The organism is Streptomyces diastatochromogenes, assembly GCF_002242805.1.
Classification (GTDB): Bacteria; Actinomycetota; Actinomycetes; order Streptomycetales; family Streptomycetaceae; genus Streptomyces; species Streptomyces diastatochromogenes.
Genome location: NZ_MCGQ01000020.1, coordinates 227 through 55,858, shown reverse-complemented (window position 1 = coordinate 55,858; position 55,632 = coordinate 227). Strand labels below are relative to the sequence as shown.

Genomic DNA, 55,632 nt, shown 5'->3' with positions numbered 1-55,632 from the left:
GGGCGTTTCTACGCTGAGTGATCCGCTGCTCGTTGCAGGGGCCGTTGCCCTTGAGGACCTCCCAGAACTCCGTCCAGTCGATCGTGCCGAAGTCGTGCTGCTGCCGCTCCTCGTTCCACCGCAGGTCCGGGTCGGGGAGGGTCAGGCCCAGGGATTCGGCCTGGGGGACGCAGATGTCGACGAAGCGCTGGCGCAGCTCGTCGTTCGAGTGGCGCTTGATCTTCCACTCCATGGACTGGGCGGAGTGCTGCGACTCGTCGTCGGGCGGGCCGAACATCATCAGCGAGGGCCACCACCAGCGGTTCACCGCGTCCTGCGCCATCGCGTGCTGCTCCTCGGTGCCCTTGCTGAGGGCCAGCAGCAGCTCGTAGCCCTGGCGCTGGTGGAAGGACTCCTCCTTGCAGATCCGGACCATGGCGCGCGCGTACGGGCCGTACGAGCAGCGGCACAGGGGCACCTGGTTGGTGATCGCGGCGCCGTCCACCAGCCAGCCGATCGCGCCGACGTCGGCCCAGGTCAGGGTGGGGTAGTTGAAGATCGAGGAGTACTTCTGGCGGCCGCTGTGCAGCTTGTCGAGCAGCTCGTCACGGCCGGTGCCGAGGGTTTCGGCCGCGCTGTACAGGTACAGGCCGTGGCCGGCCTCGTCCTGGACCTTGGCCATCAGGATCGCCTTGCGGCGCAGGCTGGGCGCGCGGGTGATCCAGTTGGCCTCCGGCTGCATGCCGATGATCTCGGAGTGCGCGTGCTGGGCGATCTGCCGGACCAGGGTCGCGCGGTAGGCGTCGGGCATCCAGTCGCGTGGCTCGATGCGTTCGTCGGCGGCCACGGCCGCGTCGAAGGCGCGCTCGTACTCCGCCGTGTCGCCGACGGCGGTCCGTGCGCCGTCCGCGTCCGTGCGGGCCGTGCGGTGCGCGGCTGCTGTGGCCATGCGGTCCCCCTGACCTCGGGCTCTCCTTGAACACGGCACCGACCGATCGTTCGGTCCGTGCGCAATCAATGGTGTGCCGGGCCGCTGCGGGTGTCAACCGCTGTGGAAAACCTTGCGCGCCGCCTGTGGATAACCGTGGGTGGGCGGCACGGCGTGGCGAGGGCCACTGACCCGGCCCGTACCCGGGGCTGCGCCGGACGGCCGGTGCTGAGTACCGTTCCGTGCGAGTGTCGAGGAGTGGCGCTCGGGAAGAGCGCGGCGCCTGTGACGGTGCCGGGGCGGCCGATCGAAAGCGGGGGACGGGGCGGAATGGACGTGTACGACGAGGACTCGCAGGCCCGGCGGGGGCCCGACGGGTCGACCGGGGCGCGTCGCCCGCCGGACCCCGAGCACCACGAGGGGCCGGTCCGGGAGGCCCCGGGCGACCCCGACGGCTCCCCGCCTGCCGAGTCCCCGCCCCCCGCCCCCCGCACCGGCGTCGCCGCCCTCTCCCCCCGCTACCAGGTCGGCGCCGCGGTCGCGCTCGCGGTGGTGGCTGTCGCCGCCTGTGTGCATCTGGGAATGGTGTTCCTGAGCCTCGCGCCGGCGAACACCCTGACCAAGCAGCACGGCAAGGCGATAGAGGAGTGGGTGTACCCGGAGTTCGAGCAGAACTGGAAGCTGTTCGCCCCGAACCCGCTGCAGCAGAACATCGCCGTCCAGGTCCGCGCCGAGGTGCGGATGAAGGACGGCAGCCTGCGCACCACCGGCTGGAACGACCTCTCCGCCCAGGACGGCGCCGCCATCGACGGCAGCCTGGTGCCCAGCCACACCGAACAGAACGAACTGCGCCGCGCCTGGGACTTCTTCGTCGCCACGCACGGCACCGACAACCGGCCCGTGGGCATGCGCGGCGCGCTCTCCGAGCAGTACGTGCGCCGGATAGTCGTGATGCGCCTGTACCGGGGGGACGCGATCAGCCGGGAGGGCGTCATCCAGCGCGTGCAGGTCCGCTCCAGCACCACCAATGTGCAGCCGCCGAAGTGGAGCCGCGAGAAGCTCTCCGACAAGCCCGTCTACCGGCTGCTGCCCTGGTGGACGGTGGCCGCCGACGAGGCCGCCGGAGGTGTCCGGTGAACCGTCTCTCCCTGACGCTCTCGCGCGGCATCGCCCGCGTCACCGAGTCGGCGCTCGGCCCGTACCAGAGCGCCGTGATCCGCATCGGCTTCGCCACGACCTGGCTGCTGTTCCTGCTGCGGGAGTTCCCCCACCGCCAGGAGCTGTACGGTCCCGACGGCCCCTGGGGCTGGGACCTCGCCCAGCAGCTGACCTCCGACAACCACGCCTTCACGGCCCTGATGTGGTCCGACGGACAGGCCTGGTTCGAGATCTTCTACCTGCTGGCGATCCTCGCCAGCGCGGCGCTGCTGCTGGGCTGGCGCACCCGGACCGCTTCCGTGCTGTTCATGGTCGGTGTGCTGTCGCTGCAGAACCGCAGCGTCTTCGTCGGTGACGGCGGCGACAACGTCCTGCACCTGATGTCCCTCTACCTGGTGTTCACGCGCTGCGGCCAGGTGTGGTCGCTGGACGCGCGACGGGCGGCCCGCGGCGAGGCGGCACGCGCGCGCGGGGAGCGGGTTCGCCCCGACCGGGTGGGACCGGTGCTGTGGCTGGTGCTCGGGCTCGTGCTCGTCGGTGCGACGCTGGCCGGCCGGTTCGACAACGGCCGGCTCGTGCCGGCGCTGCTGTGGACGGTATGGGTGGGGCTCGGCCTGTGGTGGGCCGTGCAGCGCCGGGCGAGGTCGCAGGAGCCGCGGATCCTGCTGGACGTGATCGCCAACGTCCTGCACAACGGCGCCCTGTTCGTGATCATGGCGGAGGCCTGCCTGATCTACTCCACCGCCGGCTGGTACAAGATCCAGGGCTCGCGCTGGCAGGACGGCACCGCCGTCTACTACCCGCTCCACCTGGACTACTTCTCGCCGTGGCCCGCCCTGGCCGACCTGATGTCCTCCAGCGGCACGATCATGATGCTCGTGACCTACGGGACGGTCATGGTGCAGGTCGCCTTCCCGTTCACGCTGTTCAACCGGCGGGTCAAGAACGTCCTGCTGGTGCTGATGATGACCGAGCACGCCGTGATCGCGGTCGTCCTCGGCCTGCCCTTCTTCTCGCTGGCGATGATCACCGCGGACGCGGTCTTCCTGCCGACGTCCTTCCTGCTGCTGCTCGGCGGCTGGGCGGCACGCGCGTGGGGACGGCTGGTACGGCGCGGCGACGGTGACCTCACGCTGCCGCCGCAGCGCGCCCCGGAGGAGAGCACTCCGGGACGCGTAGGGTTCACCGCATGACCGACCCTGTGATCCGCTGGCGCGAGAGCGCCGGCGGAGCCGTGCTGCTCGACGGCTTCCACGCCCTCAAGCACGCGCTGCGCTTCGGCGCTCAGGTGCCGGTGGCGGTCACCACCGACCGGCGGGCGGCGCTCGCCCTCGCCGACGAGCTGGCCGGGGACGTCAGGGACACCCTGGACGCCCTCCTGACGGAGGTGCCGCAGGAGACGTACGCCTCGCTCGTCCCGCGCCCCCATCCGACGGGCGTGGCCGCCCTGGCCGTACGGCCGTCCCGCGAGGCCAGTCTGCGGGCGCTCGCCCACACACCCCGGACCGCGCCGATCGTGGTCCTCGACAACCCGCGCAACCTCGGCAACGCCGGGGCCGTGATCCGGCTGGCCGCCGGTTTCGGGGCGACCGGAGTGGTCACCACGGGCACCCTCGACCCCTGGCACCCCACCGTGGTGCGCGGCGGAGCGGGGCTGCACTTCGCGACCGCCGTGGAGCGGCTCGAGGTCGAGGAACTGCCCGCCGGGCCGCTGTTCGCCCTCGACCCGGAGGGCGACGACATCCGGGGCACCAAGCTGCCGGACGACGCCGTGCTGGCCTTCGGGTCGGAGCGCAGCGGCCTGTCGGCCGAGCTGCGCGCGCGTGCCGACCATCTGCTGGCACTGCCGATGCGCCCCCAGGTCTCCAGCTACAACCTGGCCACCAGCGTGGCCATGACGCTGTACCACTGGAGTGCGACCGGGGGCGCACCCACGGCTTCCCGGCCTTCCTAGGCCTCTCGGCGGACCTCCACCACCCGGAAGCGGTTGGCCACGAACGCGCCGTCGGTGAGGGCCGCGTTCGCCGCCGGGTTGCCGCCCGAGCCGTGGAAGTCGGAGAAGGCGGCCGTCTGGTTCACGTACACCCCGCCGATCAGGTTGAGGGACAGCTGGGCGGCCTCCTCCAGGCAGACCTCCTCGATGGCCCGCGTGACGTCCTGGTCGGTGGTGTAGGCGCCGACCGTCATGGCGCCCTTGTCGCGGACCGTGCGGCGCAGCAGCTCCACCGCGTCGGTCGCCGAGTCGACCGCGACGGCGAAGGAGACCGGGCCGAAGCACTCGTTCATGTAGGCGGCCTCGTCGTCCGGCTTGGCGCCGTCCAGCTTGACGATCACCGGGGTGCGGACGACCGCGCCCGGGAACTCCGGGTTGCTGATCTCGCGGGAGGCCAGGGCGACCTCACCGAGGCCGGCCGCCGCCTCCAGGCGGGCCTTGACGTCCGGGTTGACGATCGCGCCCAGCAGGGCGTTCGCGCGGGCGTCGTCGCCGAGCAGGCCGTCGACCGCGCGGGCGAGGTCGGCGGTCACCTCGTCGAAGGTCTTGGGGCCCTCGTCGGTGCGGATGCCGTCGCGCGGGACGAGCAGGTTCTGCGGGGTGGTGCACATCTGGCCGCTGTACAGGGACAGCGAGAAGGCCAGGTTGGACAGCATGCCCTTGTAGTTGCCGGTCGACTCCACGACGACCGTGTTGACGCCGGCCTTCTCCGTGTAGACCTGCGCCTGGCGGGCGTTGGCCTCCAGCCAGTCGCCGAAGGAGGTCGAACCGGTGTAGTCGATGATCCGGATCTCGGGGCGGGGGGCGAGCGTCTTGGCGATGCCCTCGCCGGGGCGCTCGGCGGCCAGCGCCACCAGGTTCGGGTCGAAGCCCGCCTCGGCGAGGACCTGCCGGGCGACCTGCACGGTCAGCGCGAGCGGCAGCACCGCGCGCGGGTGGGGCTTGACCAGGACCGCGTTGCCGGTGGCCAGGGAGGCGAACAGGCCCGGGTAGCCGTTCCAGGTCGGGAAGGTGTTGCAGCCGATGACCAGACCGATGCCGCGCGGGACCGGCGTGAACCGCTTGGTCAGCGCCAGCGGGTCCCGCTTGCCCTGCGGCTTGGTCCACTCCGCCGTCTCGGGCGTGCGGACCTGCTCCGCGTACGCGTACGCCACCGCCTCCAGGCCGCGGTCCTGGGCGTGCGGGCCGCCGGCCTGGAAGGCCATCATGAAGGCCTGTCCGCTGGTGTGCATGACCGCGTGCGCGAACTCGTGCGTCCGGTCGCTGATCCGCTTCAGGATCTCCAGGCAGACCACCGCACGGGTCTCCGCGCCCGCGTCCCGCCAGGCGCGCTGTCCGGCCTTCATCGCGGGCAGCAGCACGTCGACGTCCGCGTGCGGGTAGGTCACGCCCAGCTCGATCCCGTACGGCGAGACCTCGCCGCCCACCCAGTCGTCGGTGCCGGGCTGGCCCAGGTCGAGGCGGGTGCCGAGGAGGGCGTCGAAGGCGGCCTTGCCCGCCGCCGCGTCCAGGCTGCCGTGCTCGCCGTAAGCCTTGGGATGCTCGGGATGCGGGGACCAGTACGCGCGCGTGCGGATCGCTTCCAGGGCCTGGTCGAGAGTGGGCCGGTGCTTCGCGATCAGCTCGTGCGCGGTCAGTTCGGCGGCCATGCGGGACCAACTCCTCGTCTGGAGAACTCTTCGTCGAGTTCATGACCTGGGCGGAAACAGAGGCGGGAAAAGGCGGTCAGAGCTAGAGTAACCGAACGATCGGTCGGGACAAGGGGGCCTGCCGCATCTGTGGACAACGTCGTGCGGGAGGATCGCGCACATGACAGCACTCGACCTCAGCAGCCCCGTGGCCGTCGTCGGCACCGGCACCATGGGCCAGGGCATCGCCCAGGTCGCGTTGGTCGCCGGCCACCCCGTGCGGCTCTACGACACCGTGCCCGGGCGCGCCCGGGAGGCGGCCGAAGCGATCGGCGCGCGGCTCGACCGGCTCGTGGCGAAGGACCGGCTCGCCGCCGCCGACCGGGACGCGGCCCGCGCCCGGCTCACGCCCGCGGACAGCCTCGCCGAGCTGGCCGACTGCGCCCTGGTCGTCGAGGCGGTCCTGGAGCGGCTGGACGTCAAGCAGCAGCTCTTCCGCGACCTGGAGGAGATCGTCACCGACGACTGTCTGCTCGCCACCAACACCTCGTCCCTGTCGGTGACGGCCATCGGCGGTGCCCTCGCCAACCCCGGCCGCTTCCTGGGCCTGCACTTCTTCAACCCGGCCCCGCTGCTGCCGCTGGTCGAGGTCGTTTCCGGGTTCGCCACCGACGTCACGTCGGCCACGCGCGCGTACGAGACCGCACGCTCCTGGGGCAAGAACCCGGTGGCCTGCGCGGACACCCCCGGGTTCATCGTCAACCGGATCGCCCGGCCGTTCTACGCCGAGGCCTTCGCCGTCTACGAGGCCCAGGCCGCCGACCCGGCCACCATCGACGCCGTCCTGCGCGAGTCGGGCGGCTTCCGGATGGGCGCGTTCGAGCTGACCGACCTGATCGGGCAGGACGTCAACGAGTCCGTCACCCACTCGGTGTGGCAGTCCTTCTTCCAGGACGTCCGCTTCACGCCCTCGCTGGCCCAGCGCCGGCTGGTCGAGTCCGGGCGGCTCGGCCGCAAGAGCGGGCACGGCTGGTACGACCACGCCGAGGGCGCCGAGCGCCCCGAGCCGCACACGGCCGAGAAGGAGCAGCCGCCCGCCTACGTCGTCGCCGAGGGCGGCCTGGGCCCGGCGGCCGAACTGCTCACGCTGATCCGTGAGGCGGGCATCGACGTCCGCGAGGAGGACGAGGACAGCGGCACCCGCCTGGTGCTGCCGAGCGGCGGCCAGCTGGTCCTCGCCGACGGCCAGACCTCCGTGGAGTTCCGCGACGTCGTCTACTTCGACCTCGCCCTCGACTACCGCAGGGCCACCCGCATCGCCCTGTCCGCCTCCCAGGACACCGCGGCGCAGACCCTCACCGAGGCCATCGGCCTCTTCCAGGAGCTCGGCAAGGACGTCAGCGTCATCGGCGACATCCCCGGCATGATCGTCGCCCGCACGGTCGCCCGGATCGTGGACCTCGCGCACGACGCCGTCGCCAAGGGCGTGGCCACCGAGGAGGACATCGACACCGCGATGCGCCTCGGCGTCAACTACCCGCTCGGCCCCTTCGAATGGAGCCGCAGGCTCGGCCGCGGCTGGGCCTACGACCTGCTGGACGACCTGCATCTGCGCGATCCCTCCGGCCGGTACGCACCGTCCCTCGCGCTCTACCGGCACGCGTACGCCACCGACAAGCGGGAGAGCACCTCATGACCACCGCCAAGCGCGACACGTACACCCCCGAGACGCTGCTCTCCGTCGCCGTCCAGGTCTTCAACGAGCGCGGCTACGACGGCACCTCCATGGAGCACCTGTCCAAGGCGGCCGGTATCTCCAAGTCGTCCATCTACCACCACGTCAGCGGCAAGGAGGAACTGCTGCGCCGGGCCGTCAGCCGGGCGCTGGACGGCCTGTTCGGGATTCTCGAAGAAGAGCACGCGCGCGCGGGGCGCGCCGTGGACCGTCTGGAGCACGTCGTACGGCGCATGGTCGAGGTGCTCATATCCGAGCTGCCCTACGTCACGCTGCTGCTGCGCGTGCGCGGCAACACCGAGACCGAGCGCTGGGCCCTGGAGCGGCGCCGCGACTTCGACCACCAGGTCGCCGAGCTGCTGAAGGCCGCGGCCGCCGACGGTGACGTACGCGGCGACGTGGAGGTGCGGCTGGCCACCCGGCTGGTCTTCGGAATGATCAACTCCATCGTGGAGTGGTACCGGCCCGACACCCGCGGCGCCAGCGGCCCCGAGGTGGCCGACGCGGTGGTCCGGCTGGCTTTCTCGGGGCTGCGCCAGAACTAGCTGCGCCGGGCACTGGCTGCGCCGGAACCAGCGGCTCAGGTCGGCTCCAGGTCCTCCTCCTCGAACACCAGCAGCGTGCGGGTGCTGAGCACCTCGGGGATCGCCTGGAGCCGCGTCAGCACCAGCTCGCGCAGCGCCCTGTTGTCGGGCGCGTGCACCAGGAGCAGGACGTCGAAGTCACCGCCCACCAGAGCGATGTGGGAGGCGCCGGGCAGCTGTCTGAGCTGCTCGCGCACCGTGCGCCAGGTGTTCTGGACGATCTTCAGGGTGACGTAAGCCGACGTACCGTGCCCCGCCCGTTCGTGGTCGACGCGGGCGCTGAACCCCCTGATCACGCCGTCCTCGACGAGACGGTTGATGCGCGCGTAGGCGTTGGCGCGGGAGACGTGTACACGCTCGGCGACGGACCGTATCGACGCGCGGCCGTCCGCCTGGAGGATCTTCAGGATGTCCTGGTCTATGGCGTCCAGCGGACGCGGCGGCAGGGCGGTGCCGTCCTGCGGTCCACCGGCCATTTGTTCAGCTGCCATGTCCCCCCGCTTCATCGCCGTGGACGTCCTGCATTCATTGCAGGTTGTGGAGAACCGTTTGTCCACAGCCTGAAGGGGCCTGTAGCCAAAATGTGCCGACGACCGAACAATCGGTAGGTGAGGCGGGTCACAGCCGACACGCCTCCCGTAGCCGCTCCCACGAGGAGGTGCCGTCATGACGGTCATGGAGCAGCGAGGCGCGTACCGGCCATCGCCGCCGCCCGCCTGGCAGCCCCGTATGGACCCCGCGCCGCTGTTGCCCGACGCCGAGCCCTACCGCGTCCTCGGCACCGAGGCGGCCGCCAAGTCCGACCCGGATCTGCTGCGCCGGCTGTACGCCCAGCTGGTGCGCGGCCGCCGGTACAACGCCCAGGCCACCGCGCTCACCAAGCAGGGCCGCCTCGCCGTCTACCCCTCCAGCACCGGCCAGGAGGCCTGCGAGGTCGCCGCGGCCCTGGCCCTGGAGGAGCGCGACTGGCTCTTTCCCAGCTACCGCGACACCCTCGCCGCCGTCGCCCGCGGCGTGGACCCCGTGGAGGCCCTCACCCTCCTGCGCGGCGACTGGCACACCGGCTACGACCCGTACGCGCACCGCGTGGCCCCCCTCAGCACCCCGCTGGCCACCCAGCTCCCGCACGCCGTCGGCCTCGCCCACGCTGCCCGCCTCAAGGGCGACGACGTGGTCGCGCTCGCCATGGTCGGCGACGGCGGCACCAGCGAGGGCGACTTCCACGAGGCCCTGAACTTCGCCGCCGTCTGGCAGGCACCGGTGGTCTTCCTGGTGCAGAACAACGGCTTCGCCATCTCCGTCCCGCTCGCCAAGCAGACCGCCGCGCCCTCCCTGGCCCACAAGGCCGTCGGCTACGGCATGCCGGGCCGGCTGGTCGACGGCAACGACGCGGCGGCCGTGCACGAGGTGCTCAGCGACGCCGTACGGCATGCCCGCGCGGGCGGCGGCCCGACCCTGGTGGAGGCGGTGACGTACCGCATCGAGGCCCACACCAACGCCGACGACGCCACCCGCTACCGCGGCGACGCCGAGGTCGAGGCCTGGCGGGCGCACGACCCGATCCAGCTGCTGGAACACGAGCTGACCGCGCGCGGCCTGCTCGACGACGCCGGCCTCGAGGCGGCCCGGCAGGACGCCGAGGAGATGGCCGCGGACCTGCGTGAACGCATGAACCGGGACCCCGAACTCAACCCCATGGACCTCTTCGACCACGTCTACGCCGAGACCACCGCGCAACTGCGCGAGCAGCGCGCCCTGTTGCGCGCCGAGCTGGAGGCGGAGCAGGACGACCAGGAAGGCGACCTTCGATGACCACCGTCGCCGTCAAGCCCGCCACCATGGCGCAGGCCCTCACGCGCGCGATGCGCGACGCGATGGCCGCCGACCCCACCGTGCACGTCATGGGTGAGGACGTCGGCACCCTCGGCGGAGTCTTCCGGGTCACCGACGGACTCGCCAAGGAGTTCGGCGAGGACCGCTGCACCGACACCCCGCTGGCCGAGGCGGGCATCCTCGGCACCGCCGTCGGCATGGCCATGTACGGCCTGCGCCCGGTCGTGGAGATGCAGTTCGACGCCTTCGCCTACCCGGCGTTCGAGCAGCTGATCAGCCATGTCTCCCGGATGCGCAACCGGACCCGCGGCAGGATGCCCCTGCCGATCACGGTCCGCGTCCCCTACGGCGGCGGCATCGGCGGCGTCGAGCACCACAGCGACTCCTCCGAGGCCTACTACATGGCCACCCCGGGCCTGCACGTCGTCACACCCGCGACCGTCGCCGACGCCTACGGGCTGCTGCGCCAGGCCATCGCCTCCGACGACCCGGTCGTCTTCCTGGAGCCCAAGCGGCTGTACTGGTCGAAGGACTCCTGGAACCCCGAGCACCCCACGGACGTCGAGCCCATCGGGCGCGCGGTGGTGCGTCGCCCGGGCAGCAGCGCCACACTCATCACCTACGGCCCGTCCGTGCCGGTCTGCCTGGAGGCCGCCGAGGCCGCCCGGGCGGAGGGCTGGGACCTGGAAGTGGTCGACCTGCGCTCCCTGGTGCCGTTCGACGACGAGACGGTCTGCGCGGCCGTACGGCGCACCGGGCGGGCACTCGTCGTGCACGAGTCGACCGGGTTCGGTGGCCCCGGCGGCGAGATCGCGGCCCGCATCACCGAGCGCTGCTTCCACCACCTGGAGGCACCGGTGCTGCGCGTGGCCGGCTTCGACATCCCCTATCCGCCGCCGATGCTGGAGCGGCACCACCTGCCCGGCGTCGACCGCATCCTGGACGCCGTGGCGCGCCTGCAGTGGGAGGCCGAGGGCTGATGGCACAGGTGCTGGAGTTCAAGCTCCCCGACCTCGGCGAAGGCCTCACCGAGGCGGAGATCGTCCGCTGGCTGGTGCAGGTCGGCGACGTCGTCGCCGTCGACCAGCCGGTCGTGGAGGTCGAGACGGCCAAGGCGATGGTCGAGGTCCCCTGCCCCTACGGCGGGGTGATCACCGCCCGCTTCGGCGAGGAGGGCACGGAACTGCCCGTCGGCGCCCCCCTGCTGACGGTGGCGGTGGGCCCCCAGGCCCCTCAGGCCCTTCAGGCAACGGGCGGGGACACCGCGGGATCGGGCAACGTTCTGGTCGGATACGGCACCTCCGAAGCGCCGGCCCGGCGCCGGAGGGTGCGGTCGGCGTCCCTGGCCAACGGGACGGCGAAGGAACCCGCTCCGGCACCGCCCGTCCCCGCCCCCGCGGCGGTGCCTGTGCTCGCCGAGGGCCCCGTCCCCGTGATCTCCCCGCTGGTGCGCCGGCTCGCCCGGGACAACGACATCGACCTGCGGCAGCTGTCCGGTTCGGGCCCCGAAGGCCTGATCCTGCGGTCCGACGTGGAGGACGCCCTGCGGGCCAGGACCACCCCCGCCCCCGCCCCCGTGGCAGCGGAACCGGCCGCCCGCGTCTCCCCCGTCCGCAACGGCATCCGCATCCCCCTCAAGGGCGTCCGCGGTGCCGTCGCCGACAAGCTCTCCCGCAGCCGCCAGGAGATCCCCGACGCGACCTGCTGGGTCGACGCCGACGCGACGGAACTCATGCGCGCGCGGACGGCGATGAACGCGGCCGGAGGACCGAAGATCTCCCTCCTCGCCGTGCTCGCCCGCATCACCACCGCCGCCCTCGCCCGCTTCCCCGAGCTGAACTCGTACGTCGACACCGGCGCACGCGAGGTCGTCCAGCTCGACCATGTGCACCTCGGGTTCGCCGCGCAGACCGAGCGCGGGCTGGTCGTGCCGGTCGTCCGGGACGCCCACGCACGCGACGCCGAGTCGCTGACCGCGGAGTTCGCCCGGCTCACCGAGGCCGCCCGGACCGGGACGCTGACGCCCGGGGAACTCACGGGCGGGACCTTCACGTTGAACAACTACGGGGTCTTCGGCGTCGACGGCTCCACCCCGATCATCAACCACCCCGAGGCCGCCATGCTCGGCGTCGGCCGCATCGTCCCCAAGCCCTGGGTGCACGAGGGCGAGCTGGCCGTGCGCCAGGTCGTCCAGCTCTCGCTCACCTTCGACCACCGGGTGTGCGACGGCGGCACGGCAGGCGGTTTCCTGCGGTACGTGGCGGACTGCGTGGAACATCCGGCGGTGCTGCTGCGCACCCTGTGACGCACGCAAGGGCCGGAAGGAGGAGGAGTCAGGACATACTCGGGGGGTGACCGACAACGCTCCCGCCGCCCCCGGGACCGCCCCGCCGTACGACGCCGTCGTGCTGGCGGGCGGCGCCGCCCGGCGGCTCGGCGGGGCCGACAAGCCCGGACTGCGGGTCGGCGGGCGCGCGCTGCTCGACCGGGTGCTCGCGGCCTGCGCCGGCGCGGCCACGACCGTCGTCGTCGCCGACCCCCGGCCCACCGCCCGCCCGGTGCGCTGGGCGCGTGAGGAACCGCCCGGCGCCGGACCGGTTGCCGCACTGGAGGCCGGCCTCAGGCTCAGCACCGCCGAGCACGCCGTCGTCCTCTCCGCCGACCTGCCGTTCCTCGAAGCGGCCACGCTGGAGCGGCTGTTGACCGTCCTGCGGGCGGCGGACGCCGACGGCGCGCTGCTCACCGACGCCGACGGCCGCGACCAGCCGCTCGTGGCCGCCTACCGCACCGCCGCCCTGCGCCGCGAACTGACCGCCCTCGGGGCCGGGCCCGACGGCCTGACCGGCCTGCCCCTGCGCCGGCTGACCGGCGCCCTCGACCTCACCCGCGTCCCGGACCCGCTCGCGTCCTTCGACTGCGACACCTGGGACGACATCGCCAACGCCAGGGCACGCATCAGGGAGCATGGGCACGTGTTGGATGAATGGATCTCCGCAGTCAAGGACGAGCTGGGCATCGACCTGGACGTCGACACCGGCGTGCTGCTCGACCTGGCCCGTGACGCCGCCCACGGCGTGGCCCGGCCGGCCGCGCCCCTGACCACCTTCCTCGTCGGTTACGCCGCTGCCCAGGGCAAGGGCGGCCCCGAAGCCGTAGCCGAGGCCGCTCGCAAGGCCGCCGCACTGGCGCTGCGCTGGGAGGAAGAGAACAGCGGGGGCGCATCCGCCCCGGACGCCGGATGACGGCCCCCGGCATCCGGGCCGAAGCGCCCGCCGAGGACAGCGACGACCTCGACGTCGAGGAGGCACTGGCCCTCGTGAGGGAACCCAAGGACGACAGCACCGGCCCCGGATCCGGCTCCGCCGCTCGGGGCGGGCAGCGGCACGAGCGGCACCAGGCCACCCCCTGGCCCCACGCCCGCGATATCGCCGCCCGCGCCGCCCGCTCGGGCGGCCGCCGCGCCCCCGTCTCGGTCTCCCTCGCCGACGCCCTCGGCCTGGTCCTCGCCGCCCCCCTCGACGCGCTCACCGACCTGCCCTCCTTCGACACCTCGGCGATGGACGGCTGGGCGGTGGCCGGACCGGGCCCCTGGGAGGTCCGGGACGAGGGTGTGCTCGCCGGACACGCGCAGCCCGGGCCGCTGACCGACGGGGAGGCGGTCCGCATCGCGACCGGCGCCCGCATCCCGGCCGACACCACCGCCGTCCTGCGCACCGAACACGGCCGCACCGACACCCAGGGCCGCCTGCACGCCACCCGAGAGGTCAGCCACGGCCAGGACATCCGCCCGCGCGGCCAGGAGTGCCGCAACGGCGACCAGCTGCTTCCCGTCGGCACCCTCGTCACCCCGGCCGTCCTGGGCCTCGCCGCGGCCGCCGGATACGACACCGTCACCGCCGTCCCCCGCCCCCGCGTCGAAGTCCTCGTCCTCGGCGACGAGTTGCTCACCGAAGGACTCCCGCACGATGGGCTGATCCGGGACGCGCTCGGCCCCATGCTGCCGTCCTGGCTGCGCGCGATGGGCGCCGAGGTAACCGCCGTACGCCGACTGGGTGACGACGCCAGAGCCCTGCGTAAGGCGCTCACCAGCTCCGGCGCCGACCTCGTCGTCACCACCGGCGGCACCGCAGCCGGACCCGTCGACCATGTCCACCCCACCCTGGAACGCATCGGCGCCGAACTCCTCGTCGACGGCGTCCAGGTGCGGCCCGGCCACCCCATGCTGCTGGCCCGCACCAAGGAGAACCAGCACCTGGTAGGCCTGCCCGGCAACCCCCTCGCGGCCGTCTCCGGCCTGCTCACGCTCGCCGAGCCGCTGCTGCGCACCCTCGCCGCCCGCCCCGCGCCCGAGCCGTACACGCTGCCGCTCGGCGAAGCGGTGCAAGGGCATCCGTACGACACCCGGCTCGTCCCCGTGGTGCTGCGCGGCGACCGTGCCGCACCGCTGCACTACAACGGCCCGGCCATGCTGCGCGGGATCGCCGCCGCCGACGCGCTGGCCGTCGTACCGCCGGGCGGGGCTCGGCAGGGTGAGGAGACGGAGCTGCTGGACCTGCCCTGGGCGGCGGCCGGAATCGGGGTGTGTTTCACGTGAAACTTCCGGGCCATGACGCCATCGCCCGCCAAGCGGACGAGCATCTGGTGACCCATCGGGTGAAACTCCCGAGAAAAGTGGTGGACCGCCCGATCCGCCAGGTCGCCAAACGGCTGCTCATGGCCCTCGCGGTGCTCATCGCCACCGCGCTGATCGTCTACGCCGACCACGAGGGCTACAACGACAACGCCGACGGCTCGGTCGACCTCCTCGACGCGTTCTACTACGCGACCGTCACCCTCTCCACCACCGGGTACGGCGACATCACCCCGGTCAGCGACGGCGCCCGGCTCACCAACATCTTCGTCATCACACCCCTGCGCGTGCTGTTCCTGATCATCCTGGTCGGCACCACGCTGGAGGTCCTCACCGAGCGCACCCGGGAGGAATGGCGTCTGAACCGCTGGAGGTCCACCTTGCGCGACCACACCGTCGTCGTCGGCTTCGGCACGAAGGGGCGGTCGGCCGTCCAGACCGTCTGCGCGACGGGACTGAAGAAGGAGCAGGTGGTCGTGGTCGACCCCAGCTCCAAGGTGATCGACGCGGCGACCTCCGAGGGCTTCGCGGGCGTCATAGGTGACGCCACCCGCAGCGAGGTGCTCAGGCGCGCCGAGGTACACAGGGCACGGCAGATCATCATCGCCCCGCAGCGCGACGACACCGCCGTCCTCGTCACCCTGACCGCCCGGCAGCTCAACCGGAGCGCGAAGATCGTGGCCGCCGTGCGCGAGGAGGAGAACGCGCCGCTGCTCAAGCAGTCCGGTGCCGACGCCGTCATCACCAGCTCCGGCGCGGCCGGCCGGCTGCTCGGCCTGTCCGTGCTCAGTCCCGCGGCCGGCATGGTCATGGAGGACCTGATCCAGCAGGGCAGCGGGCTCGACCTCATCGAACGCCCGGTGGTCAGGGCCGAGGCGGGCAAGTCCCCGCGCGAGACGGACGACCTCGTGGTGAGCGTCGTACGCGGGCACCGGGTGCTCGGCTACGACGACCCGTCCATCGGCACCCTCCAGCTGACGGACCGCCTGATCACCATCGTCCGTGCGACCCCCGGCGCCCGGGTCGCCCCGCACCCCCGCCCGCTGCCCCGCGACTGAGCGGGGCTGCCCCGGAGAGGACACCGGCGGGGAGTAGCGTCGCGCGCATGCATGCGATCACGATTCCCGAACCTGGTGGGCCCGAGGCGCTGGTGTGGGACGAGGTGCCCGATCCGGTGCCCGGCGCCGGCGAGGTGCTGGTCGAGGTGGTGGCCAGCGCCGTCAACCGTGCCGACATCCTGCAGCGGCAGGGCTTCTACAACCCGCCGCCCGGCGCGTCCCCGTACCCCGGCCTGGAGTGCTCCGGCAGGATCGCCGCGCTCGGCCCCGGGGTCTCCGGCTGGGCCGTCGGCGACGAGGTGTGCGCGCTGCTCGCGGGCGGCGGCTACGCCGAGAAGGTCGTCGTTCCGGCCGGGCAGCTGCTGCCCGTGCCCGGTGGCGTCGACCTGACGGGGGCGGCCGCGCTGCCCGAGGTGGTCTGCACGGTCTGGTCCAACGTCTTCATGGTCGCCCATCTGCGCCCGGGCGAGACCCTGCTGGTGCACGGCGGCTCCAGCGGTATCGGCACGATGGCGATCCAGCTGGCCAAGGCCGTCGGAGCCAAGGTCGCGGTGACCGCCGGGACGAAGGAGAAGCTGGAGCGCTGCGCCGAGCTGGGCGCGGACGTGCTGATCAACTACCGCGAACAGGACTTCGTCGCCGAGATCAGGGAGGCCACGGACGGCGCGGGCGCCGACGTCATCCTCGACAACATGGGCGCGAAGTACCTGGACCGCAACGTCCAGGCCCTCGCCGTCAACGGGCGGCTCGCGATCATCGGCATGCAGGGCGGGATCAAGGGTGAGTTGAACATCGCCGCCCTGCTGAACAAGCGGGCCGCCATCAGCGCGACCTCGCTGCGGGCCCGGCCGCTGAGCGAGAAGGCGGCCATCGTGGCCGCCGTACGCGAGCATGTGTGGCCCCTGCTCGCCGCGGGACAGGTCCGCCCCGTCGTCGACCGCGAGCTGCCGATGCCGGAGGCCGCCGAGGCGCACCGGGTGGTAGAGGCGAGCGGCCACATCGGGAAGGTGCTGCTGGTGGCGCCGTAGGGCCGATCGGATCAGCTGCGCCGTACCCGGAGACCCAGGAACGCCAGGCCCAGGCCCAGGCCGATGAGGACCAGGCCGCTGCCCAGGGGCAGGATCTGCAGGGTCGGTTCGGTGGAGGCCTGTCCCTGGCGGACGGCGTTCTGGCCCGCGGGCTGCTGCGGGGGCCGGGCTGGGTTCAGTCCGGCCTCTGCGGGCGACTGGGAGACCGCCGGTGCCTGGTCCGGGGTGACCGCGGTCTCCGGCTCCTCCGGATAGCCGTTCTCCGGATCGCCGGTGTCGGGGGCCCCGGTGAACGGGCCGGTGTCGTCGTCGCCTTCTTCCTCCGCGGGCGGCCCGTCCGGCCGGCCCGGTCGCCTCCGGCCCTCACCGGCGCGGCTGCCCGCCCGCGACGGCTCCGGGGGAGCGGAAGGGGAGGCGGAGGCGTCGGGGGAAGACCGTGCGGCGGGCGCGGCGGAGACCCGCAGGGCGGGGGAGCGGCGCGCCGAGGGCGCGGGGGAGGGGGATGCCGAGGGCGCGGGGGAGTCCGGCGGGGCGGCCTCGGCGCCGTACGCGGTTGCCGCGCCGTACACGGGCACGGCCGTCGCGAGGACGAGCACCAGCCGCAGCAGGCGGAGCGTCAGTCGCAGCCATGGAGTCACGTCGGTGACCTCCCAGAGCCAGTCGTCGAACGTCGAACATCGACGGAAAACAGCCTCACATTTCATGGCATCCAGGGCATTCCGGATTGGGCCGACAGGTCTAAACGGTGGATCACTCCCATGAGGGGGCACCACGGTGATGAGGTGTAGGCGTGCGAGAGAATGGCGGCATGGAGATGCCGAGGAACGAACGGTCACCGGAGAATCCCCAGATCCTGGTCGTGGGCCAGGACGGCATGGCGATTGGCGGCGGTGGCTCAAGCGAGGACTCCCGCGAGGTTCCGGTGACGGAGCAGGTCGAGCAGCCGGCCAAGGTGATGCGGATCGGCAGCATGATCAAGCAGCTCCTGGAGGAGGTGCGCGTGGCTCCCCTGGACGAGGCGAGCCGGGTCCGGCTCAAGGAGATCCACCGCAGCTCGGTGAAGGAGCTGGAGGACGGGCTGGCGCCGGAGCTGGTCGAGGAGCTGGAGCGGCTGTCCCTGCCGTTCACCGACGACGGAACCCCGAGCGACGCGGAACTGCGCATCGCGCAGGCCCAGTTGGTGGGCTGGCTGGAGGGCCTGTTCCACGGGATCCAGACCACGCTGTTCGCCCAGCAGATGGCCGCGCGGGCCCAGCTGGAGCAGATGCGCCGGGCGCTGCCGCCGGGCATGGGCCACGACGGCGAGGACCACCACACGGGCGGCCGCTCGGGCGGACCGTACCTGTAACTCCCCCAGGCTGACCTCAGCACGAAGGGCCCGGCGGTAGTCCGCCGGGCCCTTCCTCATGCAGGTAGCCGCTAGGGGTTGCCCGTCGACACGTTGAGCTGGATCTCGACGTGCTTGGGGTCGACGTCCGTACCCTGCTTGGGGAACTGGCCGGTCACCGCACCCTCGCCGTACGTGTTCTCGTTGACCTTGACGGTCGTCACCCGCCAGCCCGCGGCGGCCGCGCAGTCCTTCACGGACTTGATGTACTTGAAACGGAAGTCCGGGAGCGTGATCTTCTTCGGGTCGTTGTAGGACTCCTGCGGCTCCGTGCACTCGGTCTTGTCGACCTGCTTCGACGTGTCCGGACCCCGGTAGCCCTCCGCATGGGCCGACGCGGAGGGGCTGGCGTCGCCGCCGCCCTGGTTGTCGTCACCGCCGTTGTTCAGCGTCAGCGCGACGATCAGACCGACGACCGCGACGAGGGACACCACGATCGAGCCGATGATCACCGGCTTGTTGCCCTTGCCACCGCCACCACCGGAGGACTGCACCGTGGTCTGGGGCGTGAGGTTGTACGGCGGCGGGGTCGCCGCGGCCTGCTGCCCGTACCCCGCCGGCGGGGTCTGGTACCCGGCCTGCTGCGGGTAGCCGTACGCCGGCGCGGGGACCGGGGCCGGCGCCGGGGTGCCGTACGGGCCCGGAGCCGGAGTCGGCTGGTACGGCGTCTGGACCGGGCCGGTGGGCGCCGGGGTCGCCTGGTCGACCGGCGGGAACACCGCGGAACCGACGCCCGCGCCGCTCTGCGTCGGACCGGAGCCCGGCACGATGCTCGGCGCCGCGGCCTGGAGGGAGGCGGCCACGCGCAGGCACTCGTCGCGCATGGACTCGGCGGTCGGGAAGCGCTCGTTCGGGTTCTTCTTCAGCGCGCGGGCGATCAGCGCGTCCACCGCGGGCGGAAGGGAACGGTTGATCGAGGAGGAGGCGACCGGCTCCTCCTGGACGTGCGCGTACGCGATCGCCAGCGGGGAGTCCGCATCGAACGGCAGCCGCCCGGTGACCAGCTGGAACAGCATGATGCCGACCGAGTACAGATCGGAGCGGGCGTCGACGCCCCGGCCCAGGGCCTGCTCGGGCGAGAGGTACTGCGGGGTGCCGACGACCATGCCGGTCTGGGTCATAGAGGTGACGCCGGACTGCATGGCGCGGGCGATACCGAAGTCCATGACCTTGACCACGCCGCGCTTGGTCATCATCACGTTGCCCGGCTTGATGTCGCGGTGGACCAGCCCCATCTCGTGGCTGATCTCCAGCGCGGCCAGCACGTCCGCGGTGATCTTCAGGGCCTTGTCGGCGGGCATCGCGCCGTACTGCCGTACGTCCGCGTCGAGCACCGAGCCGAGCGGGCGGCCCTCGACGTACTCCATGACGATGTACGGCATTGGCGCGCCGTCGCCCGCGGCGGAGCCGCTGGTGGACAGCGTGTCTTCTCCGGTGTCGAAGACCGAGACGATGTTGGTGTGCGTGAGCTTGGCCACTGCCTGGGCCTCGCGGCGAAAGCGCTCGCGGAAGGCCTGCTCCCGGCCCAGCTCGGTGTGGAGCGTCTTGATCGCGACCTGGCGGTCCAGCACGGCGTCGTACGCCAGGTGAACCGAGGCCATCCCGCCTTCACCGAGCAAGTCGCGCAGCTGGTAGCGGCCGCCGGCCAGCGACCCTCCCGTATACCGGCCCTGTGCGCCGTCCTGGCTCATCTCTCCGCGTCCCCCACTGGCCGTCCGGCGCCGTCATTGAGCGAACAAGCCTTGATCGAATGTGTCATTCCCGGCCAAGTCTGCCCCAGGGCACTGACACGTCAAGCGCGGTGCCCGTTCCGTGACCGTACGCGAAAGAAGCGTCGCGGAAGCGTTACAGCGGCCGTACCACCGGCACACAGAATTTGCACGAGAGCGCGTGCTAGAGGTTTCATGACCGGTCACTCCGGGGCCGGTCCCGGCACCGGATCCGGACCGGCGGCCCCCATGAAGGCTGTAGCGTGGCCGACGGAGACCGTAACAACACCGCGCGCACCGCGGGCAGAAACGACGGCGAGGACCGATGGCACAGACGCACAGCGCCCAGGGCCCGTCCGACCCCGAGGCGACTGGCGGCGGCATGTCAGACACGCCGGAGATGTGGGGCAACGGCGGGCTCGTCGGCGACGGCCGGTACCGGCTGACCCACCGGCTGGGCCGGGGTGGCATGGCCGAGGTGTTCGCGGCCGAGGACGTCCGTCTGGGCCGCACGGTCGCGGTCAAGCTGCTCCGTGCCGATCTTGCCGAGGACCCGACGTCCAAGGCCCGTTTCACGCGCGAGGCCCAGTCGGTGGCCGGACTCAACCACCACGCGATCGTCGCCGTGTACGACTCCGGCGAGGACTACGTGGGCGGCCAGTCCGTGCCGTACATCGTGATGGAGCTGGTCGAGGGCCGCACCATCCGTGACCTGCTGCTGAACGCCGAGGCGCCGGGTCCCGAGCAGGCCCTGATCATCGTCTCCGGTGTGCTGGAGGCGCTCGCCTACTCGCACCAGCACGGCATCGTGCACCGCGACATCAAGCCGGCCAACGTCATCATCACCCACAACGGCGCCGTCAAGGTGATGGACTTCGGCATCGCCCGCGCCCTGCACGGCGCCTCGACAACGATGACGCAGACCGGCATGGTCATGGGCACCCCGCAGTACCTCTCCCCGGAGCAGGCGCTCGGCAAGGCCGTCGACCACCGCTCCGACCTCTACGCGACCGGCTGCCTGCTCTACGAACTCCTCGCGCTCCGGCCTCCGTTCACCGGTGAGACCCCGCTGTCGGTGGTCTACCAGCACGTCCAGGACATTCCGACCCCGCCCTCCGAGTTCTCCGACGGCTGCCCGCCGGAGCTGGACGGCATGGTCATGCGCTCGCTCGCCAAGGAGCCCGACGACCGGTTCCAGACGGCCGAAGAGATGCGCGGCATGGTCCAGTACGGCCTGCAGATGCTGTACGACCAGGGCGGCCACACCGGCACCTGGAACACCGGGCCGGTGGTGGCGCACGACGGCCGGCAGACCCCGGCGGGCGGCTTCGCGGGTACGACCGCGATGCAGCACCCGGGCGAGTTCGGCGCCGGCACCACGCAGATCCCGCAGCCGATCCTGCCCGGCGGGTACGGCAACGGCGACGACGGCGGCTTCGAGGGACACGGCAACAAGGGCAGCGGCCGCGGCAAGCTGTGGATCCTCGCCGTCTTCGCGGTGATCGCGATCGCGGCCGGTGTCGCGATCGCGCTGAACAACACGGGCAACGGCACCGGCGGCGGCACCGATCCGACGCCGAGCCACTCGCAGACCAAGAAGGACGACAAGGCCTCCGAGACGCCGTCCGACGACTCCACCGATCAGCCCACGGACACGACCACGGACGATGGTTCGGCCACGGGCGGCACCGGTTCGGACTGGACGCCGTCGTACACGCCGTCGGTGACCCCGTCCGACACGGCGACCTCCGAGCCGACCGACCCGGCGACCTCGACGGAGCCGACGGATCCGGAGACCACCCCGACGGACGGCGGCACGGACGCGGGCACCACGGACGGTGGCACTGACGCGGGCACCACCGATGGCGGCACGGACGCGGGCACCACGGTCGGCGGCACCGACGCGGGCACCACGACCGGTACCACGGCCGGCAACGGAACTTGAAGGCCTCCGACGCCGTCGGGTCCGGCAACAGCCTGAGACACCACGGCTAGATCACCCCACGCGCGCGTGCGAGCAACGGCTCCACGCGCGCGTGCCGTTGTGCGCGACCCCTCTGTGTGCGACCTCTGTGCGCGACCTCTTCGAGGCCGTCACTCCACGAAGGCGTCGCACACCGCGTCGTACTCCCGTGTCCACCACACCGCCAGCGCCGAGGCGGCCGGGAACTGGCAGTCCGCGCGTGTGTCACCGCGCTCGTAGTGCCAGCGCAGCATCCAGAAGTCGTTCAGGCGCTCCCACCACACCCGGTGCACGGCCGCCGCGAGCTCCGAGGGCGTGGCGCCGGCCGCGCGCCGGTACGTGCGCGCGTACGCCCGCACCTTGGGCAGGTCCAGCGCCCCCGCGGGCCGTACGAAGAAGATCGCGGCGGCGCGTACGGCCTCCTCGGCGCGGGGCTGCACGCCGAGCCGGTCCCAGTCGACGATGGCGGCCGGGGCGTCGCCCTTGTAGAGCAGGTTGAAGGGGTGGAAGTCGCCGTGCACCCAGCCCACCGAGCCGCCGCGCGGGGGGCGCCGGTCGGCGTGCTGCTCCAGCAGCGCGCGGCGCTCCAGAAGGCGGTGGCGGGCCAGTTCGTCGAAGGCGTCGGCGGGGCGGTGGCGGCGGACGTGGGCGAGCAGGTCGTCGATGAGGGCGAAGGTGGCGGCCGGATCGGCGCTCTCCACGGGATGCGGGCTCGTGGCCGGGCGCGTGCGCCCCTTGGGGGGCATCACGCGCTCCAGGCAGGCGTGTACGGCGCCCAGGAGCGCCCCCAGGCGTGCGCTCTCCCCGCGGGTCAGCTGGCCGCCGTGGCGGTGCCTGCCGTCGATCCAGGGGTGCAGGGCGTAGGCGTGGCCGCCGACGACGGCGACCGTGCGGCCCTCGCGGTGCGCGAGCGGCGGGGCGACCGGGACGCCGAGATCGGCCAGGCGCTGGGTGGCCCGGTGCCGGCGTTCGATGGCGGCCGGGTCGGCGGTGTCCGGGTCGAAGTGGTGCTTGAGGAAGTAGCGGCCGCGGGTGGTGCACAGCCGGTAGCCGCGGTTGAGCAGGCCCTGGTCGACGGGTTCGCAGGTGAGGGCGGTACCGGCGGCGTACAGGCGCAGCAGGGCGCCCAGAGGGGGCGCATGGGGCGGGAGGGGTGGTACACATGAGCGCGGCACGCGCCAGATGTTAGGGCACGAAAAGCGGCCGTGAGCTGGGGCTTATCACAGGCAGTCGCCGCTGGTCGCTTTCGGTCACGCTGTGCACCGTGACGAACTCCGGAGCGACGGTCAGGTGCACGGGTGGCGCTCGTCGAGCACGGTGACGTCGGGTCGGGTGGCCGGAATCCGTAGCAGCGCGTCGGCCGCGGTGCCATCCCATACCTGGATTTTTCCGCCTTCGCGGACGAGGGCAGTGTCACACATTGACTCTTCCCGTGCCCGGGGTGGCCGGGATAACGTGCCGTTGCTCCGGCCTCCTGCAAGGCTGTGACCAGCGGTCTTCCGAGCCCTGCGGATTTACTTGGAAATCCAAGCAAAATCGCAGGTCAGGAGGGGTTTCACAGAAATGTGGAGCACTGGGTAACGTAAAAGTTGCAGGGCGCTCGCCGGGGCACCTGTCACGCCTGTTCCCGGCCGAGTGGCACCCACCCCGTGCCCGGTGGTCGAGAACAGGTGAGCCGCACTGGCCTACCGGCAACCCCGGGGGCCGGAACGACGGAGGAGCACACGTGACCGTGGACAGCAGTGCCGCGCGCAAGCCGCGACGCAGCGCCGCAGGCAAGGCCGGCACCACCGGCAGCAGTACCGGAACCACCGGCACCAAGCGCACCACCCGCACCACCAAGAAGAGCACCGACCCGGAACTCGTGCAGCTCCTGACGCCCGAGGGCGAGCGGGTCAAGAACGCCGAGTACGACGCCTACGTCGCCGGGATCACCCCCGAGGAGCTGCGCGGCCTGTACCGCGACATGGTGCTCACCCGCCGGTTCGACGCCGAGGCCACCTCCCTGCAGCGCCAGGGCGAGCTGGGCCTGTGGGCCTCGCTGCTCGGCCAGGAGGCCGCCCAGATCGGCTCCGGCCGGGCCCTGCGCGACGACGACTACGTCTTCCCGACCTACCGCGAGCACGGCGTCGCCTGGTGCCGCGGGGTCGACCCGGCCAACCTGCTCGGGATGTTCCGCGGCGTGAACAACGGCGGCTGGGACCCGAACAGCAACAACTTCCACCTGTACACGATCGTCATCGGCTCCCAGACGCTGCACGCCACCGGCTACGCGATGGGCGTGGCCAAGGACGGCGCGGACTCGGCCGTCATCGCCTACTTCGGCGACGGCGCCTCCAGCCAGGGCGATGTCGCCGAGTCGTTCACCTTCTCCGCGGTCTACAACGCCCCGGTGGTGTTCTTCTGCCAGAACAACCAGTGGGCGATCTCCGAGCCGACCGAGAAGCAGACCCGCGTCCCGCTCTACCAGCGCGCGCAGGGCTACGGCTTCCCCGGCGTACGCGTCGACGGCAACGACGTCCTGGCCTGCCTCGCGGTCACCAAGTGGGCGCTGGAGCGCGCCCGCAACGGCGAGGGCCCGACCCTGGTCGAGGCCTACACCTACCGCATGGGCGCCCACACCACCTCCGACGACCCCACCCGCTACCGGGGCGACGAGGAGCGGCAGTCCTGGGAGGCGAAGGACCCGATCCTGCGCCTTCGCCGGTTCCTCGAGGCCTCAAACCACGCGGACGAGGGATTCTTCGCGGAACTCGAGGCCGAGTCCGAGGCGTTGGGCAGGCGAGTGCGCGAAGCGGTCCGCTCCATGCCGGACCCGGACCACTTCGCCATGTTCGAGAACGTGTACGCGGACGGGCACGCGCTCGTCGACGAGGAGCGAGCCCAGTTCGCCGCCTACCAGGCGTCGTTCGCGGACGCAGAGGCAGAGGGGGTCTGATCATGGCAGCCGAGACCAAGACCATGGCGCTGGCCAAGGCGATCAACGAGTCGCTGCGCCGCGCTCTGGAGACGGACCCCAAGGTCCTCGTCATGGGCGAGGACGTCGGCAAGCTCGGCGGTGTCTTCCGGGTCACCGACGGCCTGCAGAAGGACTTCGGCGAGAGCCGCGTCATCGACACCCCGCTCGCCGAGTCGGGCATCGTCGGCACCGCGATCGGCCTCGCGCTGCGCGGCTACCGCCCGGTGGTGGAGATCCAGTTCGACGGCTTCGTCTTCCCGGCCTACGACCAGATCGTCACGCAGCTGGCGAAGATGCACGCCCGTGCGCTGGGCAAGGTCAAGATGCCGGTCGTCATCCGCATCCCCTACGGCGGCGGCATCGGCGCGGTCGAGCACCACTCCGAGTCCCCCGAGTCGCTGTTCGCGCACGTGGCGGGCCTGAAGGTGGTCAGCCCCTCCAACGCGTCCGACGCGTACTGGATGATGCAGCAGGCCATCCAGAGCGACGACCCGGTGATCTACTTCGAGCCCAAGCGGCGCTACTGGGACAAGGGCGAGGTCAGCACCGACGCCATCCCCGGCCCGCTGCACAAGGCACAGGTCGTCCGCGAGGGCACGGACCTCACCCTGGCCGCCTACGGCCCGATGGTGAAGCTGTGCCAGGAGGTCGCGAACGCGGCCGCCGAGGAGGGCAAGTCCCTGGAGGTGCTGGACCTGCGCTCGGTCAGCCCCCTCGACTTCGACACCATCCAGGCCTCGGTCGAGAAGACCCGCCGCCTGGTCGTCGTCCACGAGGCGCCGGTGTTCTTCGGCTCCGGTGCGGAGATCGCCGCCCGGATCACGGAGCGCTGCTTCTACCACCTGGAGGCCCCGGTGCTCCGGGTCGGCGGCTACCACGCCCCGTACCCGCCGGCGCGCCTGGAGGAGGAGTACCTGCCGGGTCTGGACCGGGTGCTCGACGCCGTCGACCGTGCCCTGGCGTACTGAGGAGAGGGTTCGTGACGACGATGACGGAAGCTTCCGTACGCGAGTTCAAGATGCCCGACGTGGGCGAGGGACTCACCGAGGCCGAGATCCTCAAGTGGTACGTCCAGCCCGGTGACACGGTCACCGACGGCCAGGTGGTGTGCGAGGTCGAGACCGCCAAGGCGGCCGTCGAACTCCCCATCCCCTACGACGGCGTGGTCCGCGCGCTGCACTTCCCCGAGGGCACCACGGTGGACGTGGGCACGTCCATCATCGCGGTGGACGTGGCCGGCGGCGCACCGGCGGAAACCCCCGCTCCCGCCGAGCAGCCGAAGGCGGCACCCAAGGCGGAGGAGCCCAAGCCGGAGGGCCGCCAGCCGGTCCTGGTCGGCTACGGCGTGGCGACCACCTCCACCAAGCGCCGCCCGCGCAAGGGCCCGGAGGTCACCGTCCCGGCCGCGGCCCAGGCCATCCAGACCGAGCTGAACGGCCACGGCGCCGCCGTCCCCGCCCAGCCCCGCCCGCTGGCCAAGCCGCCGGTGCGCAAGCTGGCGAAGGACCTCGGCGTCGACCTCGCCACGATCACCCCGTCCGGCCCGGACGGCGTCATCACCCGCGAGGACGTCCACGCGGCGGCGGCCCCCAAGGCTGCCGAGGCCACCGCGCCGGTCGTCGTGGAAGCCCCCACCACCGCCCCGGTTCCCGCACCCGTCGTGGCCTACGACGGCGCCCGCGAGACCCGCATCCCGGTCAAGGGCGTCCGCAAGGCGACCGCGCAGGCCATGATCGGCTCCGCGTTCACGGCGCCGCACGTCACCGAGTTCGTGACGGTGGACGTGACGCGCACGATGAAGCTGGTCGAGGAACTCAAGCAGGACAAGGAGTTCCAGGGCCTGCGGGTGAACCCGCTGCTCCTGATCGCCAAGGCCCTGCTGGTCGCCATCAAGCGCAACCCGGACATCAACGCGTCCTGGGACGAGCCCCACCAGGAGATCGTGCTCAAGCACTACGTGAACCTGGGCATCGCGGCGGCCACTCCCCGCGGCCTGATCGTCCCGAACATCAAGGACGCCCACGCCAAGACGCTCCCGCAGCTGGCCGAGTCCCTGGGCGAGCTGGTGGCGACGGCCCGCGAGGGCAAGACGTCCCCCGCGGCGATGCAGGGCGGCACGGTGACCATCACCAACGTCGGCGTCTTCGGCGTCGACACCGGCACGCCGATCCTCAACCCCGGCGAGTCCGCGATCCTCGCGGTCGGCGCGATCAAGCTCCAGCCGTGGGTCCACAAGGGCAAGGTCAAGCCGCGCCAGGTCACCACCCTGGCCCTGAGCTTCGACCACCGCCTGGTCGACGGCGAACTCGGCTCCAAGGTGCTCGCCGACGTCGCGGCGATCCTGGAGCAGCCGAAGCGGTTGATCACCTGGGCGTGAGGGCAGCTAGGTTGAGGGAGTGGGCGGTCGCAACTAGGTCTTGCGATCGCCCACTCCCTCCTCTGACTCTCAGAGCTGGTTGAGCACGTACACCGGCGCCCCGTCCTCCGCCGCGCCCTGTGAGCGGATGCAGGCGTGCTTGCGCAGCAGGCGCAGGCATTCGTTGACGCGCCGTACCGACAGACCCGTACGGGCCGCGATCGATTCGAGCGGCTCTCGCAGCTCACCCCTCTCGACGAGAACCGGGGCGATGACGACGGCCACGAGCCACACGTCCTCCGTCACGGACAGCCGTTCCCGCCAGTCGGCCAGCACGGACTCCGTGGTGGGCAGCACCGTGAGGTGCCCGCCGGGCGCCCGACGTTCGAGAACGAGAGCGTCGAACCGGTCCGCGATGCGTTCCATCGCCCGGACCAGGGCCTGTTGCACGGCGAGTGTGGCCTTCTGCGTGGCCAGCGTCTCCCTCTGGATCGCCAGCATCTCCTTCTGCAACGAGATCGATTCGCGCTGCCCGTTCGCCAGCTCCTCGTCCAGCTGAAGGTTGTGCGCCTCAAGCCGCACGATGGCCTCGGCGACCTGCTCCGGCATGGCGTACGCGATGGGGGCACCCGGCTCGGCGGGCTGCACCTCGGCCTCTTCGAGAGTGTAGGAGCCCTCTCGCTGAACGGTCTCGATGACCTCGGCGGCCCACTGCTTGAAGGGGGCGCAGGCAGCCTTCGTACAGGATTGGACGAGGAGGATCAGGCCTTGGAGATCGATGAGATTCATGTCTCGACGCCACTCCCGACCTGCGGGAATGCTGAGACCGTAACCTCCAGTTACGGTCTCAAGAATCTCTCGGTGCTCTTCCGGGACATGGTCGGAGAGAGCCTTCCTCGAGTTGGTGTGCCCGAGTTCCTTGCAGACATCCACCGCCGGAAACCAATGAGTCCCGTCCGGCATGGTCAGTCGTCGCACCCGGGCTCCGGTCGCCGCGTACACGAAGTCGCTGACGTCGATCGCCTCATGCCGCTCGCCCGCGTTGGGCTGCTTGCTGGGTTCGTTCATGTGAACCACCTCCGCTGCGGAACGTAGAGCGGAGCAAATCGAATATGCCAGCTGCAAGATGGATGTTCACCATTGCGAGGGAAGATCCCTTATTTGGCTGGACCGATCTCAACTCCCGTATCTTGACGCCATGGTGGCGGGGGCGAAGAGCGCAGCACGGCATGCGAAAAGGCGGACGACGGAGGAGAAGGGCGGGCTCGCCCGGTCCTCCGTGCTGATGGCCGGAGCCACCGTCGTGTCACGGGCGACCGGGCTGATCCGGCAGGTGCTGCAGGGCGCGGCGCTCGGCAACGGGCTGCTGGCGAGCACGTACAACACGGCGAACACCCTGCCGACCAGCCTGTACATCCTGCTGATCGGCGGCGCCCTGAACGCCGTACTCGTGCCGCAGCTGGTGCGTGCCCGGGCCACCCACCCCGACGGCGGGCGCGCCTACGAACAGCGGCTGGTGACCCTGGTCATCACGGTGCTGGCCGCCGGGACCGTACTCGCCGTCTGGGCGGCCCCACAGATCGTGGGCCTGTACATGAGGGACACGCCGGACAGCCATCAGGCCTTCCGGCTCACCGTCGTCTTCGCCCGGTTCCTGCTGCCGCAGATCTTCTTCTACGGCCTCTTCACCATTCTCGGCCAAGTCCTCAACGCCCGCGAGAAGTTCGGGGCCATGACCTGGACGCCGGTTCTCAACAACTTCGTCCTCATCGGCATGTTCAGCGCCTACCTGGGGCTGATGACCGTCCCGCACTCGGTCGCCGACATCACCGCCGCCCAGGTCCGCTGGCTCGGCATCGGCACCACCGTCGGCATCGCCGTACAGGCCCTCGCGCTCATCCCCTTCGCCCGCGCCGCCGGCTTCCGGTTCCGGCCCCGCTTCGACTGGCGCGGCGCCGGACTCGGCTCCGGCGTCCACGCGGCCAAGTGGACGCTGCTGTTCGTGCTGGCCAACCAGATCGCGCTCACCGTGGTCACCAACTACGCCAACGCGGCCGACCAGGAACTGCCGAAGGCCGGCGCGGGCTACACGTCGTACAGCTATGCCCAGGCGATCTGGACACTGCCGCAGTCCGTCGTCACCGTCTCCCTGGTCACGGCCCTGCTGCCGCGCATGAGCAAGGCCGCCGCCGAGGGCCGGATCGCCGATCTGCGCGCGGACCTGTCCCGGGCGCTGCGGATCAGCGGGGTCGTCATCGTGCCCGCCGCCTTCCTGTTCGCCGCGCTCGGCCCACAGATCGCGACGCTGCTGTTCGCCCATGGCGCCGCCGACGCCTCGTCCGTCCAGCCCCTCGGCCACATGCTCCAGGCGTTCGGCCTCGGCCTGATCCCCTTCTCGGCCCAGTACCTGCTGCTGCGCGGCTTCTACGCCTTCGAGGACACCCGTACACCGTTCTTCATGGCGGTCTGGATCGGCGTCGTGAACATTGCCCTCGCGACCGCCTGCCACCTCTTGTTGCCCGCTCGCTGGGCCGTCACGGGCATGGCCGGCGCCTACACCCTCTCCTACTTCGCCGGCCTCGCCCTCACCGCCCGCCTGCTGGCCCGCCGCACCGGCGGCCGCCTGGCCGACGGCACCCTGCGCGGCACGTACGCCAAGCTGCTGTGCGCCGGCGCCGCGGGAGCGGTCGCGGGCTGGGCGGCGGCGCGGGTCTGCGCGGCAGCCCTGGGCGGGAGCGGTACGGCGGCGGCGGCCCTCGCCACGGCCACCGGCGCTTTCGCCCTGGCCGTGACGTACTTGGCCCTCGGCCGCCTGCTGCGTATCGCCGAATTCCGGCGGCTGCCCGGCCTCGGCTGAGCACCCCTTACGCCGGAGGTCCGTAGGTCGGCGCGGGGCGTGCCGAGCCGGTCGTCGACCTCCGGTCAGCCGGGCCCGCGTGGACGGTCCGGTGTCGGGGAGGGGACTTCGTCGAGGCGAAGATCGCTCGGCAAGTGCGACTCACGGACGGCGAGGGTGCGCTGCGGCAACTGGTAGAGGTCCACCTACAGCAGCGGCAACGGCGAGTGCGTCGAAGTCGCGCGCAACATCCCCCACACCGTCGCCGTCCGCGACTCCGAGGACCCTTGCGGGCCGATAGTCGAGTTCGCGCCCGAGTCGTGGCGGTCCTTTGCGGTGTACGTGGGATGCAGGGACCCCGTCAGCCCCTGACACGGCATCAGGGTTGACTCGGGGTAGGGCTGGGGGAGTCACCGATGTGGTCGGTGGGGGCTGAGCGGCACGCTGATGTCATGTCGAAAACCAGCGCCGCTCGTTTCCGTTCCTCCGTCGGTCGCCGTGCCGCTGCCGGCCTCGCCGGTGCCGCCGCCCTGGCAGGTGCCGCGGCGGTGTGCGCGCCGGGTGTGGCCGCTGCCGCGCCTGCGGCAGTCTCCCCGTCCGCGACCGACTTCAGTGACTGTCCCGCGCTGCCCGACGGCGTCGACCCGGCCCGCTGGAGATGTGAAGTGCACACCGCCGCCCCTCGGCTGACCATCGGCAAGGTCACGGTGAACCTCGCCCAGATCACCATGACCCACGCCGAGGGTCCCCTGCCGGACGGCAGCAACGGGCAGGTGTGGGGAGCGATGCACACCGTGCCGACCGCAGTGCCGGGAGGGCTGACCGGGACCCCGGCAGGCGATCACGCGCCGGTCCCGGGGATGGCGATACAGCCGGAGTACGGTGGCCGGTCCGACTTCTACACCGGCCGGTTCAGCCTCCGCTTCCGGCTCATAGGACCGCTGCTGCCGCACGGCTGCACCATCGGGGCCGGCGAACCCGTCGACTTCCAGCTCAAGCGCTCGGGCCCCTCCAAGTGGGTCTCCCAGGATCCGCCGGTGATCGAGTTCTCGGCGTACGACGACACCTTCACCGCTCCGGCCGCCGAGCACTGCGGGCCGCTCACCTCGTCCCTCAACCGACGGCTCGGCCTGCCGGCGACCGACCAGAACCTGATGTCGTACGACGCCTCCTACACCTTCAAGACCTACGACCAGCTGACCTGAGGCGGCCTCGCGCAAGTCCGGGACATGAAAGAGAAAGGAGGGAACCTTTCGCAGCTGCCCCCACTCCTGACCCGGCGACGCGGACCCGACGGGGGACCGCACCGGCCCGAGAGGGGTCATGCATGGCACCGCACACCGCGGTCGTGTCCGACCGTCCGATGCCCGAGGACATACGCGCCGAGCACCGTTGGCCGACGGTCCGGGGCACCCGGCTGCACCTCGCCGAGTACGGAGGCACCGACGGCACCAGCGCCACCGGCATCCCGCTGCTGATGCTGCACGGCTTCCCGCAGCACTGGTACGCCTGGCACAAGGTCGCCGCCCTGGTGCCGGACGGGTACCGGCTGATCTGCCCGGACCTGCGGGGCTTCGGCTGGTCCGAGGTCACCCGGCGGGGTTACGACATGGACGGCCTGGCGGACGACACCCTCGCACTGCTGGACGCGCTCGGGCTGGAGCGGGTCGGGCTGGTCGGTCACGACTGGGGTGCCCACTTGGGGTTCCGGCTGTGCCTGCGGGCGCCGGAGCGGTTCACCGGGTACCTGGCGCTGAACATGTCCCACCCCTGGCCCCGGCACCGGGCGGTCCTGCCCAACCTGTGGCGGATGTGGTACACCGCGTTCGTCGAGTACCCGGTGCTCGGGCGGGCCGTCCTGCGGCACTGGCCCGGCTTCACCCGCTTTCTGCTGCGTCATCAGGCGGCCGACCCGGCCGTGTGGACGGACGTCGAACTCGCCGAGTACGCGGCCGCGACCTCCGCGAGCGCGGCCGCCGCACAGTCCCTGTTCTGGCAGTACGTCCTGCGTGACATAGCTGCGCTGGTCCGCGGCACCTGGCGCCGGCACCGGCTGACCGTGCCCACGCTGCTGCTCGGCGGGGAGCGGGACGTGGTGGTCCCGCCGCCAGTGCTGGCCGGGTCGGAGCCGTACGCCGACGATCTGACTGTGCGGCTGGTGCAGGGGGCCGGACACTATCTGCCGCAGGAGCGGCCGGAGGAGGTCGCCGAGGCGATCGGGAAACTCTTCGCCGAGTCGCGCTAACGCAGTGCCGCCCGCTCGGTGAGCCGGTGCACGAACGCCTGGCCGCGCCGCTCGCCGAGCAGGCTGCCGTACAGCCACTGGACCGGGCGCAGGGCGGTGGGGCGGGTGGCGCCGAGGACGGCGAAGCGCGTGCCGGCGCCCTCCGGTACGGCCGCCATGCCGCCCACGATCAGGCGGGACTGCATCAGGCACGAGCCGGGGGCGAGGCGTACCTCGAAGGCTTCACGCAGGCCCGAGCGGCCCACCGCCAGGGCCGGCTTGCGGTCGGCGTCGCCCGGTGGGACACGGAACTCACGCAGAAAGGGGACCAGATGGGGCAACTCCGAAGACAGGTCGGAGGCGACCGACCAGACCTGTTCGTACGGCAGTGGGAGGTGTTGCTCGGTGTACAGGCCGGCGTGCAGACCGGCGGCCAGGACGCGCAGGCGCAGTACGGGATCGGTGTTCATCGCGACCACGCCTTCCGGAACGCGGAACGGGCCCGGTGCAGCCGGGACTTGACGGTGCCCGTGGGGACCCCGAGCAGTTCGGCCACGGCGGCCTCGTCCAGGCCCTCCAGCTCGCGCAGGACCAGGACCGCGCGGTGCCGTACCGGCAGCCGGGCGAGTACGTCCCGGACGTCGGCGGGCAGCTCGCCGTCGGTGCCGGTGCGCAGTCCGCCGAGCCGGGCCAGGTCGGAGGGGTCGGCCGGTTCCTCGACCGCGGTGCGCCGGGCGACCCGGACCGCCTCGCGGACGGTGACCGTGCGCACCCAGCCGTAGAAGGCGAGCGGATCACGCAGCCCGCGCAGGCCCTTGAAGACCGCGACGAGCGACTCCTGTACGGCGTCGGGCATGTCGTGCGGCGCGATCGGGCGGCACAGGCGGGTCACGTACGGGGTCACCAGGGTCAGCAACTCGTCCATCGCGAGGGCGTCCCCGTCCTGGGCGGCCCGGACCAGCTCGGCGGCGGTCTCCCACGGCTCGGCGGCGTCCCCCTGTGTGTCCATGACGGGGTCACCCTACGCGACGGGCCCGCCGCGATCCGCGACGGGCCCGGGTGCCGAAACAGCTGTCAGCCGAGCTTGGCGAAGCCGTAGTTCATGAGCTTCTTGGCGTCCGACTCGCGGTTCGGGATGGAGGTGGAGGAGAGGACGGTGCCGATGACCGTCTTGCCGTTGCGGGTGGCGGCGAAGACGAGGCAGTAGCCGGCCTCGGGGCCGGAGCCGGTCTTCACGCCGATGGTGCCGCTGTAGCTGCTGAGGAGCCCGTTGGTGTTGGTCCACGGGTTCATCGTGCGGGTGCTGCCCGTCTTGGTGATCGTCTTCGCCGTGTACGACTTCGTCTTGACGATCGTGCGGAACGTGGAGTTCTTCATCGCGCTGCTGGCGATCTTCGTCAGGTCGCGCGGCGTCGAGTAGTTGTTGCCGTTGCCGATGCCGTCGAACGAGTCGAAGTGCGTGCTCGTGGTCTTCAGGCCGAGGTTCTTCGCGGCGGTGTTCATCTTGCCGATGAAGGACTTCACGCGGTCGGCCATGGTGGCGCCGGAGCCGTACTTGTCGGCGAGGGCGTAGGCGGCGTCGCAGCCGGACGGCAGCATCAGGCCGTAGAGAAGCTGACGGACGGTGACCTTGTCGCCGACGATCAGGTGCGCCTGGGAGGCGTTGTTCCTGACGACGTAGTCGCTGTACTCCTTCTTGATCGTCACCTTGGCGTCGAGGTTGAGGTTCGACTGGGCGAGCACGACCTTGGCGGTCATGATCTTGGTGGTGGAGCCGGTGGAGCGCTTGGTGTCCGCTGCCTTGGTGTACAGCGTCGTGCCGGTCGCGTTGTTCATCACGTAACCGCCCTTGGCCACGATCGAGGGCGTCGTGACGGCCTGCGCGGGCGCAGCGGTGAAGGCCCCGGCGGCGAACAGCGCGCCGGACGTGAGGGCGACGGCGCTTGCGCGGCGGATGCGGCGGGTGCCCTTAATGCCGGTAATCAAAGTGAGATACCCCGATTGTGTTGAATGCCCCTACTGTGCGGCCAAGTTGGGGGTGGCAAGGGAGCAGGGCCGCACGTGTGTGACACGTAAGTAGCACAGAAGGTTGTGCGGTCGCTGGGAGAGATCTGCGTCACGTCCGCATGCTGGACGAGCCTCTCTCATGCGTACGTGTTGTATCTATCCTGTGGGCATGGCCACGCCCACGAAGCAACCACCCGCCGCCGACCGTGTCTACAGCCACATCAAGCAGGGCGTCCTCGACCGCCGTTACGAGGGCGGGACGCTGCTCACCGAGGGGGAGCTGGCCGAGGCCGTGGGGGTCTCGCGCACACCTGTCCGGGAGGCGCTGCTCAAGCTGGAGGTGGAGGGCCTGATCAGGCTGTACCCGAAGAAGGGTGCCCTGGTCCTGCCGGTCTCCGCGCAGGAGATCGCCGACGTGGTGGAGACCCGGCTGCTGGTGGAGGAGCACGCGGCCCGCAAGGCCGTGCCCGCCCCGCCGGGGCTGCTGGAGCGGCTGGCGGAGCTGCTGGAGCAGCAGAAGGCGCAGGCCGCGGCCGGTGACCTGGCCGCCGCGGCGAAGACCGACCGCTGCTTCCACGCCGAGATCGTGCGCAGCGGAGGCAACGAGATCCTGTCCCGGCTGTACGACCAGCTGCGCGACCGGCAACTGCGGATGGGCGTCGCCGTCATGCACTCGCACCCCGACCGGATCGCCAAGACACTCGCCGAGCACGAGGAGATCCTCGAGGCGCTGCGCTCCGGGGACGCGGAGGCGGCCGTCGGGGTCGTGCACCGGCATGTGAGCTGGTTCTCGCACCTCGCGCGGGGTGAGGTCCGGTGAACAACGCCACCCTGCCGGGTGACCCTCCCGGCGGCCGTCGCGCCATCGCGGTGTGGTCCATCGGCGTCTCGGTCTACTTCGTCGCCGTCATCTTCCGTACGTCCCTGGGCGTGGCCGGGCTGGACGCGGCCGACCGCTTCCACGTCAACGCCTCCGCCCTCTCGACCTTCTCGATCCTCCAACTGCTGGTCTACGCCGGCATGCAGATACCGGTGGGCCTGCTGGTCGACCGGCTCGGCACCAAGAAGGTGCTCGGCATCGGCGCGGTGCTGTTCACGGCGGGCCAGCTCGGCTTCGCCTTCTCGCCCTCCTACGGCACGGCGCTCGCCTCGCGGGCGCTGCTCGGGTGCGGTGACGCGATGACCTTCATCAGCGTGCTGCGGCTGGGCAGCCGCTGGTTCCCGGCCCGGCGCGGGCCGCTGGTCGCGCAGCTCGCGGGCCTGGTCGGCATGGCCGGCAACCTGGTCTCCACCCTGGTCCTGGCCCGGCTGCTGCACGGCATCGGCTGGACCCCGGCGTTCGCGGGCAGTGCGCTGGCCGGCGTGGTCGTACTCGTCCTGACGCTGCTGTTCCTGAAGGACCACCCCGAGGGGCACGAGCCCGAGCCGCTCCCGCACCAGGGCGCGGCCTACGTCCGCCGGCAGATCGCGGCGTCCTGGCGGGAGCCCGGCACCCGGCTGGGACTGTGGGTGCACTTCACGACCCAGTTCCCGGCGATGGTGTTCCTGCTGCTGTGGGGGCTGCCGTTCCTGGTCCAGGCACAGGGGCTGTCCCGTGCCACGGCCGGTGAGCTGCTGACGCTCGTCGTCCTGTGCAACATGGTGATCGGGCTGGTCTACGGCCAGATCGTCGCCCGGCACCACGCGGCCCGGCTGCCGCTGGCCCTGGGCACGGTCGGGGCGACGGCGTCGCTGTGGGCGCTGACGCTCGCCTGGCCGGGTGAGCGTGCTCCCATGTGGCTGCTGGTGGTGCTCTGCGCGGTGCTCGGCGCGTGCGGTCCGGCCTCGATGCTGGGCTTCGACTTCGCCCGGCCGGCCAACCCGCCCGAGCGACAGGGCACGGCGTCGGGTATCACCAACATGGGTGGATTCGTCGCCTCCATGACGACGTTGTTCGCGGTCGGGGTGCTGCTGGACGCCACCGGGGACGACTACTCGGTGGCCTTCTCGGTGGTGTTCGTCCTGCAGGCGCTGGGGGTGAGCCAGATTCTGCGGCTGCGGGGGCGGGCGGCTCGGCGGGAGCGGGAGCGGTTGGTGGCCAGTCGGGTGGAGACGGTGCATGTGCCTGCGGCTTGAGCCGCTTTTTCTCCCGCCCACGCACCGCGCGTTTCCAGTTGGCTGAGTGGCTGGGCAACCTGTGGGGGTGCTCGCCGTCGGCGGCCTCCCCTCCCCTCCGCTCAGCCGGTGACCGGTACGAGGGTGAGGTAGGCGAGGCCCAGTACGCCTCGGTAGGTCAGCCACTGTGCGCGGTGGCGGTTCAGGCGGTCGCGGGTCTCGGGGGCCGACGGGTGATCCGGATGGGTGGCCAGCCATACCTCCGTGTCCGCCTGGTACGCCGACTCGAACTCCTCCCACTCGGCCGGGCTCGCGGTCTCCGTCCACTCGGGGCGGAAGCCGGCCTCGACGGCGAGGTCGAGGAGGGTGGCGAGGTCGTAGTGGTCGTCGGCGGAGGCGCCCGGCCACATGCGGGCCAGTTCGGGCTCGGTGGGCGTGCGCTCCCAGAAGCCCTCGCCGAGCAGGACGCGGCCGCCGTCGGTCACCAGGCGCCGCAGCTCGCGCAGCGCCTCCGCCGTGGGCGGTTCGGCCTTGGTCAGTGCCTGGGTCGCGCCCAGGCAGAGCACCAGGTCGGCCGGGCCGCGGCGGGTACCGACGGCGGACTCCTCGACGAATTCCACGCGGTCCGCGAGATCCCGCGCCGCGGAGTTCCGCCGACCCCTCGCCAGGTCCTCGGCGTTCACGTCGAGGCCGAGTCCCCGGGCGTCCGGTACGGCTTCGAGCACCCGGAGCATCAACTCGCCCCAGCCGCAGCCGATGTCCAGCACACTGCCCGGCCGGGTGTCGGCGAGGCGCCGGACCAGGGCGGCCGCGCGGGCCTCGGAGAGGGGGCCGTGGAAGACGAGCCGGGTGAGCCGGGGCGGGAGGTCGTCGGTGCTTGGGGTCGCGGCAGTGTCCGTCATGGCGCGCACGCTAGTTCCGAGGGCGGAGCGGCGACACCGGTTTTCCGAGCGCCGGCGGGCCTACGGCGTCACCGTGAAGTTGCGCAGGATCGCCGCCGTCAGGTCCGGGTCGCCCTCCGTCTTCACCCGGTCCACGACCGCCTCCGGGCTCACCCGGCCGCACGCCAGCCGGAAGTACGTCTCCCAGTCGAGGGCGAAGGAGGCGGCGGGGCCCAGGGCGGGGGCGGTCTCCAGGGTGCCGCGGCCCTGGATGTCCACGCGGATGGTGCGCAGGAACTCGACCGGGCCGTGCACGTCGAACACGATGGCCGAGCTGCGCGGGGCGTTCGCGTCCTTGGCGACCACCTTGGGCAGCGCGTCCAGCAGGACGTCCCGGGTGATGTGCGCGCCCGGGGAGTCGAGGTTGCCGGGGCGGCCGAGGGCCGTGCGCAGGTCCTGCTCGTGTACCCACACGTCGAAGGCGCGGTTGCGCATCGCCTGTTCGAGGGTGACCTCGGCGCCCACGTAGCCGCGCACCTTGTGGCCGGGGTCGCGGGACTCGTTGCGCAGCTGGCGGTTGCGGCGGATGACCGTGTACTCCAGCTCGGACGTCATCTCCGGCGCCGTGTGGTGGCGGCGGACGTCGACCTGCATCTCCATATAGCGCTGGTGCTCGTTGGTGACGTGGAAGAGGTCGCGGGGCAGGGTGTGGATGGGGCGCGGGTCGCCGAGCATCTCGCAGTCCAGGCCGATGACGTGCGAGACCACATCACGCACCGACCAGCCCGGGCACGGCGTCCGCCGGTTCCACTCGCCCTCGGGGAGCTTGCCGACCAACTCGGATATGGCTTCGACGGAGTGGGTCCAGGCGTCGGCGTAGGGCTGGAGGGTGGGATGCAGACTCACGGAACGGGACCCCTCGGCGGTCGGTACACGGGCGGTTGTGGCGGCGTTGCCAGTGGGAGGTGGCTGCACTCGGCGGGTGTCTTGAAACGCTAAGTTACGCTGCTATGAGGCACCCCGGCAGTGCTTTCGTGTGACGATCGTAGGCCCGTGTGGACTACTCGAATGCCAGGACGGTGGTAGTGTGCGCGCCTCGCTGATCCAGATTGCCGTAGACGAGGGCGAATCGGTTGCCGAACGGCGGCAGCGGGTGGCCGCGCTGGTCCGCGAACAGGCCGGGTCCGACCTGGTCGTTCTGCCCGAGTTGTGGACCACCGGCGCCTTCGCCTACGAGGAGTTCGGCCCCGAGGCCGAGCCGCTCGAAGGGCCGACGTACGAGGTGATGGCCAAGGCGGCGAGCGACGCGGGCGTGTGGCTGCACGCCGGCTCCATCCCCGAGCGCGACCCTGACGGCCCCCTCTACAACACCTCTCTCGTCTTCTCCCCCTCCGGTGAGCTGGCCGCGGCCTACCGCAAGATCCATCGCTTCGGTTTCGACAAGGGCGAGGCCGTGCTGATGGGCGCCGGGCGGGACCTGGTGACGGTCCGGCTGCCCGGGACCACCCTCGGCGTGGCCACCTGCTACGACCTCCGTTTCCCCGAACTCTTCCGCTCCCTCGTCGACGCGGGCGCCGAGACGCTGGTGATCCCGGCGGGCTGGCCCGAGCGGCGACGCGCGCACTGGACGCTGCTGGCTCAGGCGCGGGCGGTGGAGAACCAGGCGTTCGTGCTCGCGTGTGGAACGGCCGGGACGCACGCCGGAGTTCCCCAGGCGGGTCACTCGATCGTGGTGGATCCCTGGGGCGAGGTGCTCGCCGAGGCGGGTGCCGGCGAGGAGGTCCTCACGGTCGACTTCGACCCGGCGAAGGTGGCGGCCACCCGTGAACAGTTCCCGGCACTGAAGGACCGGATGCTGGGCCTGGAACCGCCGCGCCGCTGAACACGCGGCGGACCCGGGGCGGCTCTAGTCGTCCTCCCGCTCCCGCTGCGCCAGATGGATCACGCACACCGCCACCGCGATCAGCAGCGCCGGGTCCGCGTCCTCGCGGACGATGTCGACGCCGTACGTGTCCCGCAGGTGCAGCCAGCGGCGGGAGATCACCGCGAGGAGTTCGCCGTCGTACTCGATGGCGAACTCGTGGTCGAGGATCTTGCCGCTGACGTCCAGCTCGGTACCGTCCACGAGCGCGACCCGGTAGTGGTTGCGCAGCAGGGACAGCCGTTTGCGCTTGATCGTGGCCAGGCCCTCGCCGTCCCGTTCGATCACCATGGTGTCGCGCAGGGCGAACATCTTCTGGTGGATGTCGACCAGGACGCGCCCGTGGGCGTCCTTCAGCTCGAAGGTGTCCCGCAGCCGCATGGCCTTGCCGTCGACGAGGAACACCTTCCGGCCGTGCTCGTCCTCGATCCAGTAGTCGTCACCGATACCGAGGAGCCGGTCGCGTACGAGGAGTCTCATGCGGATACCGTTCCCCGGCCCGGCGGGATCATCACGGAGCCGGAGGGAACGGAGCCGGAGGCAGCGGCGGGCTCCGGCCCGAAACGCCTCCGGTAGTCCGACGGGCTCAAACCCGTCTCGCGCCGCAGCCGCGCGCGCAGGTTGGCCGCCGTGCCCAGGCCGCTGCGGGCCGCCACGACGTCCAGGCGTTCCTCGCCCCGCTCGATCAGCCGGCAGGCGAGCGCGACCCGCTCCCCGGTGAGCCAGGCCAGCGGCGTCGTACCGAGCTGGGCGCGGAAGCGGCGGTGCAGGGTGGCGGGGGAGACGGCCGCGCGGGCGGCCAGGTCCGCCACCGTCAGCGGCTCGCCCAGCCGCTCCTGCGCCCAGGCCAGCAGCGGGCCGAGTGACTCGTCGGGGACCGCGGGCAGCGGACGTTCCACGAACTGCCGCTGGCCGCCGTCCCGGTGCGGGCCGAAGACGAGGCGGCGGGAGACGTGGTTGGCGATCTCGGCGCCGTGGTCGCGCCGTACGACGTGCAGGGCCAGGTCGAGCGCGGACGCGCTGCCCGACGCCGTGAGGATGTCGCCGTCGTCCACGAAGAGGACGTCCGGCTCCAGGCGCACCTCGGGGAAGCGGGTCCGGAAGGACTGCTCCCACATCCAGTGGCAGGCCGCCCGGCGCCCGTCCAGCAGCCCCGCCTCCGCGATCGTGAACGCGCCCGAGCAGAAGCCGACCAGACGGGCGCCCCGCGCGTGTGCCCGGCGTACGACGTCCAGGACGCGCTCCGCGCGCGGTACCTCGGTGTCGGGCCGGTTCGGCACGATCAGCGTGTCGGCCTCCTCGGCGGCCTCCAGTCCGGCGACCCCGGTGAGCGTGAAGAAACCGTCCCGCATCCGGGTGTGCGGCTCGGCGGCGCACAGCCGGAAGTCGTACAGCTTCCGCCCCAGTTCGGGCCTGGGCAGCCCGAAGACCTCGATGGCGCAGCTCATCTCGAACGGGTTGGAGTTCTCGTCGACGACGAGAACGACTCGGTGCGAGGATTCTTGCGGCATGTGCGATTTCTAGCACTCGTCGGGCCGGTCCGGCACCCCGGACGATGAACGCATGGAACCGATCTCCCTGGAGGCGGCCCTCGCCTCCTTCACCGACCAGTGGAGCCCGCGCATCGTCACCGCGGTCAACGACTACGACGTTCGCGTCGCCAAGGTCGAGGGCGAGCACGTCTGGCACGTCCACGACGACACGGACGAGTTCTTCCTGGTCCTCGACGGCGAACTGCACATCTCTCTCAGGGAGCCGGCCGGCGAGCGCACGGTCGTCCTCCCGAAGGGCTCGGTGTTCACCGTCCCCCGCGGTACCTGGCACAAGCCGTACGCGCCCGTGCCCACCCAGATGCTGGTCTTCGAGCCCACCGGCACCTTCTCGGTGGGCGACCGGCACGACGAGGTGCCGGACCACGTGGACGCGACCATCGGGCACGCCCTCAGCTGACCCGGCACCGGAATCCGGCGGGACGAGAGGTGTCTCGCGGGTGAACTTCCAGCTTCCGTAAGGAAGTTGCCCAACCAAGCAGGTGGGCGCCGAGTCGGACGTTGCACAAGTCGCACAGGCTCCGCACGTTCCTTTCGGAGGTCCGCCCATGTCCTCTCGTCCCGCCCGCAGCCGGGTCGTACGAGCCGTCACCCTGGCCCTCGGTACGGCCCTGGCCGCACCGCTCACCCTGGCCGGCACCGCCGGTGCCGCCACGCAGCCGGCCACCGCCTCGGTCAACCAGTATGACTGGCAGCTCACCTATAAGGCCGCCCCCGGCCAGACCAACAAGGCCACCGTCACCGCGGCGCTCACCGCGGACCGCACGGGCATCACCTACGTGATAGACGACGTCGTCCCGATCAGCGCGGGCCACGACTGCGCCTACCCCGACAGCGCGGACCACACGAAGGTCTCCTGCACGGTCACCAACGTGGACAGCCAGGACCCGTACGCCGCCCTGATCATGAACCTCGGCGACCGCAACGACACGGTCACCTACGAGAACACCACCGACCAGATCTACTACTACGCCGAGATCTCCCTCGGCGCCGGCAACGACAAGTTGACCGACAGCGGCCGCCTCGACGGCGCCTACGCCTCGGGCGACGCCGGCAACGACACCCTGACGGTGGGCGCGGAGGGCCTGGCCTGGGGCGGCGACGGCAACGACACGATCTACGCGAGCGGCGGCGACAACATCGTGCAGGGCGGCAGGGGCGACGACGTGCTGCACGGCGGCGCCGCGAGCCAGCACCTGTCCGGCGACGACGGCAACGACAAGATCTACGGCGGTTCCGCGGCCGACTCGCTGTACGGCGGCAAGGGCGACGACGTCCTGTACGGCAACAGCGGCAACGACAGGCTCTACGGCAACAGCGGGAACGACAAGCTGTACGGCGGCGCCGGCAGAGACACGCTGTCCGGCGGCCCCGGCACGGACGTGATCCGCCAGGACTGAAAGGCCTGAACCGGTTGTCCTTGGTTGTCCACAGGCGGGCTACCCACAGCCGGGTTATCCACAGGTGTCGAAGGGGGTGTCGGAGCCGGGTGGCACTCTTGGGGCCATGACCGACTCCGTACCCCGGCGACGAGCCCGCGTCCGCGCCCCCGAGCTGATCGGCAAGGGCGGCTGGCTGAACACGGGAGACAAGCAGTACACCCTGGCCGACCTGCGCGGACGCATCGTCGTCCTGGACTTCTGGACCTTCTGCTGCATCAACTGCCTGCACGTCCTGGACGAGCTGCGCGAGCTGGAGGAGAAGTACCGGGACACGGTGGTGGTCATAGGCGTGCACTCGCCGAAGTTCGTGCACGAGGCCGAGCACGCGGCGGTCGTGGACGCGGTGGAGCGGTACGGCGTGGAGCACCCGGTGCTGGACGACCCCGAGCTGGCCACCTGGAAGCAGTACGCGGTCCGGGCCTGGCCGACCCTGGTCGTCGTCGACCCCGAGGGGTACGTGGTCGCCCAGCACGCGGGTGAGGGCCATGTGCACGCCATCGAGCGGCTGGTCCAGGAGCTGGAGGCCGAGCACGAGGCGAAGGGCACCCTGCGCCGCGGCGACGGGCCGTACGTGCCGCCGGAGCCCGAGCCGACGGTGCTGCGCTTCCCCGGCAAGGCGCTGCTGCTGCCCGGCGGGACCTTCCTGGTCAGCGACACCACCCGGCACCAGCTGGTGGAGCTGGCCGAGGACGCCGAGACCGTCGTACGGCGGATCGGCAGCGGCACGCGCGGGTTCGCCGACGGCGGCCCGCAGGAGGCCTCCTTCAACGAGCCGCAGGGCCTCGCCCTGCTCGACGACGGCACCTCCGTGATCGTCGCGGACACCGTCAACCACGCCCTGCGCCGCCTGGACCTCGCGACCGGCGAGGTGACCACCCTGGCCGGCACGGGCCGGCAGTGGTGGCAGGGGTCCCCGACCTCCGGCCCGGCCCGCGAGGTCGACCTCTCCTCCCCCTGGGACGTGGCGGTCTTCGGCGGCAAGGTGTGGATCGCGATGGCGGGCGTCCACCAGCTGTGGACGTACGACCCGGCCACGCGGACCGTCGCCGTGGGGGCCGGCACCACCAACGAGGGCCTGGTCGACGGCCCTGGCGCCGAGGCCTGGTTCGCGCAGCCCTCCGGCCTCGCGGCCACCGCCGACCGGCTCTGGCTCGCCGACTCCGAGACCTCCGCCCTGCGCTGGGTCGACCTGGAGGGACACGTCCACACCGCCGTCGGCGAGGGCCTGTTCGACTTCGGCCACCGGGACGGGGCCGCCGAGCAGGCCCTGTTCCAGCACCCGCTGGGCGTCACCGCCCTCCCGGACGGCTCGGTCGCGGTCGCCGACACCTACAACCACGCCCTGCGCCGCTACGACCCCGCGACCGGTGAAGTGACCACCCTCGCCACGGATCTGCGGGAGCCCAGCGACGCCGTCCTCGTCGGCGACGACATCGTGGTCGTCGAGTCGGCCCGGCACCGCCTGACCCGCCTGCGCCTGCCGGAAGCGGCGGTCCGGGTGGTGACCGTCGCCCACCGCACCCAGCGCGCGGCCACCGAAATCGCCCCCGGCCGACTCCAGTTGGACATCATCTTCCAGGCCCCCGCAGGCCAGAAGCTGGACAAGCGCTACGGTCCCTCGACCCGACTCCTGGTCTCCTCCACCCCGCCCGAGCTGCTGCTCAAGGGCGAGGGCGCCGACACGGACCTGTCCCGCACCCTGGAGCTGAACCCGGCCGTCACGGAGGGCGTCCTGCACGTCTCCGCGATAGCCGCCAGCTGCGACGACGACCCGTCGATCGAATACCCGGCCTGCCACGTCCACCAGCAGGACTGGGGCGTCCCGGTCCGCCTCACCGAGAGCGGGGCGGACCGGCTGGCCCTCGTCCTGGCCGGGATGGACGAGCGGTAGGACCTCAGACCACGTCCACGTAGTCCTCGTACCCGGCGCTCACCAGGTGCGTGCTGTTCGGGTACAGGAGGACCGCGACCCACGTGCCGTCCTTCGACGCCGTGGTGCCCTTGCTGAACGTGCCGTCGGTGCGGGTGGTGGTGTTGCCCATGTCGTACCAGCTGGAGGAGCCCTTGGGGCGGAAGAGGATCTTCACCTTCTGGCCGGCGTAGGCCTTCCAGGCGCCCGAGGTGTAGTGCTGCAGCTTGCCCTTGTAGGTGATCGTGCGGCCCTTGCGGACCGGCTCCGGGGAGGCGTTGCCGCCGGTGATGCGGGTCGGGATGCGCTGGGCGTGCACGACCTTGCTGTACGACTCCTGCCAGTTGCGGCTGCCCTTGAAGTGCGCCCGGTAGTAGCCCTTGTAGGGCGCGTCGAAGGTGCCCTTGAACCGTGCGCCGGACTCGGGGTCGGAGTTGCCGGGGACGACGGTCTTCATCGTCTTCCAGCCGGTCTTCCCGTCGGCCGAGTACTGCAGCTCGACCTTGTTGTCCGCGTACCCGGGGACGCTGGAGCCGGTGTGCAGCATGCCCTTGGCGGTCAGCTCGGAGTACTTGTTCAGCGTCGCGGTGAAGTCGGTGAGGGACGTCTTCTCCGCGACGTACACCTTGACCTTCTGCAGCGGGCTCGTCTTCACGTACGTGCCGCTGCGGACCTGCACCTCGACCGAGCCGGACTTCGGCAGCGTCAGCTGTCCGGTGAAGCGGCCGTCGGCGCCCGTGACGGGCCGCGAGGCCACGCCGCCGAACTCGTCGGACCAGATCTCGTCCACCGTGGCTCCGGCCAGCGGCTTCCACGCCCCGCCGACGTACACCTCGGCGGTGCCGGAGACCTGCGCCGCCTTCCCCTCCTTGACGTCCAGTTCGGCGGCGTCGAGGGTGACCCGGGTGTCGGACTGGACGGGTCTGACGCTCACGTTGTCGGAGACGCTGCCCTGGTACATGGGCTCGGGTTGTGCCAGGTCCAGCCACGTGCTGACGGTGCCGCCGTACTCGTAGGTCTGCCGGTACGTCAGGGAGAAGCGGCCGTCGGCGTCCAGCGGGACCTTCTGGTACTCGCCCGTGTTGCCGGTGGAGAGGTTCACCTGGCCGTCGGGCACGGTCGTCCCGCCGGTGCGCGGGTCGGTGACCGTGTAGCGCCCCGAGACGGAGACGTCCTGGTGCTCGTAGTCCGGGTTCTGGGGCGTGACCTGGAAGTCCGTCAGATGGGCCTGGAGCCAGTAGTCGTAGCCGTTGGCGCCCTGCGTCGAGGACGTGTCCCCGTCCGCGTCGGTCACGTCGACCACGACACGGTAGGTGCCGAGGTCGGCCAGGCGCAGCGGGGTGCCGGTCTGCCATACGCCCGACTGCGCCGTGCCCGAGTTCAGGGTGAAGTCGCTGACCTCGGCGACCTCCGGGTCACCGGCGGCGGAGCCGGGCGCGTACAGGTGCGCCGTGATCGAGGTGATCGCACTGTCGGACTGGGCGGACAGGGCCACCAGGCCACTGGCCGGCGACTCGGCGCTGCCCACCCAGAACAGCTCGGGCGCGACCGCCGCGTGTGCCGCCGGGACCGGGCCGAGCAGCACGCCCGCCGCGACGGAGGCGCAGGCGAGGGCCAGGGATCTTTTTCGCACGTGTAGTCCCCCCACGAGACCGGATACGCAGATCGTTGAAGAGCGAAGCGCATCGTACGCTGCGGCAACCTTGTTTGAACAGGTTCAAAAGTAACGGTTTCGCAGGGGGAACGAGGGGTGGAACTCAGCCCTCCAGGAACGCCGTCAGCGCGTTCGCCAGCAGGAACGGGTCGTCGGCGCCGCACAGTTCGCGCACGCTGTGCATCGACAGGATCGCCACGCCGATGTCGACGGTCCGGATGCCGTGCCGGGCCGCGGTGATCGGGCCGATCGTGGTGCCGCAGGGCATCGAGTTGTTGGAGACGAAGGTCTGCACCGGCACACCCGCCTTCTCGCAGGCCGCGGCGAACACCGCCCGGCCCGAACCGTCCGTGGCATAGCGGTTGTTGACGTTGACCTTGAGGATCGGACCGCCGTTGACCCGCGGGTGGTGCGTCGGGTCGTGCCGCTCCGCGTAGTTGGGGTGGACGGCGTGGCCCGTGTCGGAGGACAGACAGACCGTGCCGGCGAAGGAGCGGGCCCGGTCCTCGTACGAGCCGCCGCGCGCGAACACCGAGCGCTCCAGCACGGTGCCGAGCAGCGGGCCGTCCGCGCCGGTGTCCGACTGCGAGCCGTTCTCCTCGTGGTCGAAGGCGGCCAGCACGGGGATGTGGGTGAGCGGGGCGCCGGAGGTCGCGGCGGCGACCAGGGCGGCCGCGCCCGCGTGCACCGACAGCAGGTTGTCCATCCGGGGACCGGCGACCAGCTCGCGGTCCCGGCCGAGATACGCGGGTGCCTCCACCGGGTGCGTCATCAGGTCCCAGCCGGCCACCGAGCCCGCCGTGAGACCCGCCTCCACCTCCAGGAAGGCGATCAGATCGCCGTCGCGCAGGTCGTCGCCGAGCCCCCACACCGGCTGCAGATGGCGCTGCTTGTCGAGCTTGAGGCCCTCCGAGGACACCGAACGGTCCAGGTGGATGGCGAGTTGGGGCACCCGCAGCAGCGGCCGGTCCACGTTGACCAGCACCGTGGTGCCGTCGCGCAGGGTCAGCCGCCCGGCCAGGCCCAGGTCCCGGTCGAGCCACGAGTTCAGCAGCGGGCCGCCGTAGATCTCCACCGCGACCTGCCGCCAGCCGTGCGCCCCCGCGTCCGGCTGCGGCTTGACCCTGAGGTTGGGCGAGTCGGTGTGTGCGCCCACGATCCGGAACGGCGTGTGCGGCTGGGCGCTTTCGGGGACGTACCAGGCGACGATCGCCCCACCGCGCAGCACGTACCTGCCGCCGATCGACCCGTCCCAGGCGTCCGTCTCGGCGACCTGACGGAAGCCCGCCTTCTCCAGCCGCTCGGCGGTGTTCGCCACGGCGTGGTACGGCGACGGGCTCGCCGCCAGAAAGGACATCAGGTCGTCGGTGTGGCCGCGGTCGAAGCGGGCTGGTGCGCTCATGGGGCTTACCTTAACGACGTGCGTGGGCCCGCCCCCGGTACGGGAGCGGGCCCACGCAGGCGATCAGTGGGTGCGGAGCGGGTCCTTCGGCAGGCTAGAACGCGGCCTCGTCCAGCTCCATCAGGTCGAGGTCGACCGTCTCCGAGACCTTGCGGGCCAGGGTGACGCCCGGCAGGACGTTGGCCGCGAAGAACTTCGCCGCCGCGATCTTGCCCGTGTAGAAGGCCTTGTCCTTCGCGGAGGCCGTCTGCAGCTTCTCGGCGGCGATGGCGGCGCCCTTGAGCAGCAGGTAGCCGACGACCACGTCACCGGAGGCCAGCAGCAGGCGGGAGGTGTTCAGGCCCACCTTGTAGATGTTCTTGACGTCCTGCTCGGTGGCCGCGAGGTCGGTCAGCATCAGGCCGACGATCGCCTCCAGCTCGATGGCTGCCTTCGCGAGGTGCTCGCGGGCGCCGGCCAGCTCCTCGCCGCCGGTGCCGAGCGCCAGGAACTTCTTGATGTCCTCGGCGAGGGAGTTCAGGGCGGCGCCCTGGTTGCGGACGATCTTCCGGAAGAAGAAGTCCTGGCCCTGGATCGCCGTGGTGCCCTCGTACAGGGTGTCGATCTTGGCATCCCGGATGTACTGCTCGATCGGGTACTCCTGCAGGAAGCCGGAGCCGCCGAAGGTCTGCAGCGACTGGGCGAGCTGCTCGTAGCCCTTCTCGGAGCCGTAGCCCTTCACGATCGGCAGGAGCAGGTCGTTGAGCGCCTCCAGCGCGGAGAAGTCCTCGCCGGCGGCCTCCTTGACCTGGATCTCGTCCTGGACCGACGCGGTGTAGAGGACCAGGGCGCGCATGCCCTCCGCGTACGCCTTCTGCGTCATCAGCGAGCGGCGCACGTCCGGGTGGTGCGTGATGGTGACCTTGGGCGCGGTCTTGTCCATGAACTGCGCGAGGTCGGGACCCTGGACGCGCTCCTTGGCGTACTCCAGCGCGTTCAGGTAGCCGGTGGACAGCGTGGAGATCGCCTTCGTGCCGACCATCATGCGGGCGAACTCGATGATGCGGAACATCTGGCGGATGCCGTCGTGCTTGTCGCCGATCAGCCAGCCCTTGGCGGGGTGCTGGTCGCCGAAGGTCATCTCGCAGGTGTTGGAGGCCTTCAGGCCCATCTTGTGCTCGACGTTCGTCGCGTACACGCCGTTGCGCTCGCCCAGCTCGCCGGTCTCGAAGTCGAAGAGGTACTTCGGGACGAGGAAGAGGGACAGGCCCTTGGTGCCCGGACCGGCACCCTCGGGACGCGCCAGCACGTAGTGGAGGATGTTCTCCTCCATGTCGTGCTCACCGGAGGTGATGAAGCGCTTCACGCCCTCGATGTGCCAGGAGCCGTCCTCCTGCTGGACCGCCTTGGTGCGGCCGGCGCCCACGTCGGAGCCCGCGTCGGGCTCGGTGAGGACCATGGTGGAGCCCCAGGTCCGCTCGACCGCGATCTTCGCGATGTGCTTCTGGACGTCGTTGCCCTCGTCGAAGAGGATGCCGGCGAACGCCGGGCCGGAGGCGTACATCCACACGGCCGGGTTCGAGCCGAGCAGCAGCTCCGCGTACGCCCAGATCAGGGAGCGCGGGGAGGTGGTGCCGCCGATCTCCTCGGGCAGGCCGAGGCGCCAGTACTCGGAGTCCATGAAGGCCTTGTAGCTCTTCTTGAAGGACGCCGGGACCGGGGCGGTGTTCGTCGCGGGGTCGAAGACCGGCGGGTTGCGGTCGGCGTCCGCGAAGGACTCGGCCAGCTCGTTCTCGGCGAGGCGGGTCAGCTCCTCGAGGACGCTCTTGGCGGTCTCCGTGTCCATCTCCTCGAACGGACCGGTGCCGTACAGCTTGTCGCGGCCGAGTACTTCGAACAGGTTGAACTCGATGTCGCGGAGATTGGACTTGTAGTGCCCCATGGTGACGGCTCCGTTTAGGACTCGGCGAGGCACTGGCTCCTCGCATCTGGTTCACGTACCAACAAGTAGCTACGATGATGCTACCCGTCGGTAATAAGACGCAAGCCTGATCCCGTCTTCTGTGACTCGTTACTCTTTGGGGCATGTACGGCTACGACCAGAACGTCGGTGCTCAGCAGCAGTACGCCGCACCCCAGCAGCCGATGTCCGGCGGCTACGGGCAGCAGCCGCCGCTGTACCCCGAGCCGTCCCCGCCCTCGCTCGCGGACGCGGTGCGCGCCTTCACCACCGGGCAGATGTCCGCCGAGGACTTCCAGCAGATCTTCGCCACGTCGAAGGTGTACTGCCCGCGCGGTGACACCCCCGGCTTCCTGGCCCTGCACAACACCCAGCAGCCGGTGATCCCGATGTTCACCTCGCTCAAGGAGCTGCGCCGGTACGCGGGCAAGGAGTCCAAGTACTTCGTGATCACCGGCGCCGAGGTGATCGACCTGCTGCCGACCGGGTACGGCTTCGTCCTGGACATGGAGGGCGAGCACCGGATGGTGTTCGACGCCAAGGCGGTCGAGCAGATGGTCGACTTCGCGATGCGCAGGATGTACGGCTAGGCGCCGTCGCCTCGGGGACGGCTGACCGCCGCCGGCGCAATGCGGTCCCTTGTTTGTCGCAGGCATGCCATAGGGTGCCCCAGGCAGCCGCGCCCCGTGTGCAACCGCTCTTCCGCGGTCGCGTCCGGGTGTCGCGCAGCGCTCTCGTCTCCCGGTGATCCCGGGGTTTTTCGTGGGGGTTCATCACTGTGCGCATGCGCAGCACTTCGGCCGCGACGGCGCTCGCGGTCCTGTTCGGCTCGGCGGCGCTGACCGCCGCATCCGCCGGGTCGGCGTCGGCCGTGACCGCCACCATCGGCTCGCCCGAGGGCATCGTCGTGAACGACACCCTCAAGCGGGTCTTCGTCGGCGACGACACGAACGACCGGATCGTCGCCTTCGACTACAACGGCAACCGCGTCGACTCGGTGAGCGGCATCGACGGCATCTTCGACCTGGCGCTCTCCGACGACGGCAGCACCCTGTACGCCGCGGCGCGGGTCAGTCACGAGATCGTGGCGCTCGACGCGGCCACCCTCGACGTCAAGGCCCGCTACCCCGTGGCCGCCACCACCGGCCCGCTGCACCTCGAGTACGCGGGCGGCAAGGTCTGGTTCACCTACGCGGCGGGCACGGAGGGCGACCTCGGCTCGGTCGACCCGGCCGCAGGGACCGACCCGGTGTCGCTCGGGCAGCTCCCGCTGGAGAACACCGGGGTCTCCGCCGCCGGGCTTCTGGACACCGACCCGTCCGCGCCCGGACTGCTGGCCATCGGCGCGAGCGACTTCTCCGACCCGTCCAAGGGCCTGATGGCCGTGGTCGACGTCTCCGGCGCCACGCCGCGGCTGGTCGCCTCACAGCAGAGCGACGTGGAGTACGTCAACGACGTCGAACTCGTGCCCGGAGCCCCGCAGGTACTGGTCGACGGCACGTTCCGGCACGCCTACGCGGACGGGAAGTTCACCGCGGCCGGCGCCTACCCGTCCGGGCACGGCGCGGACATCGCCCCGAACGGCCTGGTGGCCCAGCTCGGCGAGGGCCAGGTGGCGGTCTACCGGCCCGACGCGGCCAAGCCGATCCGCACCTACGCCGCCGACACGTCCGACCTTGCCTGGGCCCCGGACTCCTCCCGGATCTTCGCCCTCGTGTCCTCGCCCGGCGGCTACACGCTCAAGGCGCTCACCGACCCGGCGCGGAGCGTGCCGACCCTTTCGGTGAACGCCCCGGCGACGGCCGCGCGTGCCAAGCAGCTCACCGTGACGGGCAAGATCACGGCGACGGTCCCGTTCCCCACCGGCACCGAGCTGACCGTCACCCGTACCGACCTGGAGAGCCCGAGCGGCAAGACCCTCCCCTCGGTCACCGTGAAGGCGGACGGCGGCTACTCCTTCACCGACACCCCGTCGGCCGGTGGCAAGGTCACCTACAAGGTCGCCTACGCGGGCGACGCCGATCACCTGCCGGCCGGCGCCTCCGACAGCGTCGAGGTCTCCCGCGCCTCGACCTCGCTGACCTTGAACAACAACGGCAAGCTGTACAACTACGGCACCGACGTCAAGTTCAGCGCGCATCTCGGCACGACGTACAAGAACCGCTCGGTCGAGATCTGGGCCGACCCCTTCGGTGGCGACAAGCCCAAGAAGCTGATCAAGACGGGGAAGGTCGACTCCAAGGGCGACATCGCCGCGTGGGTCGACATGACCCGCGACACCACCGTCACCGCCGTCTTCAAGGGCGACTCCCGCTACAAGCCGAAGACGGTGACGTCCACGGCGTACGCCCGGGTCAGGATCTCCACCGCCGTGACCAAGCACTACAAGACGGCCAAGATCGGCTCGACGTCGTACTACTGGTTCCACAAGAACACCGACCCCCTGCTCACCACGACGATGAGCTACTACCCGGGCCGTAAGCAGCGCTTCGATCTCCAGGTCTACTACCAGGGCTCGTGGCACTCGGCGGACTCGCGGTACTTCCCGCTCGGTACGAACGGGAAGTCGGCCGTCCGGCTCGGGGCGCCCGGCGAGTCGGGCATCCGGGCCCGGATGCGCTCGGTGTACGTCAACGGCTCGTCCGGTGACTCCGTGAACTCCACGACGTACGGCTCGTGGAAGTACCTGTACTTCAGCGACTGACACAGCCGACCCACGCACCCGGCTGCCCGCGCGACATCGACGGCCCGGAGGGAATGCCCTCCGGGCCGTCGCTGTTGTGGGGTGGCAGAAAGTTCAACGCTCAACTAAAGTGGGCGCACAAGGAGGTACCGACATGCCTGCAGTGACCGTCGAGAACCCGCTGACGCTGCCCCGCGTGACCGCGCCGGCAGACGCCGTGGCCCGCCCCGTGCTGGCCGTCACGACCGCGCCGAGCGGTTTCGAGGGTGAGGGTTTCCCGGTGCGCCGGGCGTTCGCCGGGATCAACTACCGCCACCTCGACCCGTTCATCATGATGGACCAGATGGGCGAGGTGGAGTACGCGCCGGGCGAGCCCAAGGGCACCCCGTGGCACCCCCACCGGGGCTTCGAAACCGTCACGTACATCATCGACGGGATCTTCGACCACCAGGACTCCAACGGCGGTGGCGGCACCATCACCAACGGCGACACCCAGTGGATGACGGCGGGCTCGGGCCTCCTGCACATCGAGGCCCCGCCGGAGTCGCTCGTCATGTCCGGGGGCCTGTTCCACGGCCTGCAGCTGTGGGTGAACCTCCCGGCCAAGGACAAGATGATGGCCCCGCGCTACCAGGACATCCGCGGCGGCAACGTCCAACTGCTGACCACCCCCGACGGCGGCGCGCTCCTGCGCGTCATCGCGGGCGAACTGGACGGCCACCAGGGCCCCGGCATCACCCACACCCCGATCACGATGATCCACGCGACCCTCGCCCCGGGCGCCGAGATCACCCTGCCCTGGCGCGAGGACTTCAACGGCCTCGCGTACGTCCTGGCGGGGCGTGGCTCGGTCGGCACCGACCGCCGTCCGATCCACCTGGGCCAGACCGCCGTGTTCGGCGCCGGCTCCTCGCTGACCGTCCGCGCGGACGAGAAGCAGGACTCGCACACCCCGGACCTGGAGGTCGTCCTCCTCGGCGGACAGCCGATCCGTGAGCCCATGGCCCACTACGGCCCGTTCGTCATGAACACCAAGGACGAACTGATGCAGGCCTTCGAGGACTTCCAGAAGGGGCGGCTGGGGACGATCCCGGCGGTGCACGGGATGTCGGAGGGCGGCCCGCAGGGCTGACCCGACCCGGCTCCCGACCGTCGCCCGGTCCGCCACTCCGGCGGGCCGGGCGACGGCGTCAGCCGGGGTGGACGCCGGTCTCACCCGCCTGGCGTCCCGCCGCAGGACAGCCGTAGCCCCCCATGCTCCGCTGGAAGCGTGTCGTTGCTGCCCGAGCCCGTTCGCCGGCTCGCCGCCTGGTGCGTCGTTCTGCTGCTCGTCGCCGGGGTCGGGTGGGTCGGGGTGCGGCTGTGTGCGGAGTTCCGGACCGCGGTCACCCCGGTGCTGCTCGCCCTGCTCGGGGCCGCCCTGCTCGGGCCCCTGCACCGCAGGCTCGTGGCCGCGGGGGTGCAGCGGTCGCTCGCGGCCGGGGTGACCTGTGTGGCCGTCGTGACCTTCGTCGGTGGCGCCGTCTACATCGTCGTCGCCGCGCTCATCGACACCGGCGACCAGATCATCGCCTCCCTCCGGCAGGCCGCCAAGTCCGTGGCACAGCACTTCGGAGCCGCCGGGACCGGGCTCGACGACCTCGCCGCCAACTCGCGCAAGCTGCTCAGCAAGTTCGGGGGGACCGCGGCCTCCAACGTCATCAGCGGGGTCAGTGTCGTCGGCGAGAGCATCGCCATGGCCGTCCTCGCGCTGCTGCTCGTCTTCTTCTTCCTGCGCGACTCCCACCGCGTCGTCGAGACCCTGCGGGCCGTCGCGCCCGGGGGCACCGCCGACACCCTGGAGGCCATGGCGCGGCGCGCCTACGAGGCCGTCGAGGGGTTCATGCGCGGTACCACCGTCATCGCCCTCATCGACGCGACCCTCATCGGCATCGGCCTGCTGATCCTGCGCGTGCCCGGCGCGGTCGGCCTCGCCGCGCTCGTCTTCGTCACCGCCTACATCCCCTACCTCGGCGCCTTCCTCTCCGGCGCGATCTCCGTGCTGGTCGCCCTCGCCGACCGCGGCTTCGTCATCGCGCTGTGGGCGCTCGGGGTCGTGCTCGCGGTGCAGGTCCTGGAGGGGCATGTGCTCCAGCCGATGATCCAGAGCCGGACCGTGCAGATGCATCCCGCGGTGGTGATGCTGACGATCACCGCCGGCGCGTCCGTCGCGGGCATCCTCGGCATGCTCCTCGCGGTGCCCCTGACCGCCGCCGCCTTCGGCGTCGTACACGAACTTCACACGCGGTACGGCGCCCCCGCGCCGTCGGACTCGTAGAGCTCGAACCAGATGCTCTTGCCCTCACCCTGAGGGTCCACCCCCCACGCGTGCGCGAGCAGTTCGATCAGGATCAGGCCGCGGCCGGAGGAGGCCAGCTCGCCCGGGCGGCGCCGGTGCGGGAGGTCGTCGCCGGCGTCCGAGACCTCCACCCGCAGCCGGCGCCCGCCCGGCTCCCCGGTGACCTCGGCGAGCAGCAGCGAGTCGGCGTCGGTGTGGACGAGGACGTTGGTGACCATCTCGGAGACCAGCAGCACCGCGGAGTCCACCTGCTCGTCCGAGGCCCAGTCGTGCAGCAGCTCGCGCAGGTGCCGGCGGGCCTCGGCGATCCGCTCGGGCTCGTCCTGCGCCACCGACAGCAGCGTGCGCCGCACCGTCGGCCGTACGGCCGTGTCCTGAGCGGGGCGGCACAGCAGCAGGACCGCGATGTCGTCCTCGCGGCGGTCCGCCAGCGAGCCGGTGGTGTGGTGCGAGGACGGCCCGTGCACGCCCTGCACCAGCGCGTCGGCCAGCGACTCCATATCGCCCCGGTGGTCCTCCAGGATCGCGCGGATGCGCCGCCAGCCGCTCTCCATGTCGTGCCCGCCGGTCTCGATCAGACCGTCGGTGCAGATCATCATGGTCTCGCCGGGCTCCAGCGTGAACCGGGTCGTCGGGTAGTCGGCGTCCGGGTCGATGCCCAGCGGCAGCCCGCCCACGACCGGCCGCATCATCACCGTGCCGTCGGCCATCCGGATCGCCGGGTCCGGGTGCCCGGCGCGGGCGATCTCCAGCTGCCCGGTCGCCGGGTCGGCCTCCACGTACAGGCAGGTCGCGAAGCGCAGGTCGGTCATGTGCTCGTCGTGGGTGATGCCGTGCAGGAAGCGGGAGGCGCGGGTGAGCACGGCGTCCGGGCGGTGCCCCTCGGAGGCATAGGCGCGCAGCGCGATCCGCAGCTGGCCCATCAGGCCGGCCGCCCGCACGTCATGTCCCTGGACGTCCCCGATGGCCACCGCGAACCGCCCGCTCGGCAGCGGGATCATGTCGTACCAGTCGCCGCCGACCTGCAGTCCGCCCCCGGTCGGGACGTAGCGGGCGGCCACGCCCATCCCGGGGATCTCCGGGCCCAGCGAGGGCAGCATGGAGCGCTGCAGGCCCTCCGCCAGCTCCCGCTGGGAGTCGGCGGCACCGGCCCGGGACAGGGCCTGCGCGAGCATCCGGGCGACCGTGTTCAGGACGGCCCGCTCGTCGGGGGTGAAGGCCACCGGGTAGGTGAAGGCCGCCATCCAGGCGCCCATCGTGCGCCCGGCCGCCGTCAGCGGCAGGAACCCCCACGAGGACCGGCCGAACTTCTCGGCGAGCGGCCAGGTGACCGGGTAGCGCTCCTTGTACTCCGCGGGGGAGGAGAGATAGACGGCCCGGCCGGTGCGTACGACCTCGGCGGCCGGGTAGTCCGTGGCCAGCGACATATGGGAGAACGGGCCGTCGTCGCCGGGCTGGTGCCCGTGGTGGCCGATGATCGTGAGCCGGTCGCCCTCCACGCCGAACACCGCCAGCCCGTCCGGGGAGAACCCGGGCATGGACAGCCCGGCCGCGACCCGCAGCACCTCCGCGGTGGACCGCGCCTCCGCCAGCGCCCGGCCCGCGTCCAGCAGGAACGCCTCCCGGGAGCGCCGCCAGTCCCCGGTGACCGCCCTGCGGCCCGCCGGCGTGCCCGGAGTGGGCTCGGTGACCTCCTGGAGGGTGCCGATCAGCTGGTACGCGTGCCGCTCGGGGTCGTACGACGGCTTGGAACGGCTGCGTACGACGCGGACGATCCGCCCCTGCTCGTCCATGATCCGGATGCGCACCTCGGCCAGCGTGCCC

General features: G+C 71.3%; 48 protein-coding genes and 2 pseudogenes (1 of these 50 running past the window's edge). 31 read left to right on the top strand and 19 right to left on the bottom strand.

The window, feature by feature from the left end; translation table 11 throughout:
• On the bottom strand, nt 1-928 hold the 5' portion of the coding sequence (gene paaA / locus BEK98_RS23225) for a 1,2-phenylacetyl-CoA epoxidase subunit PaaA (protein ID WP_094218581.1). The gene continues 83 nt to the left of window position 1, outside the view; only the first 928 of its 1,011 coding nucleotides appear in the window; it begins with the start codon at nt 926-928; its stop codon lies beyond the left edge, outside the window.
• Between the two features lie 309 nt (nt 929-1,237).
• On the opposite strand from paaA, the gene BEK98_RS23220 reads away from it, so the two are divergent.
• The 3 genes from BEK98_RS23220 to BEK98_RS23210 are packed head-to-tail and all read left to right on the top strand — an operon-like array spanning nt 1,238 to nt 4,019.
• Complete coding sequence (locus BEK98_RS23220) at nt 1,238-2,044, top strand: DUF5819 family protein (protein ID WP_094218580.1); 807 nt, start codon at nt 1,238-1,240, stop codon at nt 2,042-2,044.
• Nucleotides 2,041-3,258: an HTTM domain-containing protein gene (locus tag BEK98_RS23215; RefSeq protein WP_094218579.1), complete on the top strand. Its 1,218-nt coding sequence runs from the start codon at nt 2,041-2,043 to the stop codon at nt 3,256-3,258. Before BEK98_RS23220 ends, BEK98_RS23215 begins: the two co-directional genes overlap by 4 nt.
• Complete coding sequence (locus BEK98_RS23210) at nt 3,255-4,019, top strand: TrmH family RNA methyltransferase (RefSeq protein ID WP_094218578.1); 765 nt, start codon at nt 3,255-3,257, stop codon at nt 4,017-4,019. Before BEK98_RS23215 ends, BEK98_RS23210 begins: the two co-directional genes overlap by 4 nt.
• Here the strand turns inward: BEK98_RS23210 and paaN are convergent.
• On the bottom strand, nt 4,016-5,707 hold the full coding sequence (gene paaN / locus BEK98_RS23205; RefSeq protein ID WP_094218577.1) for a phenylacetic acid degradation protein PaaN: 1,692 nt from the start codon (nt 5,705-5,707) through the stop codon (nt 4,016-4,018). The genes BEK98_RS23210 and paaN overlap by 4 nt on opposite strands.
• A gap of 160 nt (nt 5,708-5,867) precedes the next feature.
• On the opposite strand from paaN, the gene BEK98_RS23200 reads away from it, so the two are divergent.
• Together BEK98_RS23200 and BEK98_RS23195 are read left to right on the top strand one after the other, a co-directional pair.
• Nucleotides 5,868-7,382, top strand: coding sequence for a 3-hydroxyacyl-CoA dehydrogenase (locus tag BEK98_RS23200; RefSeq protein ID WP_094218576.1), 1,515 nt, complete (start codon nt 5,868-5,870; stop codon nt 7,380-7,382).
• Nucleotides 7,379-7,966 (top strand): TetR/AcrR family transcriptional regulator, encoded by a 588-nt coding sequence (locus BEK98_RS23195; RefSeq protein ID WP_094218575.1) that lies wholly within the window; start codon nt 7,379-7,381, stop codon nt 7,964-7,966. The genes BEK98_RS23200 and BEK98_RS23195 overlap by 4 nt, the downstream gene beginning before the upstream one ends.
• A gap of 35 nt (nt 7,967-8,001) precedes the next feature.
• Here the strand turns inward: BEK98_RS23195 and BEK98_RS23190 are convergent, their stop codons facing one another.
• The gene (locus tag BEK98_RS23190; RefSeq protein WP_425276622.1) at nt 8,002-8,496 is read right to left on the bottom strand and encodes an Lrp/AsnC family transcriptional regulator; all 495 of its coding nucleotides are present in this window, start codon (nt 8,494-8,496) and stop codon (nt 8,002-8,004) included.
• Between the two features lie 175 nt (nt 8,497-8,671).
• Between BEK98_RS23190 and pdhA (BEK98_RS23185) the strand changes: the two genes are divergently transcribed.
• Genes pdhA (BEK98_RS23185) through BEK98_RS23155 form a run of 7 tightly spaced genes read left to right on the top strand, consistent with a single transcriptional unit; the run spans nt 8,672 to nt 16,554 of the window.
• Entirely contained in the window at nt 8,672-9,817 is a 1,146-nt protein-coding gene (pdhA, locus tag BEK98_RS23185) for a pyruvate dehydrogenase (acetyl-transferring) E1 component subunit alpha (RefSeq protein WP_094218573.1), read from the top strand.
• Nucleotides 9,814-10,818 carry an alpha-ketoacid dehydrogenase subunit beta gene (locus tag BEK98_RS23180; protein ID WP_094218572.1) on the top strand — a complete coding sequence of 335 codons (1,005 nt, stop codon included), beginning with the start codon at nt 9,814-9,816 and terminating at the stop codon, nt 10,816-10,818. Before pdhA (BEK98_RS23185) ends, BEK98_RS23180 begins: the two co-directional genes overlap by 4 nt.
• Complete coding sequence (locus BEK98_RS23175; RefSeq protein ID WP_094218571.1) at nt 10,818-12,143, top strand: dihydrolipoamide acetyltransferase family protein; 1,326 nt, start codon at nt 10,818-10,820, stop codon at nt 12,141-12,143. Before BEK98_RS23180 ends, BEK98_RS23175 begins: the two co-directional genes overlap by 1 nt.
• 46 nt (nt 12,144-12,189) lie before the next feature.
• Nucleotides 12,190-13,080 carry an NTP transferase domain-containing protein gene (locus BEK98_RS23170; RefSeq protein ID WP_094218570.1) on the top strand — a complete coding sequence of 297 codons (891 nt, stop codon included), beginning with the start codon at nt 12,190-12,192 and terminating at the stop codon, nt 13,078-13,080.
• Nucleotides 13,077-14,432, top strand: a complete 1,356-nt coding sequence (locus BEK98_RS23165) for a molybdopterin molybdotransferase MoeA (protein WP_094218569.1) — start codon at nt 13,077-13,079, stop codon at nt 14,430-14,432. Before BEK98_RS23170 ends, BEK98_RS23165 begins: the two co-directional genes overlap by 4 nt.
• Nucleotides 14,429-15,526: a potassium channel family protein gene (locus BEK98_RS23160; protein WP_094218568.1), complete on the top strand. Its 1,098-nt coding sequence runs from the start codon at nt 14,429-14,431 to the stop codon at nt 15,524-15,526. The genes BEK98_RS23165 and BEK98_RS23160 overlap by 4 nt, the downstream gene beginning before the upstream one ends.
• 47 nt (nt 15,527-15,573) lie before the next feature.
• Nucleotides 15,574-16,554 carry an NAD(P)H-quinone oxidoreductase gene (locus BEK98_RS23155; protein WP_094218567.1) on the top strand — a complete coding sequence of 327 codons (981 nt, stop codon included), beginning with the start codon at nt 15,574-15,576 and terminating at the stop codon, nt 16,552-16,554.
• A gap of 11 nt (nt 16,555-16,565) precedes the next feature.
• Here BEK98_RS23155 and BEK98_RS23150 read toward each other — a convergent pair whose 3' ends face one another.
• Entirely contained in the window at nt 16,566-17,192 is a 627-nt protein-coding gene (locus tag BEK98_RS23150; protein ID WP_094218566.1) for a hypothetical protein, read from the bottom strand.
• Between the two features lie 170 nt (nt 17,193-17,362).
• Between BEK98_RS23150 and BEK98_RS23145 the strand changes: the two genes are divergently transcribed.
• Entirely contained in the window at nt 17,363-17,902 is a 540-nt protein-coding gene (locus BEK98_RS23145) for a bacterial proteasome activator family protein (RefSeq protein ID WP_094218565.1), read from the top strand.
• Between the two features lie 71 nt (nt 17,903-17,973).
• Here BEK98_RS23145 and BEK98_RS23140 read toward each other — a convergent pair whose 3' ends face one another.
• Nucleotides 17,974-19,632, bottom strand: coding sequence for a protein kinase domain-containing protein (locus BEK98_RS23140; protein WP_094218564.1), 1,659 nt, complete (start codon nt 19,630-19,632; stop codon nt 17,974-17,976).
• Between the two features lie 343 nt (nt 19,633-19,975).
• On the opposite strand from BEK98_RS23140, the gene BEK98_RS23135 reads away from it, so the two are divergent.
• Nucleotides 19,976-21,595 carry a protein kinase domain-containing protein gene (locus BEK98_RS23135; protein ID WP_167444240.1) on the top strand — a complete coding sequence of 540 codons (1,620 nt, stop codon included), beginning with the start codon at nt 19,976-19,978 and terminating at the stop codon, nt 21,593-21,595.
• 149 nt (nt 21,596-21,744) lie between these two features.
• On the opposite strand, the gene BEK98_RS23130 is transcribed toward BEK98_RS23135, so the two are convergent.
• Nucleotides 21,745-22,788, bottom strand: coding sequence for a phosphotransferase (locus BEK98_RS23130; RefSeq protein ID WP_208643200.1), 1,044 nt, complete (start codon nt 22,786-22,788; stop codon nt 21,745-21,747).
• Nucleotides 22,789-22,908: 120 nt separating this feature from the next.
• A pseudogene (locus BEK98_RS51300) lies at nt 22,909-22,983 on the bottom strand (DNA-binding response regulator); the annotation flags it as partial.
• Between the two features lie 356 nt (nt 22,984-23,339).
• On the opposite strand from BEK98_RS51300, the gene pdhA (BEK98_RS23120) reads away from it, so the two are divergent.
• The 3 genes from pdhA (BEK98_RS23120) to BEK98_RS23110 are packed head-to-tail and all read left to right on the top strand — an operon-like array spanning nt 23,340 to nt 26,949.
• The gene (gene pdhA, locus BEK98_RS23120) at nt 23,340-24,551 is read left to right on the top strand and encodes a pyruvate dehydrogenase (acetyl-transferring) E1 component subunit alpha (protein WP_094218563.1); all 1,212 of its coding nucleotides are present in this window, start codon (nt 23,340-23,342) and stop codon (nt 24,549-24,551) included.
• 2 nt (nt 24,552-24,553) lie between these two features.
• On the top strand, nt 24,554-25,540 hold the full coding sequence (locus BEK98_RS23115) for an alpha-ketoacid dehydrogenase subunit beta (protein ID WP_094218562.1): 987 nt from the start codon (nt 24,554-24,556) through the stop codon (nt 25,538-25,540).
• Nucleotides 25,541-25,551: 11 nt separating this feature from the next.
• Nucleotides 25,552-26,949, top strand: a complete 1,398-nt coding sequence (locus BEK98_RS23110; protein WP_094218561.1) for a dihydrolipoamide acetyltransferase family protein — start codon at nt 25,552-25,554, stop codon at nt 26,947-26,949.
• Nucleotides 26,950-27,018: 69 nt separating this feature from the next.
• Here the strand turns inward: BEK98_RS23110 and BEK98_RS23105 are convergent, their stop codons facing one another.
• Nucleotides 27,019-27,996 (bottom strand): BRO-N domain-containing protein, encoded by a 978-nt coding sequence (locus BEK98_RS23105; RefSeq protein ID WP_094218560.1) that lies wholly within the window; start codon nt 27,994-27,996, stop codon nt 27,019-27,021.
• A 130-nt stretch (nt 27,997-28,126) separates the two neighbouring features.
• On the opposite strand from BEK98_RS23105, the gene murJ reads away from it, so the two are divergent.
• From murJ to BEK98_RS23085, 4 genes and pseudogenes are all read left to right on the top strand, one after another.
• Entirely contained in the window at nt 28,127-29,785 is a 1,659-nt protein-coding gene (gene murJ, locus BEK98_RS23100) for a murein biosynthesis integral membrane protein MurJ (RefSeq protein ID WP_094218559.1), read from the top strand.
• A gap of 189 nt (nt 29,786-29,974) precedes the next feature.
• A pseudogene (locus tag BEK98_RS23095) lies at nt 29,975-30,136 on the top strand (DUF397 domain-containing protein); the annotation flags it as partial.
• Between the two features lie 80 nt (nt 30,137-30,216).
• Entirely contained in the window at nt 30,217-30,969 is a 753-nt protein-coding gene (locus BEK98_RS23090; protein ID WP_094218558.1) for a hypothetical protein, read from the top strand.
• A 122-nt stretch (nt 30,970-31,091) separates the two neighbouring features.
• Nucleotides 31,092-32,009 (top strand): alpha/beta fold hydrolase, encoded by a 918-nt coding sequence (locus BEK98_RS23085; protein WP_094218557.1) that lies wholly within the window; start codon nt 31,092-31,094, stop codon nt 32,007-32,009.
• On the opposite strand, the gene BEK98_RS23080 is transcribed toward BEK98_RS23085, so the two are convergent.
• From BEK98_RS23080 to BEK98_RS23070, 3 genes are all read right to left on the bottom strand, one after another.
• On the bottom strand, nt 32,006-32,458 hold the full coding sequence (locus BEK98_RS23080) for a hypothetical protein (protein ID WP_143684153.1): 453 nt from the start codon (nt 32,456-32,458) through the stop codon (nt 32,006-32,008). The two genes, BEK98_RS23085 and BEK98_RS23080, sit on opposite strands and share 4 nt — an antisense overlap.
• Entirely contained in the window at nt 32,455-32,997 is a 543-nt protein-coding gene (locus tag BEK98_RS23075) for an RNA polymerase sigma factor (protein ID WP_094218555.1), read from the bottom strand. The genes BEK98_RS23080 and BEK98_RS23075 overlap by 4 nt, the downstream gene beginning before the upstream one ends.
• 65 nt (nt 32,998-33,062) lie before the next feature.
• Nucleotides 33,063-33,974 carry a D-alanyl-D-alanine carboxypeptidase family protein gene (locus tag BEK98_RS23070; protein WP_094218554.1) on the bottom strand — a complete coding sequence of 304 codons (912 nt, stop codon included), beginning with the start codon at nt 33,972-33,974 and terminating at the stop codon, nt 33,063-33,065.
• Nucleotides 33,975-34,164: 190 nt separating this feature from the next.
• Here BEK98_RS23070 and BEK98_RS23065 point away from each other — a divergent pair, with 190 nt between their 5' ends.
• Both BEK98_RS23065 and BEK98_RS23060 read left to right on the top strand, forming a co-directional pair.
• Complete coding sequence (locus BEK98_RS23065; protein ID WP_094218882.1) at nt 34,165-34,815, top strand: GntR family transcriptional regulator; 651 nt, start codon at nt 34,165-34,167, stop codon at nt 34,813-34,815.
• Nucleotides 34,812-36,110 (top strand): MFS transporter, encoded by a 1,299-nt coding sequence (locus BEK98_RS23060; protein ID WP_094218553.1) that lies wholly within the window; start codon nt 34,812-34,814, stop codon nt 36,108-36,110. Before BEK98_RS23065 ends, BEK98_RS23060 begins: the two co-directional genes overlap by 4 nt.
• 101 nt (nt 36,111-36,211) lie before the next feature.
• On the opposite strand, the gene BEK98_RS23055 is transcribed toward BEK98_RS23060, so the two are convergent.
• Nucleotides 36,212-36,991, bottom strand: coding sequence for an SAM-dependent methyltransferase (locus BEK98_RS23055; RefSeq protein WP_094218552.1), 780 nt, complete (start codon nt 36,989-36,991; stop codon nt 36,212-36,214).
• Nucleotides 36,992-37,051: 60 nt separating this feature from the next.
• Complete coding sequence (locus tag BEK98_RS23050) at nt 37,052-37,876, bottom strand: maleylpyruvate isomerase family mycothiol-dependent enzyme (RefSeq protein ID WP_094218551.1); 825 nt, start codon at nt 37,874-37,876, stop codon at nt 37,052-37,054.
• A 181-nt stretch (nt 37,877-38,057) separates the two neighbouring features.
• Between BEK98_RS23050 and BEK98_RS23045 the strand changes: the two genes are divergently transcribed.
• Nucleotides 38,058-38,852, top strand: a complete 795-nt coding sequence (locus BEK98_RS23045; protein ID WP_094218550.1) for a carbon-nitrogen family hydrolase — start codon at nt 38,058-38,060, stop codon at nt 38,850-38,852.
• A gap of 24 nt (nt 38,853-38,876) precedes the next feature.
• On the opposite strand, the gene BEK98_RS23040 is transcribed toward BEK98_RS23045, so the two are convergent.
• Both BEK98_RS23040 and BEK98_RS23035 read right to left on the bottom strand, forming a co-directional pair.
• Nucleotides 38,877-39,371: an LURP-one-related/scramblase family protein gene (locus tag BEK98_RS23040; protein WP_094218549.1), complete on the bottom strand. Its 495-nt coding sequence runs from the start codon at nt 39,369-39,371 to the stop codon at nt 38,877-38,879.
• Nucleotides 39,368-40,402 (bottom strand): GlxA family transcriptional regulator, encoded by a 1,035-nt coding sequence (locus BEK98_RS23035; RefSeq protein WP_244201942.1) that lies wholly within the window; start codon nt 40,400-40,402, stop codon nt 39,368-39,370. Before BEK98_RS23035 ends, BEK98_RS23040 begins: the two co-directional genes overlap by 4 nt.
• Before the next feature lie 52 nt (nt 40,403-40,454).
• On the opposite strand from BEK98_RS23035, the gene BEK98_RS23030 reads away from it, so the two are divergent.
• From BEK98_RS23030 to BEK98_RS23020, 3 genes are all read left to right on the top strand, one after another.
• Nucleotides 40,455-40,841: a cupin domain-containing protein gene (locus BEK98_RS23030; RefSeq protein WP_094218548.1), complete on the top strand. Its 387-nt coding sequence runs from the start codon at nt 40,455-40,457 to the stop codon at nt 40,839-40,841.
• Between the two features lie 148 nt (nt 40,842-40,989).
• Nucleotides 40,990-41,841 carry a calcium-binding protein gene (locus tag BEK98_RS23025; RefSeq protein WP_094218547.1) on the top strand — a complete coding sequence of 284 codons (852 nt, stop codon included), beginning with the start codon at nt 40,990-40,992 and terminating at the stop codon, nt 41,839-41,841.
• A gap of 106 nt (nt 41,842-41,947) precedes the next feature.
• The gene (locus tag BEK98_RS23020) at nt 41,948-43,774 is read left to right on the top strand and encodes a thioredoxin-like domain-containing protein (protein WP_094218546.1); all 1,827 of its coding nucleotides are present in this window, start codon (nt 41,948-41,950) and stop codon (nt 43,772-43,774) included.
• A 4-nt stretch (nt 43,775-43,778) separates the two neighbouring features.
• Here BEK98_RS23020 and BEK98_RS23015 read toward each other — a convergent pair whose 3' ends face one another.
• From BEK98_RS23015 to BEK98_RS23005, 3 genes are all read right to left on the bottom strand, one after another.
• Nucleotides 43,779-45,425 (bottom strand): hypothetical protein, encoded by a 1,647-nt coding sequence (locus BEK98_RS23015; protein ID WP_094218545.1) that lies wholly within the window; start codon nt 45,423-45,425, stop codon nt 43,779-43,781.
• Between the two features lie 124 nt (nt 45,426-45,549).
• Nucleotides 45,550-46,848 (bottom strand): M18 family aminopeptidase, encoded by a 1,299-nt coding sequence (locus BEK98_RS23010; protein ID WP_094218544.1) that lies wholly within the window; start codon nt 46,846-46,848, stop codon nt 45,550-45,552.
• Nucleotides 46,849-46,942: 94 nt separating this feature from the next.
• Entirely contained in the window at nt 46,943-48,769 is a 1,827-nt protein-coding gene (locus tag BEK98_RS23005; RefSeq protein WP_094218543.1) for an acyl-CoA dehydrogenase, read from the bottom strand.
• A 143-nt stretch (nt 48,770-48,912) separates the two neighbouring features.
• On the opposite strand from BEK98_RS23005, the gene BEK98_RS23000 reads away from it, so the two are divergent.
• The 4 genes from BEK98_RS23000 (at nt 48,913) to BEK98_RS22985 (ending at nt 53,787) form a co-directional block, all read left to right on the top strand.
• The gene (locus tag BEK98_RS23000; RefSeq protein WP_094218542.1) at nt 48,913-49,377 is read left to right on the top strand and encodes an SseB family protein; all 465 of its coding nucleotides are present in this window, start codon (nt 48,913-48,915) and stop codon (nt 49,375-49,377) included.
• Between the two features lie 194 nt (nt 49,378-49,571).
• A complete protein-coding gene (locus BEK98_RS22995; protein WP_208643199.1) occupies nt 49,572-51,491 on the top strand; it encodes a YncE family protein in 1,920 nt (639 codons plus the stop codon).
• Nucleotides 51,492-51,624: 133 nt separating this feature from the next.
• Nucleotides 51,625-52,602 carry a pirin family protein gene (locus BEK98_RS22990; RefSeq protein ID WP_094218540.1) on the top strand — a complete coding sequence of 326 codons (978 nt, stop codon included), beginning with the start codon at nt 51,625-51,627 and terminating at the stop codon, nt 52,600-52,602.
• Between the two features lie 138 nt (nt 52,603-52,740).
• Nucleotides 52,741-53,787: an AI-2E family transporter gene (locus BEK98_RS22985; protein WP_094218539.1), complete on the top strand. Its 1,047-nt coding sequence runs from the start codon at nt 52,741-52,743 to the stop codon at nt 53,785-53,787.
• Here the strand turns inward: BEK98_RS22985 and BEK98_RS22980 are convergent.
• The coding region (locus BEK98_RS22980; protein WP_094218538.1) for an ATP-binding SpoIIE family protein phosphatase at nt 53,748-55,632 on the bottom strand (1,885 nt) is incomplete at its 5' end. The genes BEK98_RS22985 and BEK98_RS22980 overlap by 40 nt on opposite strands.

What these genes read in the sequence shown, in the direction of transcription:
- BEK98_RS23190 (WP_425276622.1), bottom strand. Translation starts at nt 8,496, where the DNA reads ATGGCAGCTGAACAAATGGCCGGTGGACCGCAGGACGGCACCGCCCTG.
- BEK98_RS23105 (WP_094218560.1), bottom strand. Translation starts at nt 27,996, where the DNA reads ATGAACGAACCCAGCAAGCAGCCCAACGCGGGCGAGCGGCATGAGGCG.
- BEK98_RS23055 (WP_094218552.1), bottom strand. Translation starts at nt 36,991, where the DNA reads ATGACGGACACTGCCGCGACCCCAAGCACCGACGACCTCCCGCCCCGG.
- BEK98_RS23040 (WP_094218549.1), bottom strand. Translation starts at nt 39,371, where the DNA reads ATGAGACTCCTCGTACGCGACCGGCTCCTCGGTATCGGTGACGACTAC.
- BEK98_RS23140 (WP_094218564.1), bottom strand. Translation starts at nt 19,632, where the DNA reads ATGAGCCAGGACGGCGCACAGGGCCGGTATACGGGAGGGTCGCTGGCC.
- BEK98_RS23200 (WP_094218576.1), top strand. Translation starts at nt 5,868, where the DNA reads ATGACAGCACTCGACCTCAGCAGCCCCGTGGCCGTCGTCGGCACCGGC.
- BEK98_RS23195 (WP_094218575.1), top strand. Translation starts at nt 7,379, where the DNA reads ATGACCACCGCCAAGCGCGACACGTACACCCCCGAGACGCTGCTCTCC.
- BEK98_RS23135 (WP_167444240.1), top strand. Translation starts at nt 19,976, where the DNA reads ATGGCACAGACGCACAGCGCCCAGGGCCCGTCCGACCCCGAGGCGACT.
- BEK98_RS23210 (WP_094218578.1), top strand. Translation starts at nt 3,255, where the DNA reads ATGACCGACCCTGTGATCCGCTGGCGCGAGAGCGCCGGCGGAGCCGTG.
- pdhA (WP_094218573.1), top strand. Translation starts at nt 8,672, where the DNA reads ATGACGGTCATGGAGCAGCGAGGCGCGTACCGGCCATCGCCGCCGCCC.
- BEK98_RS23025 (WP_094218547.1), top strand. Translation starts at nt 40,990, where the DNA reads ATGTCCTCTCGTCCCGCCCGCAGCCGGGTCGTACGAGCCGTCACCCTG.
- BEK98_RS22990 (WP_094218540.1), top strand. Translation starts at nt 51,625, where the DNA reads ATGCCTGCAGTGACCGTCGAGAACCCGCTGACGCTGCCCCGCGTGACC.
- BEK98_RS23090 (WP_094218558.1), top strand. Translation starts at nt 30,217, where the DNA reads ATGTCGAAAACCAGCGCCGCTCGTTTCCGTTCCTCCGTCGGTCGCCGT.
- BEK98_RS23010 (WP_094218544.1), bottom strand. Translation starts at nt 46,848, where the DNA reads ATGAGCGCACCAGCCCGCTTCGACCGCGGCCACACCGACGACCTGATG.
- BEK98_RS23005 (WP_094218543.1), bottom strand. Translation starts at nt 48,769, where the DNA reads ATGGGGCACTACAAGTCCAATCTCCGCGACATCGAGTTCAACCTGTTC.
- BEK98_RS22995 (WP_208643199.1), top strand. Translation starts at nt 49,572, where the DNA reads ATGCGCAGCACTTCGGCCGCGACGGCGCTCGCGGTCCTGTTCGGCTCG.
- BEK98_RS23180 (WP_094218572.1), top strand. Translation starts at nt 9,814, where the DNA reads ATGACCACCGTCGCCGTCAAGCCCGCCACCATGGCGCAGGCCCTCACG.
- BEK98_RS23165 (WP_094218569.1), top strand. Translation starts at nt 13,077, where the DNA reads ATGACGGCCCCCGGCATCCGGGCCGAAGCGCCCGCCGAGGACAGCGAC.
- BEK98_RS23085 (WP_094218557.1), top strand. Translation starts at nt 31,092, where the DNA reads ATGGCACCGCACACCGCGGTCGTGTCCGACCGTCCGATGCCCGAGGAC.
- murJ (WP_094218559.1), top strand. Translation starts at nt 28,127, where the DNA reads ATGGTGGCGGGGGCGAAGAGCGCAGCACGGCATGCGAAAAGGCGGACG.
- BEK98_RS23065 (WP_094218882.1), top strand. Translation starts at nt 34,165, where the DNA reads ATGGCCACGCCCACGAAGCAACCACCCGCCGCCGACCGTGTCTACAGC.
- BEK98_RS23175 (WP_094218571.1), top strand. Translation starts at nt 10,818, where the DNA reads ATGGCACAGGTGCTGGAGTTCAAGCTCCCCGACCTCGGCGAAGGCCTC.
- BEK98_RS23020 (WP_094218546.1), top strand. Translation starts at nt 41,948, where the DNA reads ATGACCGACTCCGTACCCCGGCGACGAGCCCGCGTCCGCGCCCCCGAG.
- paaN (WP_094218577.1), bottom strand. Translation starts at nt 5,707, where the DNA reads ATGGCCGCCGAACTGACCGCGCACGAGCTGATCGCGAAGCACCGGCCC.
- BEK98_RS23000 (WP_094218542.1), top strand. Translation starts at nt 48,913, where the DNA reads ATGTACGGCTACGACCAGAACGTCGGTGCTCAGCAGCAGTACGCCGCA.
- BEK98_RS23075 (WP_094218555.1), bottom strand. Translation starts at nt 32,997, where the DNA reads ATGGACACACAGGGGGACGCCGCCGAGCCGTGGGAGACCGCCGCCGAG.
- BEK98_RS23155 (WP_094218567.1), top strand. Translation starts at nt 15,574, where the DNA reads ATGCATGCGATCACGATTCCCGAACCTGGTGGGCCCGAGGCGCTGGTG.
- BEK98_RS23145 (WP_094218565.1), top strand. Translation starts at nt 17,363, where the DNA reads ATGGAGATGCCGAGGAACGAACGGTCACCGGAGAATCCCCAGATCCTG.
- BEK98_RS23115 (WP_094218562.1), top strand. Translation starts at nt 24,554, where the DNA reads ATGGCAGCCGAGACCAAGACCATGGCGCTGGCCAAGGCGATCAACGAG.
- BEK98_RS23035 (WP_244201942.1), bottom strand. Translation starts at nt 40,402, where the DNA reads ATGCCGCAAGAATCCTCGCACCGAGTCGTTCTCGTCGTCGACGAGAAC.
- BEK98_RS23080 (WP_143684153.1), bottom strand. Translation starts at nt 32,458, where the DNA reads ATGAACACCGATCCCGTACTGCGCCTGCGCGTCCTGGCCGCCGGTCTG.
- BEK98_RS23030 (WP_094218548.1), top strand. Translation starts at nt 40,455, where the DNA reads ATGGAACCGATCTCCCTGGAGGCGGCCCTCGCCTCCTTCACCGACCAG.
- BEK98_RS23220 (WP_094218580.1), top strand. Translation starts at nt 1,238, where the DNA reads ATGGACGTGTACGACGAGGACTCGCAGGCCCGGCGGGGGCCCGACGGG.